The sequence below is a fragment of the Demequina globuliformis genome, from assembly GCF_000975155.1.
Taxonomy (GTDB): Bacteria; Actinomycetota; Actinomycetes; order Actinomycetales; family Demequinaceae; genus Demequina; species Demequina globuliformis.
Genome location: NZ_BBRG01000001.1, coordinates 1004313 through 1061983 on the forward strand (window position 1 = coordinate 1004313; position 57671 = coordinate 1061983).

General features: G+C 65.2%; 43 protein-coding genes (1 of these 43 only partly in view). 18 read left to right on the forward strand and 25 right to left on the reverse strand.

The features are described 5' to 3' along the window. Window positions 1-1727, reverse strand: a 1727-nt coding sequence (locus AOP75_RS04675; RefSeq protein ID WP_174435795.1) for a glycoside hydrolase family 3 C-terminal domain-containing protein, incomplete at its 3' end; no start/stop codon positions are given. A 40-nt stretch (window positions 1728-1767) separates the two neighbouring features. Then, window positions 1768-4212 (reverse strand): glycoside hydrolase family 3 C-terminal domain-containing protein, encoded by a 2445-nt coding sequence (locus AOP75_RS04680; protein ID WP_062077143.1) that lies wholly within the window; start codon window positions 4210-4212, stop codon window positions 1768-1770. 112 nt (window positions 4213-4324) lie between these two features. Between AOP75_RS04680 and AOP75_RS04685 the strand changes: the two genes are divergently transcribed. After that, window positions 4325-4966, forward strand: a complete 642-nt coding sequence (locus AOP75_RS04685; RefSeq protein ID WP_062077144.1) for a TetR/AcrR family transcriptional regulator — start codon at window positions 4325-4327, stop codon at window positions 4964-4966. A gap of 312 nt (window positions 4967-5278) precedes the next feature. Then, window positions 5279-6664, forward strand: a complete 1386-nt coding sequence (locus AOP75_RS04690) for a UTP--glucose-1-phosphate uridylyltransferase (protein WP_062077145.1) — start codon at window positions 5279-5281, stop codon at window positions 6662-6664. Between the two features lie 137 nt (window positions 6665-6801). Here the strand turns inward: AOP75_RS04690 and AOP75_RS04695 are convergent, their stop codons facing one another. Together AOP75_RS04695 and AOP75_RS04700 are read right to left on the reverse strand one after the other, a co-directional pair. Then, window positions 6802-7656, reverse strand: coding sequence for a DUF4190 domain-containing protein (locus AOP75_RS04695; protein WP_062077146.1), 855 nt, complete (start codon window positions 7654-7656; stop codon window positions 6802-6804). Between the two features lie 721 nt (window positions 7657-8377). Further along, window positions 8378-10228: a bifunctional copper resistance protein CopD/cytochrome c oxidase assembly protein gene (locus tag AOP75_RS04700; RefSeq protein ID WP_062077147.1), complete on the reverse strand. Its 1851-nt coding sequence runs from the start codon at window positions 10226-10228 to the stop codon at window positions 8378-8380. 107 nt (window positions 10229-10335) lie between these two features. On the opposite strand from AOP75_RS04700, the gene AOP75_RS04705 reads away from it, so the two are divergent. Then, window positions 10336-11472, forward strand: a complete 1137-nt coding sequence (locus tag AOP75_RS04705) for a winged helix DNA-binding domain-containing protein (protein ID WP_062077148.1) — start codon at window positions 10336-10338, stop codon at window positions 11470-11472. A 4-nt stretch (window positions 11473-11476) separates the two neighbouring features. Here the strand turns inward: AOP75_RS04705 and AOP75_RS04710 are convergent, their stop codons facing one another. From AOP75_RS04710 to hisC, 6 genes are all read right to left on the reverse strand, one after another. Continuing rightward, on the reverse strand, window positions 11477-12958 hold the full coding sequence (locus AOP75_RS04710) for a dihydrolipoamide acetyltransferase family protein (protein ID WP_062077149.1): 1482 nt from the start codon (window positions 12956-12958) through the stop codon (window positions 11477-11479). Window positions 12959-12968: 10 nt separating this feature from the next. After that, window positions 12969-13967 (reverse strand): alpha-ketoacid dehydrogenase subunit beta, encoded by a 999-nt coding sequence (locus AOP75_RS04715; RefSeq protein WP_083966837.1) that lies wholly within the window; start codon window positions 13965-13967, stop codon window positions 12969-12971. An 11-nt stretch (window positions 13968-13978) separates the two neighbouring features. Continuing rightward, entirely contained in the window at window positions 13979-15097 is a 1119-nt protein-coding gene (gene pdhA / locus AOP75_RS04720) for a pyruvate dehydrogenase (acetyl-transferring) E1 component subunit alpha (RefSeq protein WP_083966698.1), read from the reverse strand. A 161-nt stretch (window positions 15098-15258) separates the two neighbouring features. After that, window positions 15259-15999 (reverse strand): ABC transporter ATP-binding protein, encoded by a 741-nt coding sequence (locus AOP75_RS04725; protein ID WP_062077151.1) that lies wholly within the window; start codon window positions 15997-15999, stop codon window positions 15259-15261. Continuing rightward, the gene (locus AOP75_RS04730) at window positions 15992-16852 is read right to left on the reverse strand and encodes an ABC transporter permease (RefSeq protein ID WP_062077152.1); all 861 of its coding nucleotides are present in this window, start codon (window positions 16850-16852) and stop codon (window positions 15992-15994) included. Before AOP75_RS04730 ends, AOP75_RS04725 begins: the two co-directional genes overlap by 8 nt. A 102-nt stretch (window positions 16853-16954) precedes the next feature. Further along, window positions 16955-18031 (reverse strand): histidinol-phosphate transaminase, encoded by a 1077-nt coding sequence (hisC, locus tag AOP75_RS04735; RefSeq protein WP_062077153.1) that lies wholly within the window; start codon window positions 18029-18031, stop codon window positions 16955-16957. A 36-nt stretch (window positions 18032-18067) separates the two neighbouring features. On the opposite strand from hisC, the gene AOP75_RS04740 reads away from it, so the two are divergent. Beyond that, window positions 18068-18451, forward strand: coding sequence for a phage holin family protein (locus tag AOP75_RS04740; protein ID WP_083966699.1), 384 nt, complete (start codon window positions 18068-18070; stop codon window positions 18449-18451). Here AOP75_RS04740 and AOP75_RS04745 read toward each other — a convergent pair. Both AOP75_RS04745 and AOP75_RS04750 read right to left on the reverse strand, forming a co-directional pair. Then, window positions 18448-20112 carry a hypothetical protein gene (locus AOP75_RS04745; RefSeq protein ID WP_062077155.1) on the reverse strand — a complete coding sequence of 555 codons (1665 nt, stop codon included), beginning with the start codon at window positions 20110-20112 and terminating at the stop codon, window positions 18448-18450. The genes AOP75_RS04740 and AOP75_RS04745 overlap by 4 nt on opposite strands. Next, window positions 20109-20378, reverse strand: coding sequence for a hypothetical protein (locus AOP75_RS04750; protein ID WP_062077156.1), 270 nt, complete (start codon window positions 20376-20378; stop codon window positions 20109-20111). The genes AOP75_RS04745 and AOP75_RS04750 overlap by 4 nt, the downstream gene beginning before the upstream one ends. Before the next feature lie 102 nt (window positions 20379-20480). On the opposite strand from AOP75_RS04750, the gene purB reads away from it, so the two are divergent. Then, window positions 20481-21908, forward strand: a complete 1428-nt coding sequence (gene purB / locus AOP75_RS04755) for an adenylosuccinate lyase (protein WP_062077157.1) — start codon at window positions 20481-20483, stop codon at window positions 21906-21908. 162 nt (window positions 21909-22070) lie between these two features. Here purB and AOP75_RS04760 read toward each other — a convergent pair whose 3' ends face one another. From AOP75_RS04760 to AOP75_RS04770, 3 genes are all read right to left on the reverse strand, one after another. Continuing rightward, a complete protein-coding gene (locus AOP75_RS04760; RefSeq protein WP_083966700.1) occupies window positions 22071-22754 on the reverse strand; it encodes an MOSC domain-containing protein in 684 nt (227 codons plus the stop codon). 134 nt (window positions 22755-22888) lie between these two features. Further along, window positions 22889-23530: a hypothetical protein gene (locus AOP75_RS04765; RefSeq protein WP_062077159.1), complete on the reverse strand. Its 642-nt coding sequence runs from the start codon at window positions 23528-23530 to the stop codon at window positions 22889-22891. Next, the gene (locus AOP75_RS04770; RefSeq protein WP_062077160.1) at window positions 23527-24075 is read right to left on the reverse strand and encodes a sigma-70 family RNA polymerase sigma factor; all 549 of its coding nucleotides are present in this window, start codon (window positions 24073-24075) and stop codon (window positions 23527-23529) included. Before AOP75_RS04770 ends, AOP75_RS04765 begins: the two co-directional genes overlap by 4 nt. A 115-nt stretch (window positions 24076-24190) precedes the next feature. Between AOP75_RS04770 and AOP75_RS04775 the strand changes: the two genes are divergently transcribed. Both AOP75_RS04775 and AOP75_RS04780 read left to right on the forward strand, forming a co-directional pair. Then, window positions 24191-24970, forward strand: a complete 780-nt coding sequence (locus tag AOP75_RS04775; RefSeq protein WP_062077161.1) for a CPBP family intramembrane glutamic endopeptidase — start codon at window positions 24191-24193, stop codon at window positions 24968-24970. Between the two features lie 30 nt (window positions 24971-25000). Then, window positions 25001-27496, forward strand: a complete 2496-nt coding sequence (locus AOP75_RS04780) for a lysylphosphatidylglycerol synthase transmembrane domain-containing protein (RefSeq protein ID WP_062077162.1) — start codon at window positions 25001-25003, stop codon at window positions 27494-27496. Between the two features lie 772 nt (window positions 27497-28268). Here AOP75_RS04780 and AOP75_RS04785 read toward each other — a convergent pair. Beyond that, window positions 28269-28670, reverse strand: coding sequence for a hypothetical protein (locus tag AOP75_RS04785; protein WP_152649943.1), 402 nt, complete (start codon window positions 28668-28670; stop codon window positions 28269-28271). A gap of 329 nt (window positions 28671-28999) precedes the next feature. On the opposite strand from AOP75_RS04785, the gene AOP75_RS04790 reads away from it, so the two are divergent. The 7 genes from AOP75_RS04790 to AOP75_RS04815 all read left to right on the forward strand — a co-directional run bounded on the left by AOP75_RS04790 (window position 29000) and on the right by AOP75_RS04815 (window position 39922). Continuing rightward, window positions 29000-29737 (forward strand): hypothetical protein, encoded by a 738-nt coding sequence (locus AOP75_RS04790; protein WP_062077164.1) that lies wholly within the window; start codon window positions 29000-29002, stop codon window positions 29735-29737. Continuing rightward, entirely contained in the window at window positions 29727-31772 is a 2046-nt protein-coding gene (locus tag AOP75_RS04795; RefSeq protein ID WP_152649944.1) for a Mu transposase C-terminal domain-containing protein, read from the forward strand. Before AOP75_RS04790 ends, AOP75_RS04795 begins: the two co-directional genes overlap by 11 nt. Further along, window positions 31772-32794, forward strand: coding sequence for an ATP-binding protein (locus AOP75_RS04800; protein WP_062077166.1), 1023 nt, complete (start codon window positions 31772-31774; stop codon window positions 32792-32794). The genes AOP75_RS04795 and AOP75_RS04800 overlap by 1 nt, the downstream gene beginning before the upstream one ends. 790 nt (window positions 32795-33584) lie before the next feature. After that, window positions 33585-34979, forward strand: coding sequence for a zinc-ribbon domain-containing protein (locus tag AOP75_RS12990; protein WP_369345459.1), 1395 nt, complete (start codon window positions 33585-33587; stop codon window positions 34977-34979). A 961-nt stretch (window positions 34980-35940) separates the two neighbouring features. After that, complete coding sequence (locus AOP75_RS12995) at window positions 35941-37254, forward strand: zinc-ribbon domain-containing protein (protein WP_369345460.1); 1314 nt, start codon at window positions 35941-35943, stop codon at window positions 37252-37254. Window positions 37255-37682: 428 nt separating this feature from the next. Then, window positions 37683-38195 carry a TetR/AcrR family transcriptional regulator gene (locus AOP75_RS04810; RefSeq protein ID WP_161794534.1) on the forward strand — a complete coding sequence of 171 codons (513 nt, stop codon included), beginning with the start codon at window positions 37683-37685 and terminating at the stop codon, window positions 38193-38195. Between the two features lie 668 nt (window positions 38196-38863). Next, window positions 38864-39922 carry a phosphotriesterase family protein gene (locus tag AOP75_RS04815; RefSeq protein ID WP_062077169.1) on the forward strand — a complete coding sequence of 353 codons (1059 nt, stop codon included), beginning with the start codon at window positions 38864-38866 and terminating at the stop codon, window positions 39920-39922. Window positions 39923-40069: 147 nt separating this feature from the next. On the opposite strand, the gene AOP75_RS04820 is transcribed toward AOP75_RS04815, so the two are convergent. Next, window positions 40070-41098: a zinc-dependent alcohol dehydrogenase gene (locus AOP75_RS04820; RefSeq protein ID WP_201774141.1), complete on the reverse strand. Its 1029-nt coding sequence runs from the start codon at window positions 41096-41098 to the stop codon at window positions 40070-40072. 207 nt (window positions 41099-41305) lie between these two features. Further along, window positions 41306-43729: a glycoside hydrolase family 2 TIM barrel-domain containing protein gene (locus AOP75_RS04825; RefSeq protein ID WP_062077171.1), complete on the reverse strand. Its 2424-nt coding sequence runs from the start codon at window positions 43727-43729 to the stop codon at window positions 41306-41308. A 464-nt stretch (window positions 43730-44193) separates the two neighbouring features. Here AOP75_RS04825 and AOP75_RS04830 point away from each other — a divergent pair, with 464 nt between their 5' ends. Continuing rightward, complete coding sequence (locus AOP75_RS04830; protein WP_062077172.1) at window positions 44194-45612, forward strand: MFS transporter; 1419 nt, start codon at window positions 44194-44196, stop codon at window positions 45610-45612. A gap of 28 nt (window positions 45613-45640) precedes the next feature. On the opposite strand, the gene AOP75_RS04835 is transcribed toward AOP75_RS04830, so the two are convergent. Beyond that, window positions 45641-46633, reverse strand: a complete 993-nt coding sequence (locus AOP75_RS04835) for a LacI family DNA-binding transcriptional regulator (protein WP_062077173.1) — start codon at window positions 46631-46633, stop codon at window positions 45641-45643. A gap of 71 nt (window positions 46634-46704) precedes the next feature. Next, window positions 46705-48336 (reverse strand): alpha/beta hydrolase fold domain-containing protein, encoded by a 1632-nt coding sequence (locus AOP75_RS12960; RefSeq protein ID WP_062077174.1) that lies wholly within the window; start codon window positions 48334-48336, stop codon window positions 46705-46707. 252 nt (window positions 48337-48588) lie between these two features. Here AOP75_RS12960 and AOP75_RS04845 point away from each other — a divergent pair, with 252 nt between their 5' ends. Next, window positions 48589-49548: an alpha/beta hydrolase gene (locus AOP75_RS04845; RefSeq protein WP_062077175.1), complete on the forward strand. Its 960-nt coding sequence runs from the start codon at window positions 48589-48591 to the stop codon at window positions 49546-49548. Window positions 49549-49761: 213 nt separating this feature from the next. On the opposite strand, the gene AOP75_RS04850 is transcribed toward AOP75_RS04845, so the two are convergent. The 5 genes from AOP75_RS04850 to eda all read right to left on the reverse strand — a co-directional run bounded on the left by AOP75_RS04850 (window position 49762) and on the right by eda (window position 55816). Continuing rightward, window positions 49762-51567 (reverse strand): glycoside hydrolase family 3 protein, encoded by a 1806-nt coding sequence (locus AOP75_RS04850; RefSeq protein WP_062077176.1) that lies wholly within the window; start codon window positions 51565-51567, stop codon window positions 49762-49764. A 6-nt stretch (window positions 51568-51573) separates the two neighbouring features. Then, window positions 51574-52545, reverse strand: coding sequence for a nucleoside hydrolase (locus AOP75_RS04855; RefSeq protein WP_062077177.1), 972 nt, complete (start codon window positions 52543-52545; stop codon window positions 51574-51576). A gap of 260 nt (window positions 52546-52805) precedes the next feature. Then, the gene (gene uxuA / locus AOP75_RS04860) at window positions 52806-53990 is read right to left on the reverse strand and encodes a mannonate dehydratase (RefSeq protein WP_062077178.1); all 1185 of its coding nucleotides are present in this window, start codon (window positions 53988-53990) and stop codon (window positions 52806-52808) included. A gap of 78 nt (window positions 53991-54068) precedes the next feature. Then, the gene (locus tag AOP75_RS04865; RefSeq protein WP_062077179.1) at window positions 54069-55172 is read right to left on the reverse strand and encodes a sugar kinase; all 1104 of its coding nucleotides are present in this window, start codon (window positions 55170-55172) and stop codon (window positions 54069-54071) included. Further along, window positions 55169-55816, reverse strand: coding sequence for a bifunctional 4-hydroxy-2-oxoglutarate aldolase/2-dehydro-3-deoxy-phosphogluconate aldolase (gene eda, locus AOP75_RS04870; RefSeq protein ID WP_062077180.1), 648 nt, complete (start codon window positions 55814-55816; stop codon window positions 55169-55171). The genes AOP75_RS04865 and eda overlap by 4 nt, the downstream gene beginning before the upstream one ends. A 235-nt stretch (window positions 55817-56051) precedes the next feature. Here eda and AOP75_RS04875 point away from each other — a divergent pair, with 235 nt between their 5' ends. Beyond that, entirely contained in the window at window positions 56052-57086 is a 1035-nt protein-coding gene (locus AOP75_RS04875; RefSeq protein WP_062078419.1) for a LacI family DNA-binding transcriptional regulator, read from the forward strand. A 73-nt stretch (window positions 57087-57159) separates the two neighbouring features. Beyond that, window positions 57160-57671, forward strand: the 5' end (the start) of a protein-coding gene (uxaC, locus tag AOP75_RS04880) for a glucuronate isomerase (RefSeq protein ID WP_062077181.1). It continues 889 nt past the right edge of the window; 512 of the gene's 1401 nt are visible here — the first part of the coding sequence; its start codon is at window positions 57160-57162; the stop codon falls past the right edge of the window.

A 57671-nucleotide genomic window follows, 5' to 3' on the forward strand; every position in this document is an offset into this window, starting at 1 on the left:
GCTTCCTCGGTACCGTCCGGTGCGGTCGGGTATGTGCCGTCCCAGTCGCTGCGCGACAGGAAGGTCAGGTCGCCCTCGACGTAGTCGAAGCGGTTCTCGTAGGTAGTGCCGGTGTCGGCGTCCGCCGCGTAGACCACGTCCGCGGCAACTGTCGTCGTGGTCGACGCGACCGGGGTGTGCACATCTGTGCGCACCGAGATCTCGTAGTCCCCAGCCTCAACCGCGTAGTTGCCGGCGGCGGTGTCCCACGAGGCCATGTCCTCGACGGCGAACTCGACGGTCACCGTCTCCGACGCGCCCGGCGCAAGTTCACCGGTCTTGGCGTAGCCAGCGAGCTCGATAGCCGACTTCTCGATGCCGCCGTCCGTAAACGGAGCGGAGAAGTACACCTGCACCACGTCCTTACCGGCGACGTCACCGGTGTTGGTGACGGTCACGTCAACCTGCACGGAGTCCTCGGTGATGACGGGCTCAGCCGCCTCCCACGCGAAGTCCGTGTAGCTCAGGCCGTAACCGAAGGGGAACTGCACCGTCTCCTGGTAGCCAGCCTCGTCATCGGCCCACCGCGTCTCGTAGTAGCGGTAGCCCACGTAGATGCCCTCCTCGTAGTCGAGGAACGCGCGCGAGGTGTTGGTGTAGTCGTGGTCTCCCAGGTTCACGGAACCAGGAGCCGTCGTCACGTCATACGCGTAGGTGTCGGTGAGGTGTCCCGAGGGGTTGACCTCGCCCGAGAGGATCTTGGCCAGCGACGTGGCGCCCTCGGGTCCGGGGGTACCGATCCACACGGCGGCGGTGATCTCGGGGTACTCGTCGAGGAAGCCCAGCTCGAGCTGGTTGCCCGAGTTCACGATCACGATCACGTTGTCCTGCACGGAGGTGACCTTGTCCAGCAGCTCGCGCTGCTCAGCGGAGAGCTGGAGGTCTTCCTGCGTGAAGTCCGAGCCCTCGGTGCCCGCGACGCCCACGGTCACGATGGCGGTGTCGGAGAAATCCTGCGCCTGGGCTAGCACCTCATCGGTCAGGTAGTCGGGAGCGGGCTCACCGTCGTCGCCGCCCAAGAAGGCGCCTGCGATCTGGGTGATGAAGTTCCCCGATGCTTCCTTGTGCTCCGCGCCAGCGTCCGCCATCGCGGCGTCCAGTTCGGTGTTGTAGGCAATGCCCTGAGCGTCAAGTGCCTCGAACAGCGTGGGAACTTCTAGGCCGGTCGCACCGCCCGAGCCGCCACCTCCCAGCAACAGGTTGTAGGAGGCGAACGAGAACACGTTCACGCCGCCGTCCAGCGGGAGCGCGTCGCCCTCGTTCTTCAGGAGCACAAGCCCCTCGTCGGAGATGCTCTCCGCCACGGTGGCGGCGTGGTCGCGGGCCGCGACGGCCTGCTCAGTGTCGTCGGTGAACTCCAAAGAAGCGATACGGGCGAAATCGCTCACGTACGGAGCCGCGAGCGCGCCGATGCCGATCACGGCCACGCCGGCAACGCCCCAGCCGATGGCCCGGCGGCGGCGGTGCGCCACCTTGCGCTCAATGCGGGCGCGGCGCTTGTCCGCGCGGCGCTCCTTACGGTTCATCGACGCGCGGGCCTCTTTGGTCTCAGCCTTGTGCTGCTTCGCGTCTGCCTTGGCCTGAGCCTTATCGCTGGCCTTCGCGGCCTTGCGCTGCTCGGGCTCCATGGCGTCGAGCTCGGCCTTGCGCGCGCGAGCCGCCTCGCGGTCGGCACGTGCGTGCTCCACCGCTTGAGTCTTGATTTCTTTCCTGGTTGCCATCGTTGTCTCAGCCCTCCTTTGGTGCTGTGGTCGACGTGGATGAGACTGCGCGTTGGGCCCGTCGGTGAGCCCTCCACGCGGAGAACATGTGGCGCGTGCCGCGCCAGAAGTGGCGGTTGACCATGAGCAAGAAGCCGTCGAGCATCGCCTCATTGACCCGTCCGCCGCTCATACGCGAAACCGATCTGAACGGCAGTTCGAGCGCGAAGAGGACGTTGTTGCCGGCGATGGGCCTGCCCAGCCAGTGCATGACGCGGCTCGCGCCAGTGATCGCGCAATACAGCACGCTCGCGAACCCACCGCGGCCACGGGTTTGGATGATGAGGTCAGCCCGCGTGAGCGGTGCGCTCCGGTCCCAATGCGGGTCCGGCACGTCACGTCCGAGTACGGACTCAAAGTCCGCTGCGGTAGCGCGCTCGACGCGACCGTCCACGTAGACGGACGCAGGCATCGGCCCGTCCAGGTCAGAGCCCTGGACCGCCAGCGGCGCATGCAGCCGGATGTCACGCGAGGACGCGCCTACGCAGATCCGGTACTCGCCGCCTACGGTGCGCCAGTCATGGGCCGCGGGGACATAGACGTCGAAGGCGTGCTCGGAGAACTCGATCCGCACGGTCGCTGACTCGCCGGGGTCCAGTTCCACCTGCGCGAATCCCCGCAGTTCCCGCATCGCGCGGAACTGTCCGTGCGCCTGCTCGGGCGCCTCGACGTACGCCTGGACGGTTTCTGTGCCCCGGCATCGGCCCGTGTTGGTGACGCGCACCGCGGCACCCTCCGCGTCCACCTCGAGGTCGCTGTACGCAAAAGTGGTGTAGCTCAGGCCGTGGCCGAACGGGTACCGGACCTCGAGCCCTGCCTTGTCGTAGTGGCGATAGCCCACGTACAAGGACTCGCGGTGCTCCGCGGTCTCCTCGCCCAATCCAAAGTGCTCGCTCGACGCGACGTCCTCGTACCGCAAGGGGTACGACTCCGCGAGGCGACCGCTCGGGTTCACGCCCGTCAGTACCTCGACGATCGCAGGGCCGCCGCCCTGGCCACCCAGGTAGCCGTGCACAATCGCGTCGACGTCCTCGGCGAACGGCAACTCCACAGGGGCGCCGCCCGCGAGCACCACCACGACGCGCGCATCCAGGTTCGCAAGTTCGCGCATGAGGTCCAGCTGGTTCTGCGCGAGCCGGATGTGGCGCCGGTCAACGCCCTCCGCCTCCGCCGACTCATCAAGGCCGAGGAAGACCAGCACGGTCGCGGCTTGACGCGCGAGGGCGACGGCGCGGCGACGGCGAGAGGGGCTCGGGCGGTCCCGCCGGGTGAAGCCGGGCTCGTAACCCACGATGTTGAGGGCCGATGCCCGGAGGGCCCCGAGGGCATCATCCAGCCGGGCGGGGTTGACGAGGGAGCTGCCCGCTCCCTGGTAGCGAGGGCGAGCGGCAAAGTCGCCAATGACCGCGATGGGCCCGGACTCGTTCGTCAGGGGCAGTGCGTTGTCCTCGTTGCGCAGCAAAACCACGCTGCGACGGGCCGCCTCAATGGCGAGCGCGTGGTGCGCGTCGAGATCCACGGCCGGCCCCGGCTCGCGACGGGTGCGGTCGATGAGCGTAAGAAGCTCAGCGACGCGCTCATCGAGGACATCCTCGCGGAGTGTCCCCGCCTGGACCGCAGCGGCAATCTGGGCATCGGTCACGCCATCGGTCGAGGGCATCTCGAGGGCGTTGCCCGCCTCAAGGCCCGCGACGCGGTCGTTGTTGCCACCCCAGTCCGTCACGACCAGTCCATCAAAGCCCCATGTATCCCGAAGCACCGTCTGGAGCAGATAGGGGTTCTCGTTCGCGTAGGTGCCATTGACGCGGTTGTAGGAGCTCATGACGGTCCACGGCTGGCCGTCCCTGACCGCGATCCGGAATCCCTCGAGGTAGATCTCGTGCAGGGCGCGCTCGTCCACGACCTCATCGATGGTCATGCGGTGAGTCTCTTGACTGTTGACCGCGAAGTGCTTCGCGCTAGCGGCCACCCCGCGCGACTGGATGCCGCGGATCATGGACGCAGCCATCGTTCCGCTGACTAGCGGATCCTCGGAGTAGTACTCGAAGTTGCGGCCGGCTGCGGGGTTGCGCTTGATGTTGAGGCCCGGGCCGAGCACCACGTGGACGTCCTGGGATGCGGCCTCCGCCCCCAGCGCGGCGCCCACGCGTTCCACGAGCTCTGGGCTCCAGCTGCATGCCAAGGTAGCGGCGGTGGGGAAGCACGTGGCCGGAAGGCTGGCATTGAGTCCCAAGTGATCGGCGGCGCCGCCTTGCTTGCGCAGTCCGTGGGGGCCGTCGGTCAGCATGATGGACGGCACGCCCAGGCGGCTGATGGCCTTCGTGTTCCAGAAGTTTGCGCCGGACATGAGCGAGGCCTTGTCGGCCAGCGTCATGTCGCTGATCAAGCGTCGTCGATTGTCTGTCATGCTCATGCTCAGTACCCTGGATGAAGTTCCACCGGTTGGTGGAATTCAGGTGACTGTAACAGAGATCCACCACTTGGTGGAAATTGGGCGGCGGCGTGCCGTCCCGGAGGGAGCCCGAATGGCGGACGCGCCTGAGTCACAGTCGACCTCAACGTCGCGATCGGATGGGTACGCCAGTGGGCGCGCGACCAAGGAGTCGATCGTGCAAAGCGCTGCCGAGGCGTTTTCCCAGCGCGGCTTCCACGGCACTTCCGTGCGCTCGATCGCCCGCGAGGCCGGCGTCGACCACTCCACGCTGATCCACCACTTTGGCAATAAGACAGCGCTCCTGCTCGCCGTCATCGAGTGGCACGACGAGCAAAGCATGCCGCGCGAACTGCCGGGCGAAATCACCGTCGAGTTCATCACCGAATCGATCGTCGCGACCGCGCGCCACAACCTCTCCACGCCCGGATTGGTGCAGCTCCTGAGCATTCTCAACGCGGAGGCCGGCTCGCCCGACCATCCCGCCCGCGAGGCACTCCAGCGCCGTCACGACCTGCTCAGCACCCTCATTGCCTGGACCATCCGCCGCCAGCGGGATGAACTCGGAATGGACGAGGACCCCGCCTCGCCCGAGGAGCGCGCCGCGATCATCGTCGCGGCCTGGGACGGGCTGCACATGTACGACGCCCTCCACCCCGGCGTCCTTGACGTGCCTGCCATTCTCGATGGCCTCCTACGTGAGGCGTTTGGACTCCCCGGCCAAGGTGCTTCGTAACCCCCTACTCGCCGTTCGTGCACCTTCGTTCGTGCACCTCAGTGCCGGATCTGGTGGCGAACTCCGCACTCAGATGCACGAAGGGGCGGGTAAGCAGGGGCGTAGGAGCCTCGCCCCGCCTCGCCCCGCCTGGCCCCGCCTCGCCCCGCCTGGCCCCGCCTCGCCCCGCCCTGGCCCCGCCTCGCCCCGCCAAATGGAACCATTTCGCTGTTTTACGTTGCTATAACAGCGAGATGGTTCCATTTGGCGGGGGAATGAGCGGCCGCAGGGCGTTGTCATCCGTTCGTCACGTCGCCCCCGTAGTCTGAACCCATGAGCGCTGAAGGACTCCGCCTGGCCCAAGACAAGATGCGTGCCGCGGGCGTGAACGACGCCGCGATCGACGTATTCACGCACTACTACGGAGAATTGGAGGCAGGCGCGACCGGGCTCATCCCCGAGGAGACCATCACCCCGCTGCTGGAACCGGCCCACCTGGCAGACGTCGAGGTCACCGAGGAGGCCGCCAGCGAGGCTCTACGACGCACCGCGATCATCAAGCTCAATGGCGGACTCGGCACTTCCATGGGCATGGAAAGAGCCAAGTCATTGCTGCCGGTGCGCGACGGGAGTTCCTTCCTCGACATCATCGCCAGCCAGGTCTCGCACGCGCGCACGGAGCACAACGCCCCCTTGCCCTTGGTGCTGATGAACTCGTTCCGCACCCGCGAGGATTCGCTCGAGGCTCTTCGCGCACACCCCGGCATCGAGGTCGATGGCCTGCCGCTGGACTTCCTTCAAAACAAGGAACCCAAGCTCCGTGCCGACACCCTTGAGCCCGTCGAGTGGCCCGCTGACCCGTCGCTCGAATGGTGCCCGCCCGGCCACGGCGACATCTACACCGCACTGTTGGCGTCCGGGGTTCTCGAGGCGCTCCTGGACGCGGGATTCCGCTACGCAAGCGCGTCCAACTCAGACAACCTTGGCGCCGTGCCGAACCCGCGCATCGCCGGCTGGTTCGCCGCATCGGGAGCCCCGTACGCCGCGGAACTGTGTGTGCGCACCCTCGCCGATCGCAAGGGCGGACACCTGGCCGTCAGGACCGCGGACAACCAGCTCATCTTGCGCGACACGGCGCAGACCCCGCCGGACCAGATGCACTACTTCACCGACGAGCACCGCCACCCGTTCTTCCACACGAACAACCTGTGGTTCGACCTTGAGGCTCTTCACCGCGCACTCACGGAACGCGGCGCCGTGCTGGGGCTCCCGCTCATCCGCAACCTCAAGACGGTCGACCCGACGGACAAGGCGTCGCCCGAGGTCTTCCAGATCGAGTCGGCCATGGGAGCGGCTATCGAGGTCTTCGAGGGCGCGACCGCCATCGCCGTTGAGCGCGAGCGGTTCCTGCCGGTGAAGACCACGAACGACCTGCTGGTGCTGCGCTCGGACGCGTACCGCCTCGATCCTGATGGCGGGCTGCGCCTCGACGTGGCCAAAGCCCCCTTGGTCGACTTGGACCCGGACTACTTCAAGACGGTCACGGACTTCGACGCCCGCTTCCCCGCCGGCCCGCCCTCGTTGCGCGAGGCGTCCTCGCTCACGGTGCGCGGCGACTGGACCTTTGGGGTCGGCGTGGTGGTGCGCGGCACGGTCACGATGGAGGGGTCGGGGCACGTTCCCGACGGTGCGCTGCTGGATGGCGCTCAGCTGGACTGAGGTCGGGACGGGCCGATGCCGGGTTGAGTACACGCAGCGCGCCTCGTTTGGGCCCGATGCTGGATTGAGCAGACGCGGCCGGCCTGGTTTGCGGAGACGCGGCAGGCAGGCCCAGCGGGCGTCAGCGCACTTCCGCGCTAGCACGCACCTTCGACGACACCCTGCGTGGGCAGGTATGAGTATGCGGCGTTTTCGCCGCCCTCATAGGTGAGGTCCAGGCACCAGTCGGCCGGCGCCGTGCCCGTCAGCGTGACCTCATGCGAGGTCTCCAATTCGGAGGCGATGGTCACGTCGCCCACCGTGTACTCGGAGCCGCTGTCTGCCAGTACCGGCAGTGCATCGGTGGCCACCACTTGGGTCGCTACCTCGGCGCCGACGGCGTGGATGTCCTGCTGCGCCTGGACGTCAACCTGCGCGGGCACGGGGCCCTGCAGGTAGAACCACACCCCCACACCCGTGGCGACCAGTGCGATCCAGCCCAGGACCGCGCCCGCGAGCGCGAATGGCCGGTTGGTCGCCTCGCCCTTTTTCGCGGCGCTGAGGCCCAGGTGGCCAAGAATGATCGCCACCGGCGACAGCGCCAGCAACGCCGCCACGAACGCGCTCACGCCCATCCAGTTCTTGTCCGCGCCGGGCTCGCCTGGCGTTTCAGCGGAATCGTGAGCCTCATGCGCGCGATCGGCATCGTCGCCGACCGGGTCCATGACAGCGGTGGGCTGCGCATCGCCGTCGACGACCGGGTCGAATACCTCGGTCGGCTCGCCGTCAACGACGGCCCGCTCCGCGGGACCGGTCTCGATCTCATCAATATCCACCGCGGCGGTGTCGGTGTCGCCGTCAACGGCAGGCGGCTGCCCCTCAACTCCTGCAGCGTCCGGGCCGGACACGCCGAGGTCGTTGCGGGTGGCGGCATCGGCCTGTTCGCGCAGCTCGCGCCGGGTCGGCATCGATTCGCCGTCAAACTCGGGCGCGGGGCCCTGAGTGTTATCCATGCGTGGCACCTCCGTCGAAACACTTCGTTCGCGATCAACGTACCTCGCGTGAGCGCCGGGCGCCTGCAGCCCTGACCGCGCTCGCCCACATCGAGGCGAGGTGGGGCGGGTTTCGCCGAGCGGGCGTGTTGCTCCGCTCATGCGCGTGGTCGCGCTCGTAGCCTGGCGCCCTTGGCTGAGCCCACGGGCACGGCCCGAGCATGGCGAAGGCCCCCCGAGATTCGGGCCCGGGGGGCCTTGCCGTGGCTCGAGAGTTCTCACACCCTGGGGATAACCCCGGCGCGACGGCCGTCGTTGACGTTACGGCTTCGATGCCCATGTGGACAACGACCTCTCGGCCAGCGACCGGTGCCGCGAGAATCCTGCGCCGTCATCCGCAGTGGCTGGCCCAGCCCCATGAGGCCGCACGTCACCAACGTTCTCCCGTTGTCCAGATCGCCCGGATTTTTCACGAGACGCACCAATAAAACGCGATATACCAGGGCCTTTAGTTCACAAATCCAAGATGTGAGCCCCGGCAATCGCGCACATGACCCTCACGGGGCCCGGGTGCGACGTCGTCATCCATCCGTTGTGACTAGTCGTACTCTTGTCGCGCTGACCATGCAAGCGGCGGCGGGCACGGATTTGTCACCCCAAGTTATGCGCAGGCTTTTCCACAGCATTCGCACCGTGTTCAAGAACTGTTCACACCGCTGTGGACAAAATCTGTGGAGAACGGCTAGGCGTCCTCCTCCTTGTCGCGTTGCGCGACGCGGGTCAACATCGCGTTGTAGGCCTTCAGTTCGGCGTCCTCGTCGCGGTCAGCTTGGCGGTCCTTGCGTCGCGCTTCTTTCTCATCCGACAACCGCCACGCCACGATCACGCCGATCGCCAGCGCGAGGACAGGAAGCTCCCCAATGCCCCACGCGATATTGCCTCCGTACTGCTGATCCGTGATGGCATCCGGCCCCCACGTGCGGCCCATGAGGCCAAACCAGGTGGGTGCCAGGAGCACCTCGGAGGCGGCAAGGGACACGCCAAAGAACGCGTGGAACGCCATGGTCGAGAACAACAGCACAATGCGCATGGGGTATCCCGGGCGCTTGGGGCCGGGGTCGATGCCCACGAGCGCATTGGCGAACAAGTAACCCACCAGGGTGAAGTGCAGGACCATCAGCAAGTGCCCCACGTGATTGCGCAGGGCAAACTCGAACAGCGGAGAGTAGTAGAAGACCACGAGCGAACCTGCGAAGTTCACGGCCGCGACAACGGGGTTGGCGAAGAAGCGCACCCACCGCGACTCCACCACGACGCGCAGCCACTCACGCGGGCCGCGCGTGCTGTCCTTGCGCGGCGGCAGCGCGCGCAACGCGAGCGTGACCGGCGCTCCCAATGCCAGCGGAATTGGCGCCACCATCACCAGCAGCATGTGCTCCACCATGTGCCCGGAGAACGTGACCATGCCGTACACCGTGGGCGCTCCCTGGGTGATCCAGGCCATCACTGTGACACCCAGGAGGAAGCATGCGGTGCGGTACCAGGGCCACCGGTCGCCGCGACGGCGCAGCCGGTACGCCCACCGCACGTAGGTCACCGCGGCGGCCACCACGGCGAACGCGGTGAGGATCTCCAGGCGCCATTGCACGATCCAGTTCAGCGCGCTGGGCGCAGGCGGCAGGTCGTAGCCGGTGAGGAAGTAGGCGGGGGTGGGCTCTTCGATCGCCTCAATCGGAACGGGAGGCGCGGTGCCGGACAGCACGACCGCGATGACAATGACCGCAGCGATCGCGCCCACATCCACCATCATGATGCGCCAGAACCGGTCGCGTACGTGCGCGTCGCTGAGGCGCGGCAGCGACACCCGGCGGTGCCAGGCGGCCAAGGCGATCGCGACGGACATCAGCACGATCTTTGCCACCAGCAGCCACCCATAGGTGGTCGTGACGAAGTCGGACACGGAGTCGACGCGGATGTAGGCGTTGGCGGCCCCCGAGACCACCAGCGCGGTAGCCGCCCAGATCATCACCTTGGAACTGCGCTGCACCGCCGCCTTGGCTTCCAGGCCCAGCGGTCGGCGCATCGCGAACAGCGTTCCCACCATGCCCATCCAGAGCGCGGATCCGGCGAGGTGAAGGAACAGCGATGATGTGGCGAGGTGGTGGTCCGTGGCGCCGGCGGCGTGCCCCGTTTGGGCCTGCCAGCCCAGCGCCCACAGCATCGGCACCAGTGCCCACGCCGCGCCGGCTGGCGTGCGCACCAGGCCGGCCACCACGGACACCACCAGGGCCGCGATCGCCATCTGCAGGTAGGCCTGCCCCAAGGGGATGGTCGTCGCGAACGACCAGACTTCCTCGACAAAGCGCTCAGGGGCAATAGCGTCGTTGCGGATGTACGCGTACGACACAAAGATGTACGCGACGGCGGCGATGGCCCACACGCTGGCGCTCACGCGCGCCACGAGCGACGCGCGGGCAGCCGCGGGGTGGTGGGCGGGAACGATGGAAGCGATCATGATGAGGCCGCCGGCGGCCAGCCCCAAGAAGATGTCGCGCACGGCGCCCGTCATCGTCACCAGAGTGTCGATGGGCACGGCACCAGGGTACGCGGCGCGCGCCGTCCCGCCGCACGCGCGCGGCCCCTGGGCGAGGCCCGGACCGCGTGGAGGTGCGGGTCAGGGGCGGCGGCTAGCGTGGACGCATGTTGACGCGCCACGACATTCGCCGCCTCCGCTTGCATGCGCTGGGGCTCAGCATCGCCAGCATGACGTCGGTGGAGGAGGTCGTCACGTGGCACGGCGCGCTCCAAGCGCAAGACAACGCCAGTGGCCTGTGGTCACTCGGGCGCAGGCTCGCGCAGGGGGCCGATGCCGCCGCGGCCGGGCAGGTGGCGCGCGAGCGGGTGGCGGAGGGCTTCGCGGCGCGCCATGCGGTGCGTACGTGGCCAATGCGCGGGACGCTTCACCTGGTTCCCGCTCGCGATGCTCGCTGGATGCTTGAACTCATGGGCGCGAAGCCGTTGGCGGGCGCAGCACGGCGCCGCGAGTATCTGGGCCTCACGGAGGTAGACGCGGAGCGCGCCGTTGAGGTGCTGCGCGAGACGCTCACTGGTCGTGAGCTCAGTCGCGCCGCGTGCGTCGAGGCTCTTGTCGAGGCGGGGCTCCCGGCGCACGGCCAGTCGAGCTATCACCTCCTGTGGTTCGCCGCGCAGCGGGGCGTCACCTGCGTGCCGGCGCGTATGGACGGTGAACAGACCTTCGCCCTGCTTGACGAGTGGGCTCCTGACCAGGTGAGCATGGACCGCGACGAGGCGCTGGCGACCATCGCCCTTCGCTATGTCCGCAGCCACGGACCGGTGTCCATCAAGGACTGCGCGCGCTGGACCGGGCTCGGCGTACGCGACTGTCGCGCCGGCATCGCCGCCGCGGGAGCCGTACTGAGGGAAGTCACCACGGACGACGGGCCCATGTATGTGGCGTCGGATTCGCTCGAGGCTTCAGACACGGACGCCGTCAGGGCCGCCATCCCTCCGCCGCCAGAGTGGGACGTGTTGCCCGGCTTCGACGAATACATGCTCGGGTACGGGGATCGAAGCGCGATGGTGTCAGCGGCCGACTTCGCCCGCGTCGTACCCGGCAACAACGGTGTCTTCCGTGCCACCGTGGTGCGGCGAGGCGAGGTCGTTGGCACCTGGACAACATCCAAGCGTGCGCGCAACATGGTCGTGTCGGTCGAGCCCCTCAGGCGGCTCGGCGCGCGGGATCGCCGCGACGCCGAGCACGCCTTCACCGTCTACGGCACCTTTGTGGGGCGGCCGCTAGAGGTGCGGTGGGGCTGAGCGGTTACGCCCAGACCAACCCCTGGGAGGGGTCGTTCATCACTCGGCCCACGTCAGCGAGGACGCGTGCGCCCAGTTCGCCGTCGACAAGCCGGTGGTCGAAGCTCAATGCCAATTGGGTGACCCAGCGAATCTTGATCTCGCCCTCGTGCACCCACGGCTGCTCACGGATGGAGCCAAACGCCAAGATCGCGGCCTCGCCAGGGTTAAGGATGGGCGTGCCCGTGTCGATGCCCAGCGCCCCAACGTTGGTGATGGTGATGGTGCCATCGCGCATCGCGCCGGGCGAGGTGGAGCCCGAGCGCGCCTCCGCCGTGAGGTGCTGCAGCTCGATCGCGAGCGCGTGGAGCGGGAGCCTGTGGGCGTCCTTGATGTTTGGCACGACGAGCCCGCGCGGGGTTGACGCTGCGATTCCGAGGTTCACGTAGTGCTTGTAGATGATCTCCTGGCGCTCCTCATCCCACGAGGCGTTGACCTCGGGGTGACGACGCACCGCCAGGAGCAGCGCCTTGGCTACGAGCAGGAGAGGGGTGACGCGCACGTCGGCGAAGTCACGGTCGGCCTTGAGTCGCTTGACGAGATCCATGGTCGCGGTGACGTCGACGGTGAGGAACTCAGTCACGTGCGGCGCGGTGAAGGCACTGTGCACCATCGCCTCAGCGGTGCGCTTGCGCACGGACTTCACGGGCACGCGGGTGGCGCGGCCGTCAGTCTGCGTGGTGCCAGCCGCGAGCCACGGCTGGTCGTCGCCGGGGTACGTTGCGAGGGTCTGGGCGGCGGTGGCCTTGAGGTGAAGCTCGACGTCCTCGCGTGTCACCAGGCCGCCCGGGCCGGAGGGGGTCACGGTGGAAAGGTCAAGGCCAAGCTCCTTGGCCAACTTGCGCACTGGCGGCTTGGCGAGCACGGGATAGTCGTGCACGTCTTGCTCCCCGCCCACTGGGTCGAGCGCGCCAGCCTTGCGCGGGCGGCGCTTTGCGGTGCCAGGCTTCACGCCGTAGCCAACTAGCACCGCGCCTGAACCTGCCTCGTCGGCGTCGCCCTCAGTGCTGCGCGCCGCGCTTTCCTCGCTGTGCGCTGAACGACTCGCGGCCTGCGCAGCCACCTCCCGCGGTCGGTGGTCACTCGCCGCGTCCTTGTCAGCCTCGCCGGATGGTGGCGAGGCGGCGTCAGTGCCGCTTTCGACGGCGACGTCTGCCGCGGCACCGTTGCCGTCGCTGGTGTCGCCGGCGGGCTCACCGTCGGGGTCAACGTCTACTTCGAGGATGGGCGCGCCTACCTCGACCGTGTCGCCGACCTCGACCAGCAGCTTCGTCACCACGCCCGTGAACGGGCTGGGGAGTTCCACCAGGGACTTCGCCGTCTCGATCTCGACGATCGCCTGGTTGACCTCGATGGCATCGCCGACCGCGATGTGCCAGGTGACGATGTCTGCCTCTGTGAGGCCCTCGCCGGCATCGGGGAGATTGAACCGCTCATAGGTGGGCATGTCAGGCTCCTCAGTGCTTCATTACGCGGTCGACGGCGTCGAGCACTCGGTCAATGTTCGGGAGAAACTCGTGCTCAAACGTGGCACCAGGGTAGGGGGTCGCGAAACCGCCGACCCGGAGAACAGGCGCGTGCAGGTGGAAGAACGCTTGCTCCATCACCCGCGCGCTGATCTCCGCGCCCACGCCGAACGCGGTCGAGGCCTCGTGCACCACCACCACGCGTCCGGTTTTTTTCGCCGACCGCACGACAGCCTCCGAGTCCAGCGGGGAGATGGAGCGCAGGTCGACAACCTCGATGTCAGTGCCGTCGGCGCTTGCCAGCTCCGCGGCTTGGAGGGCGAGCTTGGCCGTCGGCCCGTACGCCACGAGCGTGACGTCACGGCCTTGGCGAGCGATGCGCGCCCTGCCCATCTCCGCCGTGCCCGCCGCGGCGCCGCCTGCGCCACTCAACTGAGTGACGACGCGATCCACGTCGACCTCGCCCTTGTCCCAGTAGCGGGCCTTGGGTTCGAAGAAGAGGACCGGATCGGGGCTTGCGATCGACTGCTGGATCATCTCGTACGCGTCTTGCGGGCTCGCGGGCGTGACGATGCGCAGCCCTGGCGTGTGCGCGAAGAGCGCTTCCGGGCTCTCGGAGTGGTGCTCGATGGCACCAATCCCACCCGCGTAAGGAACGCGGATCACGACCGGCAGGGTGATGGCGCCGCGCGAGCGGTAGTGCATCTTCGCCAACTGGGTCGTGATCTGGTTGTACGCGGGGAAAATGAAGCCGTCGAACTGGATCTCGAGGACGGGGCGGTAGCCACCCATCGCCATGCCGATCGCGGTTCCGACAATGCCAGACTCCGCGAGCGGAGTGTCCATCACCCGGTCATCGCCAAAGTCTGCGTGCAGGCCATCGGTGACGCGGAAGACGCCGCCGAGCTTGCCGATGTCCTCTCCCATCAGCGTCACGGTGGAGTCGCGCTCCATCGCGGCGCGGAGTCCGGCATTGATGGCGCCTGCCATGGTCAGCGTGGTCACTGTGCCGCCTCCTGCGTGTCGAAGGACCGCTGATAGCGGTCGAACCAGGCGCGTTCCGCGTCGAGCCCTGCGTGCGGCAGGGCGTACACGTCGTTGAACATCTCCAGCAGCTCCGGCCGCGTCCACGACTTCACTGTGGTGCGGGTGCGCTCGCCAAGCTCGGCCGCCTCGCGTGCGACCTGCGCACGGAACTCATCGCCGAGTTCGCCGCGGGACTCGAGGTAGGCCTCGAGCCGGGAGATCGGGTCGCGCTCAGCCCAGTACTGCTCCTCCTCGCGGGCGCGGTAACGCGTGGGGTCGTCCGACGTGGTGTGCGCGCCCACGCGGTAGGTAAGGGCTTCGATGAAGACGGGGCCCTTGCCCGAGCGTGCGTGCTCGAGCGCCCACTCGGTGACAGCCCGGCACGCGATGACGTCGTTGCCGTCCACCCTCACGGTCGGCATACCCACGCCCTTGCCGCGGTCGGCCAGCGGCACCTTGGTCTGACGCGTCACCGACTCGGAGATGGCGTACTGGTTGTTCTGACAAAAGAACACGATGGGGGCGTTGTAGACGGACGCGAACACCAAGGACTCGTTGACGTCGCCCTGGGACGTAGCGCCGTCGCCGAAGTAAGCGACGACCGCGCCCGGCTCCTGCTCCTGGGCGGCGTCTCGCTTCATCGCCATCGCGTAGCCCGTCGCGTGCAATGAGTGCGCGCCGATCACGAGCGTGTACATGTGGAAGCCGTGGTCCTGCGGAGTCCACGCGCCATGCTGGAGGCCACGGAAGATGCGCAGGATCTCGACCAGGTCCACGCCACGCACGTGCGCGACGCCGTGCTCGCGGTACGACGGGAACACGAAGTCGCTGGTGCGTAGCGCCCGGCCGGACCCAATCTGCGCGGCCTCTTGTCCAAGGGACTGAACCCACAGGCCCAACTCGCCCTGGCGCTGCAGGCTCGTGGCTTCGAGGTCCCACGCTCGCACCAGGGTCATGTCGCGCCACATGGCGCGCAACTCGTCTGCGTCGAGGTTCGCCACGTAGGGCGAATAGACGTCATCCGTGAGGGCGCGGCCCTCGTGGTCAAGCAACTGGACAAGGCCGTCAGTCGACAGCGGGCCGGTCGGATCCACGGGCACTCCTTCGCAAACCTGCGGCGGGCATGCGCCCGCCTTCCGTAACTTACGCAAGCGTAGGCTACGGAACCGTAGGTTTGCAATCCGACCACCCGCAACGTACGGATACGCTCCACGCCCGAGGCCACCGACGTCCCGGGCGCCGGTCGAAGATTGGCCTATCCGTGAGCTTTGTATGCCTCGATTACGTCCTCTGGAGGCCCATCCATCTTGAGTTCTCCATGATCAATCCAGAGCACACGGTTGCAAGTATCACGGATGGACCCCATCGAATGGCTCACGAGAAAAACAGTGCCCGCCTGCTCGCGTAGTTCGCGGATCCTCGCTTCACTCTTCGCTCGGAACTCTTTGTCTCCGACTGCCAACGCCTCGTCTACGAGAAGAATGCGGTGGTCACGCGACACAGCGATCGAGAACCGGAGTCGCGCGGACATGCCTGACGAGTACGTCTTCATTGGCATGTCAATGAACTCGCCTAGACCCGAGAAATCGACGATGTCTTTGTACGTCTCCTCGGCCTCAGCCATGGAGTGGCCAAGGGCAAGCGATCCGAGGATGACGTTCTTTTGGCCAGACAGCTCTCCGAGCAGAGCGGCATTCACACCAAGCAACGCGGGCCGGGAGGACGCGTAGATCGTACCTTTCGCGGGAGCCTGCAACCCGGCGATGGCCCGCATGAGCGTCGACTTTCCCGACCCATTGTGGCCGATGACACCTATGCTTTCCCCTTCGCGAGCGACGAAAGAGACGCCGCGCACAGCCTTGACCACCCGCACACCGCGCTGTCGGCGAAGCAGGTTTCGACTGTTTTGTGCCGCTTTTCCAGAGGCAAACGTCTTGTAGTGGATATGGACGTCGTTTGCGACGACTGTTGGCATACCCAAAGTCGATTCAGTCATGCCCGTAACGCTCCTCCGCGCGCCAGAAGAACCATGTTCCGAAAGCGAGCATCAGTACTGCAGAGACAATAGCAACGGTCCACATGAAGCTGTTCACCGGGTTTCCGGAGACCATGTAACCGCGAATGAGTGAAATGAAGTCGTGGACCGGGTTGAGTTGCGCCAGCCGCAGCATCCAACTTGGCTGGTCGGCGAGCACCAGTTCGAGGGAGTAGAAGATGCCCGAGGCATAGAAGAACAGGCGAGTAATCAACGGGATGAGTTGGCTAATGTCGCGAACGTGAACGGTCAAACGCGCGACCGTAAGTGCGACGCCGAGATTGAATGCCGTCATCACCACGAGCACCGGAATCGACATCAGCCACCAGAACGTGATCGGCTCGCCCGTCACCACCAAAATGATGCCGAGAACGACCATCATCGGAACCATCTCGATCGCGTGCCTTGTGATCAAGGCCACCGGGAGCAGCATTCGGGGAAAGTTCAGCGAGCGAACCAAGGATGCTTCGCCAACGATTGCCCGCGCACCCATACCCAGCGCCTTCGAAAAGTACTCGAACACAAAGACCCCGGCGACAAGGAAGGGTATGAAGTTGTCGGGCCGCGTGTCCGACGGCATGATCACCGCGAAAATGAAGCCGTATAGAAGAGCGTTCAGGATCGGCTTGAGGACAATCCACCCTAACCCCAGCCGGTTCTCCTCAACGGAAGCTTGTAGCCGATAGCGGGCCATGGTGTAGATGAAGGCGCGACGCCGCCATACCGAAACTAAGTATGATCCGAGCGGCGGGCGCGCGCCTACGCGTTCGAGGCCCGCTTCGCGAGCGATCGCCTCGTAATCGATGGTGGTCACGTAGCTCCTACATTCTGGGACACCAGCAGTGCACCAACGCTGACAGGCGCGTCTGGGCACATATACGTTAACAGCACGCGCCGCACCGACCGCTTTTTGCCGCTACGGGCGGCCAATATTCGCGAGCGCAGCCAGGAGCGCGTCGTTCTGTTCGGCGGTGCCGATCGTGACGCGGATTCCTTCGTCAGCGAAGGGCCTCACGAGCAGCGCGGGCTCCTCAGCCGCGAGCGCGCCGGCGATCTCAAGGGCGCGCGATCCGGCTGGTAGCCACACAAAGTTGCCCTCGGCGACGGGCACGTCCCAGCCTTGCTCGCGCAGGGCGTCCCGCACACGAGGACGCTCCGCGACGGTCGCGGCTACCCGTTCAAGGAGCTCGTCGATCGCATCGAGGGAGGCCGACGCCGCGACCTGGGCGAGGGTGGACACGGAGAACGGGGTCACGCACGCGCGTACTGGGCTGATGAGCGCGGCGCTGCCAACCGCGAAGCCGACTCGCGCGCCCGCGAGCCCGTAGGCCTTGGAGAACGTGCGGGTGAGGACGAGGTTGGGGTGGCGCTCAAGCGCCGCGAGCCCATCGATGGTGTGGGGATCGCGACCATATTCAACGTAGGCCTCATCGAGAACGACCAGCACGCGCTCGGGCACGCTCGCCATGAAGGACTCGAACTCGTCGTGACGCAGCGACGGACCGGTGGGGTTGTTGGGCGAGCACACGATGACGACCTTGGTGTTGTCGGTGACGGCCTGTGCCATCGCCGGCAGGTCGTGCCGCGCCTGCGCGGTGAGCGGAACGGGAACCGCCGTGGCGCCGGCAATGGGTGCCAGGATCGGGTACGCCTCGAAGCTGCGCCAGGCGAAGATCACCTCGTCGCCTGGGCCGGTGTAGGCCTGCAACAGGTGCTGCAGCACCGCGACCGATCCGCCAGCCACCGCGACCCGGTCCGCCGTGACTCCCAGGGACTGGGCGAGTTGGTGGTGAAGGTCGACCGCGAACATGTCTGGGTAGCGGTTGACCGTGGCTCCCGCGCGCGCAATGGCCTCCGCCACGCTGGGCAGGGGGTCGAACGGGCTCTCGTTCGACGACAGTTTGACTGGCGGGAGGCGATCCGCCTGGCCGCGAGCGCCCGGGATGTAGGCGGGCAGGGCAGCGACCGCGGGGCGCGGCTGGGGAAGAGTCATGGGGTCCAATATCTCAGGTGTGACAGACTTCCCGGCATGAGATTCCTGCTGAGAGTCGCAGCAATGGCCTTCGCCGTGTGGATCACGACCCTGCTTCCACTCGACATCGCGGTCACTGGCGGTGAGGACGAGTGGTGGACACGCCTCCTGGTATTCCTGGCAGTGGGCGCCATTTTGCAGCTGATGAACCAGATCGTGAAGCCCGTCCTCACGGTGCTCGCGCTGCCCATCACGATCTTGACGCTTGGGTTGTTCATGCTCGTCGTGAACTGGCTGATTCTGTGGATTGCCGCGTGGCTCACGGACTTCATCCCCGAGGTCACGCTCACCATTGGTGGCTTCTGGCTCACACTTCTGGGCGCTCTGGTGATCTCGATTGTGTCCGGCATCGTGAACGGCATCACTGGCTCACGCGACTAGTCACGGCCGCCGGGCAGGGGTGCGACCGTCCCCAACTGGCCGCCCAGGGTCGGTAGCCGCTCGAGGACGGGAGGCGCCGGAAAGCCGTTGGCGTTGAAGTACTCCAGCGCGCGCTCTCGAGTCTGCTCGGAGATCACGGGCATGGACAGCGGACCACGTGGACCTGTCACAGCCTCACCACGCCGCTGGGGCCGCGATGGCTCCTGTGGCGCGGACTCTCCGGCGGGCTGCGCCGTGTACACGGTCCGTTCAACGGCCGCTCCGCTCAAGAACATGCCAGCGGTGGCCTTGTAGTGCTCCACCGACGGGTGCCCCAGCGCGTCAATGTCTCTCGCCAGCCGCGTGTACTGCGGCATCTCGTGTGCGGACACAATGCCGCGTGCAGCGGCGGCGGTCTCCGGGTCGCTTGAGGCGCGCGCATCCGTGGTGATGAGGACCTCGTTGACGCCGCGAGTGCCCCTGTCCCCATCGACTCCGGGGACAAGATCGGACGCATCCTGGACCGTCAGGGACTTGACGTTCGGATTGCGTGGCTGGTCATCGGCGGGCGACCCAGCGGTGACGACATGCGTAATGCTGTACTTCGATTGCACCAGCGGGGACGCGGCCAGACCGTACGCGACCGTGGCCCCCTGCGAGTGGCCCACCAACATGACGGGAGCGTCCGGAGGGATCCCCGCGTCCTCCATTGCCATCAGCACTGCTTCCGAGTAATCCGTCATCACGGGTTCACCGTCGGCACTGCCCATCGCGCCTTCGGCATTGGCGGGCCAGTCGCGTGGGTCCGCGTCGGAGTAGCCATGGTCCGCTGTCCCGGGGATGTTGACGATGTACGACACCTCGCCGTCGGGGCCTATCACTTTGTCGATCGCTAGATGGCCCTCGGCCGCGCTGTCGACGTTGGCGTATATGCCTTCGAGGTCGCGGGGCGCTGCGACGGCCGCGCGGGACGGCTGCGCCTTGACGCCCGCGATGGCCGGCTCCCCCATGAGCCACTCAAGCCCTGCGCCAACCCCGGCCAGCATCCCGGCAATCGACTGGTACGGGGTTGGGCCTGTTGGCGGTCCAAGGGGGCTGCGCTCGTCCAAGAGACCGGTGACGAAAGTCACCGAACCCCGGTTGAAGACACCGGTCATGGGCGGAAGTGAGTTCGGCATCAGGGCGCCGCCAATCGGGTCAAACCCTCGGTTGTGCGCGACCTGGCCTGGCAGCGTCCAGCGCCACGTCGTGGCCCAGACCGCCCTGGTGGCGGACACCCCCATCGACAGAATGTCGTGCCCGTATCTGCCCGCAGTCTCAAACAACGAGATACCTTGGCGCGCCGCGCGCTCCGCATCCTCATAGCCCTGCGCCACCCTGAGCAGGTCACTCCCGCACGAGTCGAGCGCGCCCACAAGGGCGGAGCCGGGAGCGCTGATGCTCAGCGCGTCGTCGATGACATCGCGCACCCGCACCACCCATGCCCTGACCTCGGGCCCGGCCTGCGGTATCTGGTCGTCGATCTGGTGTTGCGCCTGCCGCAGTTGGCGCCAGCATTCCTCGATGCTGTGGGCGGCGTCGCTCACCACACCGGAAGCCGTCTCAAGGTCTGCGGTGACCGCGTGGGTCCCTGCGTAGCCGCCGTGAACGGAGATGGGGGTATCCCCCTCGTGGCCGGTCACTGCCCGTACCACCCAGCCACGTCATCGGCCCCTTGGCATGTCTGCTGAGCCAGCCCCACCGCACGGATGAGGCGTTCCACGTCCGCGCGCAGGGCCGCAAGCTGGGTCCGGTAGGCATCTGCCGCGACGGAGACCCAGGTGACGTCGCCTGCGCCGCCGAGCAGGCTCAGGGCGGACTCGGCCGCCTGGAGCGCCTCGGCGAGGTGATAGTGCGGGAAGTACAGGGGTGGGAGTGTCACTGCAGCGACATCGGTTTCAATCGGCATGCCAGTCACGCTAAACGGCAGCAAAAGTGATCAAAAGGCATCCAGCCCAGGTTGTGGATAGTCCGGCCCCACCGGCGTGCCTGTGCGTGGAACAATGGCGCCGTGACTTCCTGGAACCCAGCCGCCCTCACCGACTTCACCACCATCGAGCCCGCCGTGGCCCTCACGCCGCTCGACGGACGCTACCGCGGCGCTGTCGCCGGCCTGGTCAACCACCTGTCTGAGCCCGCGCTCAACCGCGCGCGCCTGCACGTCGAGGTCGAGTGGTTCATCCACTTGTGCGAGTCCTCCGCGGTCCCCGGCGCGCGCGCCCTCACCGCCGATGAGTCCGCGTTGCTGCGCGCCATCCCGCGCGACTTCGACGCCGCCGGAATCGCCGAGCACGCCGAAATCGAAAAGGTCACCGTCCACGACGTCAAGGCCGTCGAGTACTACATCAAGCGCCGCATCGAGGGCACGTCTCTTGAGCCCCTCAGCGAACTCGTGCACTTCGCCTGCACCTCGGAAGACATCAACAACCTCTCCTACGCCCTGATGGTCAAGGGCGCCGTCGAACAGGTGTGGCTGCCCGCCGCCACCGCATTGGTGAGCGACATCGCGGAGCTGGCCGGGGCATCGGCCGCTGTCCCCATGCTGTCGCGCACCCACGGCCAAACCGCAACGCCCACCACGCTCGGCAAGGAACTCGGCGTGCTCGCGCACCGCCTGAACCGCCAGCTCGCACGCGTGGGCAAGCAGGAATACCTGGGCAAGATCAACGGCGCGACCGGCACCTTTGGCGCGCACACCGCGGCCGTCCCGGACACCGACTGGATTGAGGTCTCGCGGACCTTCGTCGAGGGCTTGGGCCTCACCTGGAACCCGCTCACCACTCAGATCGAAAGCCACGACTGGCAGGCCGAGCTCTACGCGGACGCCGCCCGTTTTGGCCGCATCCTGCACAACCTGGCCACCGACGTGTGGACATACATCTCCCTGGGCTACTTCGCTCAGGCCGCGGTCAAGGGCGCGATCGGTTCCAGCGCCATGCCGCACAAAATCAACCCCATCCGCTTCGAGAACGCGGAGGCTAACCTCGAGATCTCGGCGGCGCTGTTCGACACCCTCGGCTCGACCCTGGTGACGAGCCGCCTGCAGCGTGACCTCACCGACTCGACGTCGCAGCGCAACATCGGCGTCGCGTTCGGCCACTCCCTGCTCGCGATCGACAACGTGCGGCGTGGGCTCAAGGCGCTGTCGGTCAACGAGGCTGCGCTCGCTGCGGATCTAGACTCGTCGTGGGAGGTGCTCGCGGAGCCCATCCAGTCGGCCATGCGTGCGGCGGCCGTCGCGGGCGTTCCTGGCATGGAGAACCCGTACGAGCGCCTCAAGGACCTCACCCGCGGCCACACCATCGACGCCCAGGCGATTCGCACCTTTGTCGACGGACTCGAGCTACCCGCTGAGACCAAGGACCGCCTCGCGGCCCTCACGCCCGGCACGTACGTGGGCCTGGCCGAGCAGCTCGTGGAGCGCTACCTCACCGTCTAAACCCCGCCCGTCACCGTCCCGCCCCGCTCGTTCGTGCATCTGAGTGCGGTTTTTGGCACCAGATCCGGCACTGAGGTGCACGAACAGATGGGCGTGAACAGACGGGAGTGAACAGGCGGGCGTGAACAGCCGGGCGCGGACACCGCCGGGGACGCGGGCCGCTTAGCCCAGCCGGACCTCATCGCCCACGGCCACCACGCCCGGCGTCTGAACGCCCAGGTAGATCGCAGCCTTGAGGTCGCGCGTGCCGCCCAGGGCCTTCAGCCAGGATGTGCGGCCAGCAACCCCGTCTTGCTCAAGATCAATGGTCCGGCAGCGGGTCACGCGCTTGATGGTCGTGAGCACCGCGCCGCCAATCTGCACGGTCCCGTCCCAGCCTTCTTCCTCGAATGGCTCGGCAGTGGCCACCACCAGGTTCACGCGCAGGCGCCGGGGGTCGGCATCCACGCCGAGCTCGCGCGCGCACCAGTCGAGGGTCGCCGTGCCGATCAACGACACCGGGCTGTCGTCGAAGTGCTTCACGTCGCCCTCCGAAGCCAAGCGCACGGTGGCGCCAAAGTCCTCTGTCAATGCGGCATCGGCCCTGGCGTCTCCCGCAATCCACGTACCGGCGGGCCCGCTTACCTCGACCCCAGCCGCCGTCGTGGTGGCGGAGTACTCAAACACGCGGTCATGGCGCGCGAAGCGACTGCCGTTCTTGCCGCACGCGAGCTTGGAGTGCTCGTCGCGCACGGCCCACGCACGGTCCCCAGCAAGGCCCCGGTTGTCGATGACCACGGACCCGAGGGACTCGCCACCCATCGCCTTCACGGGGTAGCGGCGGATGCTCACGACGGAAACGCTCATGGAGCGAGCCTAGGGCCGATGCCCGGGTGCGGTGGGAGCGGCCGGCACCGGAACCGGTGGGCGCGTCAATACAAAGAGGGCCGGCGTGCGGGGAGAGCCGCACGCCGGCCCATCCGTTGGACCGATGATGGCGGTCAGTCCAGCGGGGTCCGTACAGAGAATTCGCCCTCCGGCTGTGGTCCTCCGTGCACCACCTCGATCGAGTCGGAGCTACCGTCGGGCTTGGGAGTCACGGTCACCCACACCGTCTGCCCGCCGACCTCATCGGAGAACACGAAGGTGCCGGCGGACGTGACCTCGAGAAGTGCGGGCGGCCCGTCCGCACTGGTAAGCACGGCGGTTCCTGGCTCGTCGCCAGCGACGAGCGCGCTGAGCAGTTCGCCCGTGGCGTCGTCCTGTACGGAGTAGAGCATTCCCGCCGGGGCGTCGAGTTGGTGGACGTTTCCGGGGTCAACAGACGGCGAGGGCGAGGCCACGGGCACGTCCAGCACCGTGGAGGGCGCGACCGACGGCGCTGATGATGCCTCGGGTTCAGTCGACGCGGACGCTTCGACGGCGCTCGCGGGCCCCGCCTCTTGAGGCTTTCCCGGCAGCACGTGTGCGACGCCGAGGGCCATGGCGCCAGCGGAGACGGCGGCCGCGGAACCGATGCCGGTGGCCCGCACCGCGCGGCGGCGCTTGATGCGGTGACGCACTGCGGCGTACTGCGCGGTCATGGTCGCCGATCCGGCCGGGGCCGTTCCCGCATCGCGCATCAGGTCTCTCAAGTCACTCATGGCATTGCTCCTTTCATGGCCGGCGCATGCACCGGGAGGCTGTCGGGGGTGTCCGTCCAGTTGGCGTCGGTGCCGAGGTCGGCAGCCAAACGGGCCGATGCATCGGACAGGTACCGCTTGACCGTGCCCGGAGCGAGCCCCAGGCGCTCCGCGATGGCGGGGACGGTCAGGTCGTCGTAGAAACGCAGCACAATGCAGGCACGCTCTCGAGGGGTCAGGCGCTGGAGGGCGTCACGCACGTCGAGGACGGCGGCGCGGTCCGGCTCATGCCCCGCGACCTCGACACCTACGCGGTCGTGCGCGCGTTCGGCGGCCTTGCGACGCCGTAAGCGATCGATGAACACCGACGGAATGGTGCGACGCACATAGGCCTCGGCGACGTTCACGTTGGTAAACGCCCGGCCTCGGGAGAATGACTTCACCAGGGCGTCTTGAAGGACATCCTGAGCCTCGGCATCATCCTTGGTCAGCAGCCGTGCATACGCGAGGAGACCTGCGGCGCGCTCTCGCATTACTTCTTCGAGCACGGGCTCCCATGTCGCCACCACTCATCACCCCCGGCTGTCGTGCCTTGCGTCGTTGTCGCTCACAGTACGCACGGGCATGGCCAAAGCGTTGGGGTCGAGTTTTGATCGTCCACCTCCCGTCTACAGTGACGGGGTGAGTGAGAGCGCATTGCCTAGCCGTCGGCGTCTTCGCGCAGAGGTCGTCATTGTGCTCGGACTGTCGCTGGGCTACTACGCGATCTCGGCGGCGCTGACGCTGATCGAGAGGTATCTCGCAGAGCCCACGATCGGGCAACAGGTCACCCAGCTCAACCGCTCGCGCTCCGAGCTCGACGTGCTCGACCTCATGCAGCAGGTCACGTACCAGGCATACCTCCTCATGCCAGTGGCCCTTGCCGTCTATCTCCTCTCCGCGGGTGGGCGGCGCGTGCGTCCACTGCTTGGGCTGACCGGCCCCGCGCGGGCGTGGTGGAAGGACCTCGGTGTTGGGGTGGGGTTGGCCGCGTGCATCGGCCTGCCCGGCCTTGCGTTGTATGCGATTGGCCGCGCGCTGGGCCAGACCGTGCGCGTCGACACGTCGGGGTTGCCCGACGCCTGGTGGTCAGCGGCGGTGCTGCTGCTGTCCGCAGCTGTCGCGGGCGTACTCGAGGAGACCATCGCCGTCGGCTACCTCCTCACCCGGCTCCGTGACCTGGGCTGGGGCGCGCCCGCCGCGATCGTGGCGTCGGCCCTCCTGCGCGGCGCCTACCACCTCTACCAGGGGTGGCCCATGGCCCTCGGCAACGTCGTGATGGGGCTCGTCTTCGCGTGGTGGTTCCACCGCACAGGACGGCTCGCGCCGCTGATCTTTGCGCACTGGACGTTGGATGCCGTGGCATTCATTGGGCCGGAGGTCGTGCCGCAAGAGTGGCTCGTCGACCTCGGAATCACGTAGAACCTGACCGCTTGCTCGTAGACTCGGCTCATGGCCGGTGCTGAGAACTCGCAGGAGACCCCTGCGTCGACCGAGCCTGAGGAGCGCGACCCCCTCGCCGGCGTAGCCGTGTTCGACGCTCCGCAACAGCGGGTCCACCGAATGACGGACCTGCTCGCGGGAATCGGCACCATCGTGGGCATCGTCCTGACCCTGCTGCTGGGGGCGTACGGAAGTTCCACCACGGCGGGCTTCGCCGAGGACGTGCAGGGCATCGCGAGCCTGCTCCAACGGCTGCTCGTGGCACCCGTGAACATCTTCTCCGGAATCGTGACACTCGTGGTGCCGACCGCGGTGATCATTGACCTGGCCGTCCGTCGTGAGCCCCGCCGCATTCTTGAAGTCCTGGGAGCGGGCATTCTGGCGTTTATCGCCACCGTCGTCGCCGCGTACACCACCATCACGTGGGGCAGTGAAGAGCTCGTCGCTAGCCTGTCCATCAAGGGCGCCGAGGGCGAGATGGTGGTGCAGCTTCCCGCGTACTTGGCAGCCGTCGCGGCCATGCTCACCGCCGCAGGACTGCGTACCACCAAGCGCGTCCTTGCCTGGTCGTGGCCGCTGGTGTGGATCTCCGCAGCGGTCGGCATTATCTCTGGAATCGTGACGCTGCCTGCGGCTCTCACTGTGGTGCTGATTGGTCGCGCCTCCGGGCTCGTGCTGCGCTACCTCATCGGGTCCTCCGCCGACCGCGCCTACGGCGGTGCGCTTGCGGACGGCATCCGCCGCGCGGGCTTTGAGCCGCGCCGTATTGTGCGGGCGGACTCGCGCGATGAGTACGAGCCGGAGGGGGCCGATGCCGTGGCTGCGGCGCTCGGTCGCACCCGGTCGGGGCGCGTCTACGCGGTCACCACGCGCGAGGGCCACCAGTTGGTGGTGCTCGCCCTGGACGGGGACCAGCATGCCGCGGGCTTCCTCACCAAACTGTGGCAGACCATCCGGTTCCGCGGCCTCGATGCGCGCGCCGAGGTCAGCCTGCGCCAAACTGCGGAATCCACCGCACTGGTCTCTCACGCCGCCCGTACCGCCGGAGTGCGCACCGCCCGTGTGCTCGGCATGAGCCAAGCGCGCGACACCATGTTGATCGTCTATCAACGCCCCGCCGCCGTGAGGCCGCTGTCCGAGGTCCCACCCGAGGACGTCGACGACGCGATGCTCGATGCGACCTGGGAGCAGCTCGCGCAGGCGCACGCCGCCGGCATCTCCCACCGCAAACTCAGTTCAGACACCATCTTGCTCAGCAAAAGCGACGGGTACGGCGCTCCCATCATGTGGATTACCTCGTGGGATATGGGCGAGGTCGCGTCGTCCTCGCTCGCGCGCCGCATCGACACGGTCCAGTTGCTCGCCTCACTGGCCACCATTGTGGGCGCGGAGCGTGCCGCTCAGTCCGCGTACCGCGCGCTGGGGGCGGACGAGATCGAACAGGTCGCGCCGCTGCTGCAGTCGATCGTGCTTCCGCGAGACACTCGCTCCGCGCTCAAGGCAAACAAGGACCTCATGCCACAGCTGCGCGAGCAACTCGTTGCGCTCGTGCCTGCAGCAGAGGTCAACCCTCAGGACATCGCGCGGTTTGGGTGGCGCACGATCTTCACGTTCGTCGCCGCCATCATTGCCGTCACCTTCCTCATCACCCGCTTCAACACCCAGCAACTCATCGACGCCTTGCAGCAGGCGAACTGGTGGTGGGTGGGCGCCGCAGCCATCTGGGGCATGCTCACGTTTGCCGGCGCCGGCATCGCGCTCATGGCGTTTTCCCCTGTGCGCCTGCCCGCCTGGCGCGCGATCGTTGCGCAAGTGGCGGCTGCTTACATTGCGCTCGCCGTGCCCGCGGGCATTGGTCCTGCGGCGCTGAACCTTCGCCTGCTCACCAAGCGCCGCGTTCCCACCCCCCTTGCGGTCGCAACCGTGGCGTTGGTGCAGGTCAGTGCGGTCATTGTCACGGTCGTGGGCCTTTTTGCGCTCACCCTCTTTACGGGCTCCGAGGGGACGCTCGCCTCGCTGCCATCGACGTCCGTACTCGTCGGAGTAGGCGTGGTCATGGCGGTGGTGGTGGCCTTCATGCTGGTGCCGAAGGTGCGGCGTTGGGTGGTCGGCAAGGTCATGCCGCCGGTGCGCCAGACGTGGCCGCGCTTGGTGCAGATCCTGGGCCAGCCCATGCGCCTCTTGGCGGGCCTGGGCGGCAACCTGCTGCAGACGGGCGCGTACGTGGGCGCCTTCTACTGCACGCTTGAGGCCTTTGGTCAGGACCTGGCCGTGATGGACGTCGCGGTTGTGTACTTCCTGTCGAACGCGGTCGGTGCTGTGGTCCCCACCCCCGGCGGTCTTGGTGCCGTGGAGGCCGCGTTGATCGCTGGTCTAGGCTCCGCAGGCGTTCCGCTCGGTGTCGCGACTCCCGTGGTGCTGATCTACCGCTTCATCACCTACTGGGCCCGCATCCCGTTGGGCTACGCGGCCATGACGTGGCTGCAACGCAAGGGCGAGCTCTAGCTGTGCGGTGCTCGGATATCTCAGCAAACTGCGACGTTCTCAGCATTGGACGACCGCTATCTCAGCACTTCGACACTATCTCAGCAGTCGGGTTCGATGGCGTGCGCCGGCCCCAGAGATGCCTTCCGCTGCTTGAGAAGCCGTCTCAAAGCAGGCTCAAGTTCGACACGCCAGGCATCTAGTGCGCCGCAGCTCGCCAGTCAGGCAATGTGGACGCGGTGACGAGGGCCGGAGCGGCATAGCCAGCCTCGAATCCCGCGCGCAAAGCACCTGCAAATCCGGCGTGCTACGTTGCGGGAGTCGTGGTGGCCAACTGTGTTCGATCGCGGGAGAGGCAAGAGCGATCGTGGAAGCAGGCCCGACGGGAGGGCCCTTCCTCGCGGCCGATCGTTCTAGTTCCGCGGCGCACGACCCTTCACCATCGAGCGCCGCTCCGGTCGGGCTCGCGCCATTGCGAGGGGACGCGCGCGAGTCCACGCGCCAACACGGTTCGGGCATGGGCCCGCACGCAGCGATCGTCGACTCGGGGTCGACGACGTCGAGCGATTCACCACGGCTCTCCGCGGTGGAGCAAAACTGCGCATGTGAGGACACGTCAGACCGTGCAAACACCAAGGTTGCGTGAGCATGCTCCTGGAAGGGGATCGACGCGATGAGCCGGGCATGGACGCGCTGGGGTAACAATCCGAGAGGTCCAACCGCACCAAGGCTTCGAGCCGCCAGCGACACGGATCCCCGAATGAATGAACTAGCTGCTCTCGGGCGCTGTACGTCAGTTGTCGCCTACCCGTTTGCCACGCCTATCGAGTCGCCTCACGGTAGAACTACTGAGACCGGCTGCCTTGCCGATGGTGTAAGTCGAGAGTGTCGTATTCTCGGTGCTCCACGCCACAAGCGCCCGGATGTCGTCCGTTGAGGCGTCTCGCAGGTCGCGCAACGTGCTGAGGACCTGTTGAACATACCGCTCGATGTCGTCACAATCAGACGACGCCGCACCTCGCGCCCCCGCTGCAACTTTCGCCTCGGCGTACCGATCGAGCGCCTCAAGGGCGCCTCCGGCAACTGCTGCGGCCGAACGGGCGCCCGAGCCTGGCGCACCTAGCGCGTCGCGTAGCTGTGGCCAGCCGTGCGTTGTCGCATCGAGCGCCGCGCCATCGCTCTTCTCGCCAGTCACGATCACCGTCCTCCCCACTCGACCGCCCCGCAAGCCTACCACACATTTGACGCGACTGCGCATCCGAAATGGCTCAGATCGGTGAATCGACGCATTCCAGTGACACTTGACGCACTTGATGGTCAGGCGTATAACGAGAAACATGTCGACGTTGCACGGCATCCAAGGCGAACCCGCGGGAGACTCCTCGCGCGTCGCACCGTGTGCAACATCTCCCGGAGGACGCAAGCGGAGCCGTGCACTCAATACACGACTCTTCCTCTACGGGTCGGTCGCCCATGCCTAGCGTTGGCCGTGCGTCGGGGTACGAAACCGATCCTTATCGTCACGTGAGGTCAAACGACCGCTACATCCTCGTCGGAGGCGGCACCCGTGGCACGCAGCGATGGGAGCAGCCTGCCGACGAGCGATCGCAAGACTTGCCGGTCGAGCGTGCGGACACGTGTCGCCGGAGTGTCCGTTACAAGAACAAGCGCTCATTCCAGGGCTTCTATCCGGTGTTCTCGACAGGGCAGTACGTCTGGCACGAGTCGCTCCTAGAGCTCACGTCACTGATGTGGCTCGATCGCGCCGGCGCGCTACGAGGCGTTGCGACGCAGCCGTTCGCGGTCATTGGCCCTCACGCGTTCCGGCACTACATCGACTTCGCGTTTCTACAGCCCGATGGCGTGCGTGCGATGGTTGCCGTCAAACCGCGGCGGGCCATCGACGCCGATCTGCGCGCGACTTTCCGAACGCTGAACGCCGTCTGTCGGGCCATCGGCTGGCGTTTCATTGTCATGTCCGACATGTCTCGTACGGAGATGTACGCGCTTCAGTGGCAATGGGTGTACCGCGAACCGTGGAACGCGTTGCCGACCGAAGCACATGCACGACTCTTCGATGCCGCGCAAAGTCCAATCTCACTGGGCGAGGCTTCGACGATCGCTTGCCCAAGCGACCCCTCGCGTGGACTTGTCGGGATCTACCACGAGCTTTGGCGCCGCTCGCTGGTCCTGGTCTCTCCCGGAACGCTGCGGCTCGGATCGCTAGTGGTTCAACGTGACGGGGGCGGCCGTGCGCATTGACTTCGGAGTCGGTGACGAGGTGACCTACCGAGACTTGCCATGGCGAATCGAGTCGATCTCGCTCATAGCGATCGGGCTCGTGGATCGTGCATCCGGCGATCGAGTCACGGTCGACCGCCTCGCGCTGGAGGACGAGAATCCGACGGAGTCGCGCGTCCCGCGTGAGTTCACATGGCTCGATACCAACGACGTCGGACTTGACCTGACTGCCGACGAGCTCCGCATCGGGCTCAAGGTGATCGAGGTGATCGAAGCGGCCTCTGACGCGCACCAGGAACTTTCGGCACCAGGCGAACCTAAGTACAGCAAGGCGGAGCGCGCTGCGCGCGCGCGTGCGGAGCTATCGACCAAGCACGGCATAGAGATTGCGGCCAGCACGTGGCGCAGTTACGAGAAGCGGTGCCGTGAGGGCGCCGGTGTCGCGTGCGCTCGCGATGGCCGTCGTGCGGATACCGCCAAGGTCATTGACCGGGCAAGTCCGGCACTTATCGAAGTGTGTAGGGCCTTCCTGGAAAAGCAACGGACGCGTTCCACCATGAACGTCAATGCGCAGGTCGCGGAGGTCGAGCACGCGTTCTTCATCGCTCACCCCGATCGTGCCGACGAACTCCTGCCAACACGCGTGCTCGGGCGATTGCTCGTCGAGTTGGGCGGGGCGTTTCAACCTGCGATCGAGGCCAAGACCCGCCTCAACACGACGACCAAGGGCTGGATGCTCGGCAGCACCGTGCCGGTCGGGCCGGGCTGGGAGGTGCAGGCGGACTCAACGCGAATGGACTGTCTGGTCCGTCTCGACGACGACCGTGTGGTGAGGCCGAACCTGACAATACTTCAGGACAAGTTCTCGCGGTCCATCGTCGGGTTTGGGATCAAGGAGACCAATCGAGCAATCGACGTGGTGCTCATGGCTGCGGGCCACATGCTCCCTATCGTCAGGCGTCGAGAGATGTACTCGCATCTCGACTACGACCGACTTCGTGATCTCAACCTCGACTGGTTGTGCGAGATCGACGGCCCGACGGACTGGATGCACGACGTCCGTCGGAACGCGATTCGCATCAGTCGTGTAGTGACCGACAACGCGCTGGATTTCGTCGGCGGGCCCGTCACCGCCGGCTTCCACTACCTCGGGATCATGCATGCGCCGGTCAGCATGGGAACCGGCTCGGACAAGGGAATGGTCGAGGCAAATCTTGGCAGCATCTCCACGCTCTTCCTCCAGCACCTCAACGGGTATACGGGACGAAATACCGCGCACCGTGGACGTCACCCCGAGCGGGACTCCGTGCTTGACCTTGACGAGCTCGTCTACCTATTCGACGCATGGGTCACGATTGTGTGGCAGAACCGCCGGCACGAGGGATTGACGGATCCCTACTATCCGCGGGCCGCTCCCATGAGTCCGAACCTCGCTTTGGCTTCAGCGTTGCCGTTCACCGGTTCGTTGCCCAAGTCGATCACCTTCGACGACTACGTCCGACTGCTGGTCGCTGAGGGGCGTGTGGTGACGGCAATGGGAATCGAGTTCGACAGCCGGCGGTACGACTGCGAGGCTCTGAATCCACTGCGTCCGGTGGCTCGCGAGCGCAAGGGTGCAAACGTGCGCATTCGTTTCCACCCAGACTTCAAGGGCTGCATTTGGGTCATTCATCCAGACAGCGGCGAGCTCATTAGATGCGACCTGGTTGACCCGCGCAGGCAAGCCCCGTTCACACGCAACTTCCGCGACACGTACCGCGCGCTCGCCTCCGACTACAGCACGCTCGGTGACGCAGAAGCACGCCGCTGGACCGTGGTCATGAAGGAAGCTGCGAACGCTGAGCACGCGAAGCGCAACAAGGAGGAGCGCCGAAAGGCCCGGGCGCTTGAGCTCGAGGCGGCCCACGGCCGCGTCCGGGTAGACGACGCCCACGTTCAGGCGATCGGTGCGCCGGATCGTCCGAACGAGGAGCCCGGCGTGGACCGAGAAGTGAGCACCGACGACTTCGTCCCATTCGACATGCCCTACGGCATCGACTGGGAGGAGGACGAATAGTGTCGCTCTACGTACCGCGCGTTAACACCTCCGACGACGTGTTCCACTACCGTGCGGTGAACAAGGACTTGCTGCGCATGGCTAAGCCCCTGCGCGTTGCCCCAATCGCCGAGGTACAGGCGTACAGCTCCGAAGAGCGAGCCGCCTACAACGCCGAGCGTCTCAAGTATCTGTCGCGCGGCATCGTGGTCAACACGCCCACGATCGCCGCTTTGCGCGCCCAGACCGAGTTGCGCCTGCTTCAGAACCATGGGCGCATCGCGGGCGGGGCTGGCATCTACATGTCGAGTTCATCGAATCATGGCAAGACCACCGCCATCAGGTGTGTATTGAGGGACACGCTTCTCGCGCACAAACAGGCGGGCGCAGGACCGTCCAAGACGCGGCTACCTGTCGGCCTGTTCACCATGCCTGAAGTGAGCAACGTCCGCGCGTTCTGCGGACGTGCGCTGAGCTTCTTCGGACGCGACACAACTACCGCAACGCCCGAGAACAACCTGATCGAACAGCTCGCGATCGCGATCAATCGCAGCAGGATGCAAGTTGTGGCGATCGACGAGGTTCACAGGATCGACGCCGAACGCGACGGCGAGTCCGTCGCAGAGACCATCCGCGGACTCGCAGACAACATCAGCGCGACCATGATCCTCGCCGGCATCAACCTTGAGAATCACTCCTTGTTGCGTGGCGAAGCCGCCCGACAGGTGCGCACACGGTTCTTTTCATCACCTGTCTACGACTACGCCGACCCGCGCTCGCCCGGCCGAAACGAGGCCTGGCGAAGTCTCGTGAATGGCATGCTCCGTGCGCTCCCGCTCTACCGCCTGGATCGAGCCGCTCTTGCCAAGGAGTGGCGCACACTCGGCACCATGTCCGAGTGGACCGTTGGATTTCTATCGTTGCACCTCACTGTCGCGGCGATGGAGAAGATCCAAGCTGACGACATCGAAGGAGAGTTCCTAACGATCGACAACTTGCAGGACGTGCAACTCCCGGGACCCCGTCCGACGACCAGGACATGACATGGGCAACCGATCGGGAGAGCCGACTCGCGAGTATGTCGCCCAGCTGGTGCGCGACCTCCGGTTTCCTCCACTGCACCCCGCTTTGCGCGTGACCCCCGTTCCCGGGGAGGTTGTCGTGAGTCTTGCGGAACGCCTTGACGCACACTGCGGCGCGCCTCCCGGAAACTACGTAAATGTTGCTCGCGGGCTGGCGCGGCGCCTCCTCGGCAAAGTGCCGGGCCCGCGCACCGACCAAGTGGTGCTCGCCGAACTCCTGGTGGCACGTTGCCGGCTCCGCCGCGATCAGTTGCACCCGCACGAGCCGCTTCGCACCACCGCATGGCACACGTGTCCCGATTGCGGACCAGTCGTCGAAGTCGTCGCATCATGCGCGCGATATGCATGCAGGCGCCACGCGCGCTGGACTGGACCAACGGCCGCCAAGCGGTCCACACCACTTGCTGCCACCGAGCCCGCACCTGATCACGGGGTTCACCTCCGCGCTAGCACCCTCGACGCGATCATCGCGCTCGAATCTCTAACCGAGAACAGCCGCCCGCGCAGTGACGAACTCTTGCGACGAGCCCTGTCGCAATCCAATAAAGACAGGCGCGCCGTACCATCGACCGCTGATGTGATCTTCGCGTCCGCTCTGGCTGGCCTGATGTCCGACCAGTCGATGTGGACGGGCCTCGACTCGTCGCCATCCGTCGAGGACGCGTACGCGCTCGTCGAGCGCGCGGCGCGTGCGCATGCACGCTTGCCGCAGTGGCCGCCTGATGTCACTGCACTCACCGTTCATGCGTGGATGCTCCTGCGATTCGCTGTCGGCGAGCGGCTTACCGAGCAGGGTCTTGTGATCGAAGTGGACCCGATCTGTTCCGCTTTTTCCGCACCCCGGAGTGCGAAGTTCAGCGCCTTGGCTGCCGACTTCGCGCGCTGGCTTGCCGCCGTCGACGCAGCGACGTTGCGGCAGTCGTCGATACGAGACCTGTACTGCGCGTCTCCGGGAGCTGCGAGCGCCCCTGGAGCATCAGTCTGGGTGTGCGATGCCGGGCACGGTCTTGAGCGAACTGCGCCGCCCGCATGGTCCCGTCGCAGGACGTTCCCATGCCAGGTCTGCAGCGGGGATCGTGCGGTGGAAGGCATTAACAGTCTCGCTGACAGTGACCCTGACACGGCTGCACAGTGGTGCTACGAGCACAACGGACAACTGCTTCCGTCGGATGTGACGCGCGGCGAGAAGAGGCTGGTGTGTCGGATCTGCGACGCTGGCCATCACTCGCCTGCGACTGTCATCAATCTCGTGTCAGCGTCCGGATGCCGGCTCTGCCATCGTGAACGTCCCTACTGCGGGGCGCAGTCGGTGGCACGTGCCGCACCCAACCTCCTGCGATGGTGGCACCCGACGCGGAATCTGCCGGTGACGCCTCAAAGCGCGAGCGCGGCGACGTCGACCCTCCGATGGTGGACATGCGCGGAGGGCCATGCATTCGAGCAGAGCGTCGCCAGCAGGCGACGGTGTGCTCGCGGCGGTGAAGGTCAATGCCTCGTCTGCACCCGACGGCGTCTTCAAGTCGGCATCAACGACCTTACAACGGCCGAGCCAGCGATTGCGTTGGATTGGGACGACGACGAGAACCCGACATTAGCGTGTCGAACGCTAGCGAATCCGATGCGCAAGGGCGTGTGGCGATGCCGGTTCGGTCACGTCGTGTCGACAACCATTCACGACCGTGTCGTCACCGGCGGGTGCAAACTCTGCGCCCCGTCGTTTCGAGTCGGGCGACCAAACACCCGGGCCGGTGACGCCAGCAAAGCTGCGCGACACCCGGAAAGGGTCTTCCTCGCCTTCGACGACCCGGCAGACGTAGCACCCGAGCGGGACCTCACGAATATCGAGTGGACTGCAGTCGAAACGTACATGGTGTCAGTGTTTCCTGGATCCCGACGAGAGCGGCGATTGGTCCTCGACGCCATCTTGTGGGTGCACCGGCGCGGAGGCCGGTGGATGGACCTCCCACAACGCTACGGCCCGCCCAGCACCCCACACCTGTGGTGGCGTCGCTTGTGTGAACACGACGAGTGGCGCACCATCGTCGACACGCTCGAGGGGCTCGCCGACGACGCGTCTTCATGCGATGCGATCGCAAAGGAACTCGCTGAGCAGCAGGGCCATTACGTCGAGGTGAGCATTGCGTAGCCTGCTCGCACCAACCCTCGTGCCAACGCTGGTGCGAGGAGAAACACCCGCGAGTTTCTCGACACGGGTCGAGCAGCTCGGCGGCGCTCGTCCCGGAACCTACCTCGCTGTCGCCGAAGGCGAGCTGCGGCGAATGACGGGACGACGCGCTTCCCTGCAGCGACAGTTCCGTCACTTGCGCGACCTGCTGACCGAACGATGCGGGCTCGACGAAGACACTCTGGCGCCACAGCAGTGGGACCTCAAGACGGCATGGCATTCATGCCCCGCGTGCGGTCCCGTCGTCGAAGTGCACCGCGACCGCGCTCACCGCGTGTGCCCTGTGCACCATCGGTGGACTGGAGCGAGCAGAGTCGGGCCGCGCACCCGTGCCGAACCTGCGGTTCCCGGACCATGCCACGGCGCCCATGTCGGAGCGGACATCGCCTCCGCGTCACGCGCCATGGAGGCCGAAGAACGACGCAACCCTCAATTGGTAGCCGAGGTACTTCGACATGCAGTGTCCGCAAGGTCCATCGGGACGAGGGATCAGGTCGAGCCCGAAGATCTGCCGTTTGCCGCCGCGCTCGCTCTGACCGTTTTGTCAGATCAGTACATCGAACATGCAGCGCACTGCGCCGATGGACCTGCCCTCAAGCATGCGGTCACCGCCATCGTCCGCTCCATCGTCTATGAGAACGGCTGGTTGCGCGACCCTGTCGACTCCATCGTCAATGCAGCGCTACTCATGTTGAGAGCGACGATCGTGTGGGCCCGCCAGCAACTAGGGCTTGAGCGAACTATCGACGCCTTTACGCCCACAGTTGTCGTGTGCGACGTCGCCGAGCACGGTCCGTGGAAGGTCGATTCGCACGGCATCCTGAGTGTTGTCTCATCAACTCGCCGTGACCGTTCGTGGTGGCGGGATCGGTTCGTCGTCGGCGAACGCCCGGGCGCATCGGGTCCGACGCACTGGGTACTGATGTGTCCGGTGGGTCACGTCCTTTACTCCGGCCTCAAACGCCCGCAAGGTCGGTCCAACACCGACTTCTACTGCAACGTGTGCGCTGGTACGCGCCTGGTGCCCGGGATAACCTCACTCGATGCACGGTCCCCAACAATTACGCGAACGTGGCACCCCTCGCTAAACGGCCCGGTCACGCCTTCCGACATCCTTCCGGGCTCCCGCCGCTATTTCTGGTGGCTATGCCCAGTAGGCCATTCTTGGCCAGCCACGGCCGCATCGAGAACCGAGAAAGGCGCCGGCTGTCCATACTGTGCGGGCACCGCGATCGTCCAAGGCGAACAGGACTTCGCCACTACCCACCCTCACCTCGTCGGCTTCTGGGATGGAACTGTCGAACAGCCAGGGCCGCATCAAGTATCGGCACGTAATAGTCGCCGAGAAATACGACTTCGCTGCCCAAGCGGTCATCCGTTCACGCGCAGCCCGCTACGGTTCGCCCTCACCCCGACATGTCCGTACTGCGAAGGGCGCGTGCTCATACCCGGCCGCAATGATTTCGCTACCACTCATCCTCACCATGTCGACTGGTGGCACCCCACGGAGAACAACGGGCTCCTCCCGTCAGACGTACGCGCTGGCTCGAACCTCTCGGTCACGTGGCTTTGCCCCTATGGCCATGATTTCCTACAAGCGATCGGATACATGGCTAAGCGGAGAGCACCCAGTTGCCCAATCTGCTCCGGGCGAAAGCTTCGCCAAGGCGTCAACGACGCGGCAACGAGATATCCAGTGATCACGCGTGAATGGGCCGACGACCTCAACCCGGTCGCGGCCAACGAGACAGTTCCCGGCAGTGGAAAGTGGTGGTGGCGCTGCCTAAAGCACGGACACGAGCTCGCGATGACAGTCCACGAGCGAGCTCACGCAGGTGGCTGCACTGATTGCCGAGCAGACGACCGAGTAGCACAGAGGTTTAGCGTCAACGCTTCCGATCTCGACGCACCGCCGGCAGCCGCGATACGTTCGAGGGTCCAACATCTCCAAGTAGTCTCCCCATCGTTGACGGCAGGAGCACCCGCGCTCGCCGATCACGTCTGGGAATCTATTGCGGCTATCGTCTTGGAGGCATCGCCCCAAGCGGTCGTTGACCGCCGCAAAGTGGTGACTGCGATCTTGTATGTACTGGCGCATGATTTGAAGTGGGCCGACACTCCGCGCGCGCTGAGCGCTCCCAGCACGGCTTGGAAGTGGTTCCATACAATCCGTCTGGCGGGCGCGTGGGATCCGATCCTTGATTCCCTCGCGCCGTTGCCAAGAAGTCGCGCCTAGGCGTCGATCGGCACCGCTTGGTCACCTCATGAATGCGGATCCCGCCCAGGTTCGTGCGAATGCGGAACCCCGTGATACTGCGAATGCCAATGTTTGTGTAAGTTACCGCTCTAGTCTGGCAATGGACGCTATTCCGGCAAAGTGACCGTTCTACTCTGGCAATTGCCGGGATGTAGATACCACACCTGTTGGTTTTCTCACGGTTCCACCCTTCAGCACTTCAACATGTGACCATGAAGCGCTCATCCACCGCCTCGGGAGTCTCCGCATGGGTCAGCAACTTCGCACGCCATCGGCCAGTGCAGCGAAAGGTCTTCGACGTGTCGCAACTGGACACGTGCTGTCAATGAGCACCGTTGGCACCCTGTCGCGATGATCCGAGTCCGATGCGTGGCGCATCGCACGGTGGCGCGCGTTGGGGCCGCAGGGTGAGCAAGGACCCTCATGCGGCCACGCGCCGATCCTCATCGCGACGCGACGAACTCTTCGACGCTGCACTCGACAGCGTGGCCCAGCATGGGTTCGAGCGAGCATCCCTGCGCGACATCGCTTCGCGCGCGGGTATGTCACATGTTGGCCTCCTACGACACTTCAATTCCAAAGAGGAATTGCTGGCTGCTGCACTCAACCATGAGGATGATCGCACCGCGGCTGAGATACGTCCGCTCCTTACCGCCGGGCTTTCCGACAGCGAAGTGATGCAGGCCGTCATGCAGATTGCACTGAGGGACCGCGACCGGACTCGTCGGTGGCTCTCGCTCACGCTGGGTGCGGTAGATCCCACGCACCCAGCACATGCATGGTTCAGTGGGCGCTACGACCGACTGGTTGCGATGGTGGAGGACTACGCATCGCGCGCACACAGGCGTTCAGACGGACGCTTCGATCCCCGCACGCGAGCGCTACTGATGCTGTCCATGCTCGACGGGCTGCGCCTGTAGTCGCTCATCAACCCGGGCGCAGACGTCGTAGGGAGAGTCTCCTCTCGCCACTACCATCAGCGTGAGCGCACAGCAAGGGATTCACCACGTCTCCCAGACACCCGCGATGCCGGATCACGCTCAGCAAGACGAGGCTGGCCGGCAAGCGGTGGGCAGCAGTACGGATACCAACGAGCCCGGGACCGTTAAGGCCCTCGCGTTAGCAACGACGGGTGCTGTCATTGACGAGAGTGAAGTCAAGGCGGCGGATGCGTCGCACGGCGATGCGAAGTACTCCATGCGGTGCCGCACGATCTGCCGGAGTCGGACACCCGCATCCTCCTGTTCATCCTGGCAGCGGGCAACTGGCACCAGTGGTTTTCTTCTGTCCGATACCGTCCGTGTGTATCGCAAGCTGCTTCAGTCCGGCGCCCTCGCGGAACTTCACCTGTGGGAAGGCGCGCCGCACGGACCATTCACGGGGCGGACGAAGGGGGATCGCGAGCAGGTCTCACAGGTCTGCGCGTTGCTTAAGAGCGCATGGATGCCTTCTGCGGCACGCACGAAAGCAGGCTGATCTTCCATCAGCATGTAAGAGATCGGAGCCGCGATATCGCGTCGCGCTGAGACTGTGCGTTTCAGGTTCGAACTGCGTGAGCGCCCCACGGACCACACAAAGGAGTTCTGCAATGGCGACCATCACCACTGTGCGAGGGGAGATCCCTGCCGAGACGCTGGGCTTCACCTCGATGCACGAGCACCTCAATGGCGATATGGACCTGCTGACGCGCATCGCGCGCCTCTACAGCGACCACACGCCTCCTCCCGAGATGCTTGCGCTGCGTAACGAGAACCTTGCGTTCTTGCGAAGTGGCGCCTCTATCTTCTCGGCCGAATGCATGACTGTCGGCGACGTGGAGTACACCGCCGCAGAGCTCGGGCACTTCCGGGACATTGGCGGCAGGTCGGTCGTCGACGCGTCGCCGATCGGCATTCGTGGCGACGTACGTGATCTGCGCGCGGCGTCCGAGCGCGCAGATGTACACGTGGTTACTGCGACTGGGCTGTACACCGCGGCGAACCGGTATGACGAGCACGTCGGACTGACAGAGCACCAGCACGCGGAACTCTTCCGTCGGGAAGTGACAGTGGGGATCGGTGATACCGGCATCCGAGCGGGCCTCCTCAAATGCGCACTCAGCGCCGCGTCACCGCGCGCACCGCTCAGCGAAGTTGAAGTCGCGACGCTGCGTGCGTGCGCGACCGTCGCGCATGAGACCGGACTATCGGTTCATGTCCACACAGCGTTTCCCATGGGGCACGAGCAAGTGATCTCGGGCCTCGGTGTATTGCTCGACGACATGGCGCTGCCGCCGGACCGGGTCGTGATGATTCACATGGACTCATTCCTTCGTCCGTGGAACTCGCGGCGCGATTACCTCGGTTCCCTAGAGAGCGTGAAGTTCGTCGATACCACCCTCGTCGAGCGTGTTCTCGACCGTGGCGTCACCGTCGGCTTCGACAGTTGGGGATCCGAAGTAGAAATGCTGCCCCAAGACGACGACCGTCTCAAGGGGCTCATTCACCTGATCCGCTCGGGCTACGGCGAGCAGATTGTCCTCGGCCATGACATCACACAGAAGCCCAAGGGGTCACTTACGGTGCGCACGGATTCACCTTATTCAACCGCCTCATCACCGCGGCTTTCGCTCAGTTCGACGTCGCTGAGAACGCATACGAACAACTGACAGTGACCAACCCCGCGCGCGTGCTAGCACACCCATAAGTGGTGAAGGCGCAGTGCACACGTAAGTAGAGCTCCGTTGACCCCGGAGGTCCGACACCGAAGCGGAGCGGCGCGACGCGCGCCGCTCCACGCGGCTACAGGCACAACGTCAGTCCAGGGCGACGACCACCTTATCCGTCGCCCCCGGGGTTCCGGCGAGGTCGATCGCGCGCGCTACCTCACTCACAGGGACCACATCGCTCACGATCATGGCGTACTTGTCGACATTGGCCGCAATGTCGGCGATAACATCGGCCATCTCGGTCGGATGACCCATGGAGTGAACGATGGTGAGTTCGGCAGGGATCATCATCTGCGAGTCGAACGTGATGGGCTTGCGATGGATACCGACGATGCCGTAGACCGCACCGAGCTTCGGCCCGGCGAAAACCGTCTCAGGCACGGCCGGAACGCCCGCGGCATCGAGATAGATGTCGGTCCCAGGGAGCCCTGCGCGACCAAACGCATCCGTGGCTTCGCCGTGTAGCTCGACCAAGCGGCTGCGCACGTCTTCTCGGCTCGAATTGATGACAGCATCCGCGCCAAGCGCGAGCGCCTTGTTCAATCGATTCTCTTGCACATCGGCCACTACCACGTGCTTCACGCCGTGGGCCTTGAACGCAAGGAGGGCCCCGAGCCCGACCGGCCCCGCTCCGAACACGATGGCCGAGTGATCGGGCGTCGGGCGAGTTCGGTCCACGGCGCGGCGTGCGACCGCGAGCGGCTCAGCGAGCGCTGCTACGTGCCACGGGACGTGGGCAGGGAAGGGAATGACGTTGCGCCCAGGGTTGGCATTGCGCACCGCGACGTATTCGCTGAGCGCACCCTGGGGTCCGCCGCCGCCGATGATCGCGTCGGCAACGCCTGTGGGATCAATGACTACCCGGTCACCGACTGCGAGGCCACTCACGGCGGCGCCTACCTCGACGACCTCGCCTGCCGGCTCGTGCCCGATTGGCGTCTCCGTCCTGCCAACGGGGATGCCGCCTTCGGTGAGCGCGTGGGGATCCGCGCCGCAGATTCCGCACGCTCGGATGCGTACGAGAACGTCGTCGGCTCCGATCGTGGGGATGGGGACCGTCGCACTCTTCAGCGCGCCGGGGCCGGTGATGATGACGGACTGCATCGTGGGGCTCATGGGGGACTTGCCTCATCTCAGTAGTAGTCGGCGGCCCGTGCGCCGCAATGGTGCGTCGGCCGCTAGTCGTGTTGTGGATGGTCCGCGATTCACGCCGTGCCAGCGGCGTCAGTCACGAGGTGCTGCGCGAGCGGCCAGGGCCAGCGCCTCCCTCAGCGTGGGTTACCTTGAAGGAGGAAGGCGCCGGCCTGCCTTCGGACGTGGGGCCTAAGGTTTCCGCGCCGTCAGCATGACCTGGAGATCGTCAAACCCGTCCGCACTGATGGTGATCGTGATCTCACCGGTCGCCACCGGCCGGACGACGGCCAACAGGCGCCCGTCGAAGGTCGTCGCACTCGTCTGCAAGAAGCTCTCCTCCGTGGATTCGCGCGCGCTTCCCAGGCCTTGGAGGCGGCCCGCCCCTGCAACGTTCACACTCACCAACACGTCGCGGTCCACGAGCACCACTCCCTCGGAATCGACAATGTCGACCTCGATGAAGGCCAAGTCTTCGTCATTAGCGGCGACTTCATGACGATCGACACTGGCATGCAACTGCGCCACTCCGTCACCGGAGTGGAGGCTCGAGCGCCCCGTCTCTTCCCCATGCGTGTAGGCAATGGCTTCAAGGTGTCCGGGGCGGAACTGCGCCTCGAACTCGGCGATGTTGCGTCGCGTTTCTCCGACGGTCGCGCGAGCGATCTGGCGGCCATCGAGACGAAGCTCGACCTCGTCGGCAGATGAATAAACGTCGATTCTGACGGGCGATCCCGTTGGCACATCCCACGTCCAGGTGGAGATAGCGTCATCCCAACTCCACGCGCCCGCGATGGGCTCCTGCCCATGGCGCTGGGGACGGTGAACCGCGATATATGGCACATCGCGGAGACCAAAAATCGTTTCACGGTAGAACGACAGCGGTCGGCGGTGCCCAAGAATGTCGATGTCTCCACACCCGGCGACCAGAGTCGGGTAACTACCCATGAGACCGTCGTTCGCGTCTGACTCTCCGGCGTAGGTGACCCGTCCGATGCCCGCTTCACCCAGGTAGTCCCAGCCAGTCCAGGTGAAGTCACCAATGACGTGGGAGTTGGCCTCGACAAGTTCCCAGAGCTTGGCGATCTTGGGACCGTAGGTTTCTGTGCCGAGGATGATGCGGTTGGGGAACATCTCGCGGTCCACCTCGTAACGCGCCTCTCCGTAGTTCATTCCAGCGACGTCGACGATGGCATGCGGTTCGCGCGTGCGTTCGGTCACAGGGGGAGCGACGTTCATTTGCGAGAGGATGTCACCCATTTCGCTCATGGTGGTGTTGAGCCCCCCACCCGCACCCGGCGTCTCGGTAGGCGGGTCGATCATCAGAGTGAGTAGACCATTGATCGCGTTCGTGATGGGGCGTGTCGGATCGAGCGCGCGGGTTGCCTCCGCGAGGTCTCGCGCCCATGTCGCTCCCAGCGTTGTCCCCAGGTCCACGATTTCGTTCCCGATCGAGTACATGATGACGCTTGGGTGATTGAAGTCGCGTTCGACCATGGACTCGAGGTCTCGGTGCCACCATTCGGGAAACGAGACCGAATAGTCGAATGCCATCTTGGACTGCGTCCAGGTGTCGAAAGCTTCGTCAATAACCAGCATGCCGAGTCGGTCGCACGCGTCGATCATCGCGCTGCTCAGGGGATTGTGGGAGGCTCGAATCGCATTGAAGCCCGCGGATTTCAGGATCTCCACACGTCGTTCATCTGCCCGTGCGATGGCTGCCGCGCCCAGTACGCCATTGTCGTGGTGGACGCAGGCGCCTCGTAGCTTCGTCGTGACGCCGTTGATTCGAAGACCATGGCGAGGGTCAATGGTGACTTTGCGGATGCCGAAGGGAATCGTGAGGCCGGCACCTGAACCGTCCTCGTCGCTTCGCAGTACTAGTTCAACGTCGTAGAGGTTGGGGTCGTCGGGGCTCCACAACTCGGGGTTGTGTAGGTGAATGCGGGTCCGAGCCGTGGCCGACGCCTGAGGCCGGAGAGTGACGGGCGCTGTTTCCCGCCCGACCTCGAACTCGCCACGGCGCACAACGACGTCGAGCTCGACCTGCTGGGTGTGTGGTGTCGTATTCGCGATCTCACCCGCGACCGCGATGGTTGCGAAGCCGGGCTCGAGGTGTTCGGTCTCGACACGGACGCTGTGGTCGACAAGGTGCACCGCGTCTTCGACGAGCAGGTGAACCGGGCGGTGAATTCCCATGCCGCTGTACCAACGCGTGTCGGACGGTAGCGCACGTGCCTCCACGCGAATAGTGTTCTCCGCGCCGTACCGAAGCGCCGCATCAATGCCAACTCGGAATCGTGAATAGCCAAACGCGCGGCCCCCGACGAAAGCGCCGTTGACGAAGACCTGAGCATCGCGATAGACCCCGTCGAACTCGATACTCACTCGCCGATCGCGGTACGCATCAGGTACGTCAAAGGTCTTCGTGTACTCGACGGCACCACCCACGAAATACCCCGCCTCCGCACCCGAATCGCGAGAGCGACCGGCGGCAAGCATCGCGTCGTGTGGCAAAGTCACGAGGTCTCCGGGGTCGGCCGCTGCGCTGACCTCATCGAACAGGCTCGTCCTCTTGCGTACACGCCAATCTCGGTTGAATGGCAGCTTCGCCATCATGTCTCCTTAGGTTGTATTCAAAGTGCATTTGGGGCCTAAAGTGCGCTACCAGGTGCCACATGGCGGGCTACCACTGGTCGCGCACCGCCTTGCTAGATATCCGAGCCCGCGACGGATGGTTGCAAGTCGTCGTCGGCAATCGCTTTTCCGAAGGGTACGAACGCTGCGAGGGGTGGTGATCCGCAGCGCCTGTTTGAAGGTCCGTTCCAATAGCCGTCCCATGGTCCGACCGCCTCCCGAGGGGAGAGACCACGGCCTAGGGCGGGACCGATCGCGCCGGTACCGCGAGAGTCGGTTCGCACCATTGCCTCCATCGACACGGCTCCAACCCGAACGCTGGCCCCGCTAGTGTCACGTGACATGATACGTTAACACTCGTGCCGAGTCGCCGATGACCGTCACGTGGCGGATCGATGGCCCCTCCGCTCACTCCACGCCTTAAGCACGAAAGCGCCTCAACGATGAGCACACAAACGGATTCCTCGGCAGCTGTTCCTGAAACGCCCGCGCGAGCGCTCGCGAAAGTACGACTGCGCGAGAAGTTTTCCTACGGCGTGGGAGACGTAGGACAGTCACTGCTTGCGTCGACGGTCACCGCGTTTGCGCTGTTCTACTTCACCAATGTCGCCGGAATCGGCGCTGCGATCGCGGGCACCATTCTGCTCATCGGTCAGCTTCTCAACGGTGTGACGGACTTCGTGATCGGCATCCTGATCGACAAGACGTCGACCCGTTGGGGCAAGCTGCGCCCGTGGATCCTTTTTACTGCGGTGCCGATGGGCGCAGCCTATGTAGGGATTTTCACCGTGCCGGCAGCACTGAATGACACGGGCAAGGTCGTTTGGTCAATCGTCATGTACTCGATGTTGATGGCTGTCTTCTATACGGCCGCTAACGTGGCCTACGGCGCTTTGGTGTCGGTCATCACTGCGGACACGAAGGCCCGCGTCTCCCTCAGCACCTTCCGGTTCTTCGCGTCGATTCTGACCAGCCTGGTCGCGTCGACTGCAACTCTTCCGCTTGTGAATGTTCTCGGAGATGACCAGAGGGCTTGGACGTCGACCGCGGCACTGTACGCGGTGATCGCAGTCACAAGCGCTGTCATCGTGTTCGCTGGGACTCGGGAGCGCGTCGTTGTCAACGAGGGCCACGGCGAAGAGCCGAAGGTGCCCGCATCCACTATGTTGCGCACGCTCTTCCGCAACCGCTACTTCCTCTGGGCAACCGCACTCTTCGTCATGGTGAACGGACTCAGCGGCTTTATCGCGGCGGGAGCGGTGTACTTCGCCAACGACGTCCTTGGGGACGCCTCGCTCTATGGGCTGCTCGCGATCGCTAGCCTCCTGCCCACCGTGGCAGGCATCCCGCTCATGCCTACCTTGATGGGCCGGTTTGGTCGCAGGCCGGTAATGTTTGTGGGGTTCAGCCTGATCGTGATCGGCACCGCAGTCGTAGCGATCGCACCGGCGAGCCTTCCCGTGCTGCTCGTCGGCCTCGTTATCCGCGGTCTCGGCCTCGTACCCTTCGCGGTGGGTAGCATGCCGTTGCTCGCCGAGATCGCCGACTATGGCGAATGGAAGTTTGGTATCCGGCTCGAGGGGCTCACGTTCGCGGTCTCGTCGCTGGGCTTCAAGATCGGAACAGGACTCTCTGCGGCAATTGTCGGTTGGTTGCTCGCTTGGGGCGGCTACGACGCGGCAGCGTCCGCACAGAGCGAGTCAGCGCAGCTCGCCATCACCACCTCATACGTGTACTTGCCGCTGATCACGGGAGTGCTCGCGATAGTCGTATTCCTGTTCCTCAACGTCGACCGCCACCGTCCTGAGGTAGAAGCGCATCTCGAGGCGAAGGCGGCAGCGGCTCTCGACGATCGGGGCTAAGCCAGAGTGTCCGCCCGGGCATCCCTCATCACGCCGTGTCGCCTTCGACGACTCGAAGTTGAGGGAACCCGGCGGCGTGCGCACCGGCCTCGTCGCCGTCGATCGCGCTAATCAGGTTCGCGCCAAGCCCCCGTCCGACCTCACCCTGATCGATCCGGAATGTCGTGAGGCGCGGCGACCAGAGTTGGCTCTCGGGAGTCGCATCTACTCCCATGATCGCCACTTCACTGGGCACTTCAAGGCCGAGTTCCCTGCATGCCGCGAGAACTGCCAAGGCGACGACGTCCACTTGGCACGCGATAGAGGTCGGCTTGTCGTGCGACAGTACGGGTTCCAGAATGCGCGCCGCAGTCGCCACATCCAGTGGCACCTCGACCAGTGTGGGCGGGTCGAGGCGCAATTCGGCCGCGGCTTGCAGAGCACCTCTAAAGCGACCCATACCGCTTGGGTAGTCCACAGCGTCGGCCGGACGCGCAAAGAGCAAGCGCCGCCTGCCGACCCGTTCGACTAACGTCTGAACCAGCATCGAGCCGACGTGAACATCGAACTCATCGAGTTCCGACTCGCCACTGTCCGGAACTACGACTACACCCGTTCGCCTCAGTTGCTCCGCCGCCCCTGGCGCGAGGACGTTGAAGTTCACAATCGCCACTGGCGCAAGCATGCGCAGGTCGGTCACGATTGCGTCCGAGTCCGAAATACCGAACTGTACGAGCACGTGAAATCCTCGCGACGACAGCACCGCCTGCAACTCGACGATGGAGTCCTGGAACAGCGGGGGCAGCGTGCCAGCCGGCACCAGGACGACGACGGTCGACCCTCGTCCCGTGACCAGGCCACGGCCGGCTGGTGACGGGGCGTACGCCAACTCATCGACCGCCTGATGGACACGCGCGCGTGTCGCTTCAGGGAATCGTTCTCCTCGACCGTTGAGGATCTCGTTAACCGTGCTCCGCGAGAAGCCCGAAAGCCGCGCCACGTCCCAACTTGTCGCACGCTTGGGTCCGGAGGTTTTGGTCATTGGAGAAGTTTGGCACAGCGTCTGTGCCATCTGGCGGCGGGGGCGCCGACCCGGCCCGGTGCCGGAGCCACCTAGACTTTGACGCTTTCCGCCGCAAGCTCTGGGCGCAGCAAGTCGACCCAAACCGCGTATCCGGCGCCAGTCAGATGCAAGTCGTCGAGCGAGAACTCCTGCTTGATGGCACCGTCGTCGGTCGCGAACGCTGGCCACAAATCCAAGTACACGGCCCCGTGCTTGACTGCGAGGGTCTTGTAGCGAACGTTGAGCGATTCGATCCGTTCCCTGAAATCTGCCGTGCGGGGCATGACGGAATTCAACACGATCGGGACATCGACGTTTTCTTCCCTCACCAACGTCAGGATCGCGTCGACGTTCGCGACAATCTCGTCTTCCTCAACCTCAGCGGTCAGATCATTTGTGCCGATGAGCAGTGACACCCCGGCGGGCTCTTGGAGTTCCCTTTGGGTGCGCTTAAGAACCTCGTCGGAGCGCTCGCCTCCGACGCCGCGGTTCACGACGGGCCCGTCCACGAACCATTCACTCCAGAGCCCCTGCTCAGTGATGCTGTCACCGAGGAACAGGAGGGCTCCACGAGGAACGTCGATTGCCTCAAGCTGGCTGTTGCGCATGCTCTTCTGCCGCTCGAGCATGGGCGCGAAAAGGCTGAGGTAGTACGACATCTCGCGCTGTTCGAATCCCTTCAACGGGATGTGCTCTTCCACGAATGCGCTCAGTTCACGGGCTGCCTCGCGGTCCTCGGGAGCCTGTCCCGCGAAAAGGCCATGGGGTGCGCCTTCGAACACGTGAAGGTCAGCTCGCACGCCGGCCGCGCGCAGCGCACGATGCAGCCGGACGGTGTCGGACTGGAGCACATCCCGGGTCCCAGTGATCAACGCGGTCGGAGGGAACACAGAAACGTCCCCGAAGAGCGGAGACAGCTCTGGATCGGTGAGGTCATGGCCACCGGAGTACAGGCGCGCACGCTCCGAGAGTCGTCCTGACGGCACCGTATTTCCCAGCCAATGAACCTCCACCGTGTCACCCTGGCCAGTCAGGTCGACGGCGGGCGAATTGAGGAGCAACACCGCCGGACGGGGAAGCTCCTCGGCTGCCAAGCGGAGCATCAGGGCAGCGGCTAGGTTTCCGCCGGCACTCATCCCGAACACGGCGACGCGGCTCGCGTCATGCGACTCAAGTAGCACCTTGTATGCGATGACGCAGTCATCGAGGGCGGCGGGGTAGGGGTGCTCAGGCGGCATGCGGTAGTCGACGACCCACGACGGCAGACCATAGGTCGTCGCCACGAGACTGGCGGCCGCACGGCTCACTTCCCCGCCTCCGTCAGTCCAACCACCGCCATGCAGCGCGAACAGGACTCGATCATCGTCGACGCCTTCGGGACTGGGCGCAGTGAACACGGGCACCGAGCCGACCATGACCTCGCTGACGGGGAGTGTCCGCTCTGTGCGCACACCGCCGACGGTGCCCATTGCGGTGCCGATCACCTGTTCCGGCGACGTCGGCGCTGATTCCGCTAGCAGTTCGGCCCATGCCGCACGGTCTGTCCCGGGCGGCTCAGGAGAACGCGGAAGCCCGTAGAGGAACTGCGACATCTGGAGCGCCTCGTCGCTCATGGTCGAGGGCCACGGGAGCTCGCGCTCGGGAATCACTAAGGGGGCGGGCGCCACATCGTTGTCGGCCACTGCGGTGTCTCCTCGCAGGTAGTAGTTAGCTTCACGCTCACCGTCCGACGAAACCCTGGGGGCCACGGTCAAGCGGCAACAGTCGCATGGCGTTTTCGTCTCAACAGTGGGACGGGAGCATGCTTTCGATTCGCTAGGTGTATCGTGACACTACGCGGCAGCGAGGTCACGGGTCAAGGCGATGCAGCCGCCCTGTTCATTCCCCGCTCCATACGTTCCACGTCGAGCGGGCAGAAAGGAATTCACTCGAGGATGAGGCACCTGCACCCCGAGATCGACGCCCGGCTCGGCTGGGCACACGGTGTCGATCCCGCCCAGCTCATGACGGACCCAGAGCTTCGATCGCGCCTTTCGCACTCCTACTTCACAATGGACGACGAAGAGTCACCCGTTGTGAAGTACGAACAGTTCGACATCAGTAACGACGAGTGCCCCTACCCCGTCTCTATCCGGCTCTACCGGACCCAAAGTAAATCAGCCACCTCTGCGGTGGTATTGGTCCACGGCGGAGGCTTTCTGGGCGGGACGGTCGACGACCAAGAGTCCGACGGCGTGGCACGAGAAATTGTCACGCGTACCGGCGCAGCGGTCGTATCGGTCGACTACCGCCTCGCCTCGCAGGAGCATCACTTCCCGCACTTGCACCACGAGGTGCTTGCCGCGTTCAAGTGGACTTGCTCTCCCGGCGGGCTCGAACTCAACCCAGCCTCCGTCGTACTCCTAGGAGCGTCGGCAGGTGCATCGCTATGCGCTACCGCGACGCTCGAGCTGCGCGAACGCTCCGACGAACTTCCGGCGGGCTTGGTGTTGCTGTACCCGCTGCTGTTTAAACTGAGCCCGCCTGCGGACTCCCCTTATGACATTGATCGCGTCCCTGCGATCTTTAGGATCCTCCAACCCTCAGTCGAGTTCATGTTCGACTCGTACCTAGGGCCCGAAGCTCTCAGGTCGAACGGCGTCCACGGAAGCCTTGATGACGAGACCCTCGATGGCCTGCCCCCCAGCTTGGTGGTCGCCGCAGCATACGACGACCTGGCAGGCCATGCGCACGAATTTGCCAGTCGGGCGACGCGGGACGGCTCTGTCGTGCGACTGATCGACGTTCCCGGCATGCCGCACGGCTTCTTGCAATTGCCGCGGTCAATCGACCAGGTAGGCCGCTCACTCGAAGCCATTGCGACGTTTGTGGACGAGCAAACGGGCCCTCGCTAGCACCCCGTGCCAACGCGCGTAGCGAAAAGCTCTCGCCCGCGCGTGCACGCCAGAGGGCGCCCGGATCAGCGGGCTACGCACTCCTCAAGTGGTTCGCACCGGAAACTGCTCCCCTCGGCCTGAAGGCGAAAGGCACCAGGCAGCAGTTTCCGGTGCGATGAGTTCGCCGGGTTGGAGAGCCCCAACGAAGATTGGCACGCCAGAGAGGCGGTTTCAGTTCGCCCCATCGCCGTCGGATGTGACGGTGACGGGCATCGCATAGGAGAGCCCGTGACCGTAACGGAACAGCGGGTCATGGGTATCGAAAGGGACGTCTTCTCGACTTTCAAGCACGGCAGCCATCGACCTAGGGACGTCGAGCGGTAGCGCGCCCCCAGGCTGGCCATCACCAAACAAAACCTCGACAAAAGGCCGATCCGAGGTGCCGAATGACGCGACGAGAGCCGCGGCTCCCATCAACGGCTCGAGGATTGGCGGGCGGTCAAAGAACACGTCAATCACGGTCGGCACGGTGTTGATGAGTTCGAGTAGGTGTTCCTGGTCTCCGTCGGAGTACTCAAGGCTTCCCTTGTGCATCGAGCCGAGGAAGCTCTTCGCTGGGTCTGCGTGATTAGGTGCGCTGACGCGCACGACGGCGAGGTCGGCCTCCGAAGGAGTGGCGACGACGTTCGCATAACCCGCGAAAGCCTCGGGCTCCACTCCTTCAACGTAAACCTTGATGCCGGGCCGCGCCGGCAACGTGGGCGCATCGCTGGGCCCGTTCGTAAGAAGGGTGAGGGATGCCTTCTGCGCTGCTACTCCAGCCTCACGGAAATCGAGGCGACCAACGATGCTGTTCGCCTGATCGGCGTCGACGAAACGCGCGTCGTCGAAGAGTCCGAGTCGGAACTTTTCGCGCAACAGCCTTCGCACGGACTGGTCGATCCGCGCTTCCGTCACCCGTCCGCCCTTTACCGCGGACATGAGATGCTCCGTGCGGTTCTCGCCGCCGAACTGGTCGACACCTGCCTCAAGGAGCCGGACCACGCGGTCCTCCTCGCTCAGGTGCTCGACTCCCCAAGCCTTTGCTGGGAAGTGCTCGCCATATCCGGTGATCACACCGAAGTCAGTGCAGACAATCCCGTCGAATTCCAGGCGTTCTCGAAGGATCCCGGTGATCACTGACTTGTTGAACGCGAAGCCAACTTCCTCGTGCTCGGTGCCTACAGGCATGCCGTAGTAGGGCATCATCTGTGTCGCACCGGCCTTGATCACATCGATGAACGGCTGCAGGTGGTACTCGAAGAATCCTCCCGGATACACCTGCTCCTTGCCGTCAGAGAAGTGAGGATCGAGTCCGTCCTTCTGCGGTCCTCCACCAGGGAAGTGCTTGGGCATGGTCGCAACCGAGAGCGGCGTGAGGGTGTCCCCGGCATCCCGTCCTCGGAAGCCCCGCACGTAGGCTGCACCAAGGCGACCGGTGAGTTCTGCATCCTCTCCGAAGGTTCCGACCATGCGCGCCCACCGTGGTTCGGTGGTGACGTCGATCTGGGGATGTGCGCCGACGCGAATCCCCACCGCCAAGTACTCCTGTCGCGCCGTCTCGGCAAAGGATTCGACCAACTCCGTAGACCGTGTCGCCGCCAGGCCGAGCGCCTCGGGCCATGCCGAGAATGCCGCGCCCGCTGCGTTGGCGGTGAGCGGATTGTCAGTCACGGAGTGTCGTGGGTCGGTGGCGAGGGTCACCGGTACACCCAACGGATGCTCCAGCGCCACACGCTGAAGCGCATTGTGGATCTCGGCGAGGTCCCGTGCGGTCGGGGGCGAACCTTGGACGAAGAAGGCGGACATACGTCGCTCGCGGATATGCTCGGCCGCTCCTGGGCGCCCGTATTGATCAGGCTGCTCGGGGTCGGTGATACCCACATATTGGTGGTAAAGGAGGCCGACTTTGTCTTCGAGCTCCATGCGAGCAAGGAGGTCATCGATGCGACTCTCGAGGCCGACCGCGGGGTCCTCGTAGGGGTACCGGCCCGCCATGGCGACTCAAGCCTCCTGGGCAGCCGCGAACTCGTCCAGCTTCCCGTAGAAGTCCTCGAACAGCAGACGCACATCGATGCGCGAGTACACGCGAATCGTGCCGGCATCCGCCTGCTCGCCGTACAGCCCGTTCTCGAGCAGCGACGGGCGCGGCACATCGGTGTAGTCGCTCGTGTAAGGCTCGGGACTGTATGGTCCGCCGAGCACGGTGAGCGAAACAAGGGTGTGATCTCCGAGGCCGTAAGCCTCACCCATCTTGAGCCCGCGCGACCAGGCGTCGACGCGGTGGCCAATCTGGTCGAAGACGTGGCGGCCCAACGCTCCTCGCGAGCGCACGCGTGACCATGCTTCACTTCGCGACATGAGCGCCTGACTGAAGACTCCCTGCGGCATCTGCCACAACGGAACCTGAAAGTCGTTGAAGACCACCCGCGAAGCAACCATGTCAGTGTTGACGTTCGTTTCGCGCCATCGCACGTCAGGAGGGAGCTCGTCCTCCGTCATGTCGTACTTCTCGCCACCGAGCCAGATCACCGTCATGCGATCCGCGATGCGCGGTTCGAGTAGAAGCGCACTCGCAACCGTCGTAAGGCCGCCACCGCAGGCGACGTACAGCGGCAGATCCGTGTCGTCGCGCATCGCCTCGCGCACGAGGGCCTCCGCGGCCGCGCTTACGGCGGGCGTCGAGGCGTCGGTCATGGGCATGTTGCTGCCCTCGAGGATCACCACATCGTCCCGATCGGCGAGCTCAGCAACCTCCCGCACGACACCGACGCCGCGCGTCACACAGTCATCGGTCCACTCAGGGTGGTGCACGCCGACCGCTGACGACACGACGAACGGAATCTCAATACTGCGGCACAACAGGTGGTGGGCGATCTCAACGACGCAGTCGGGATCACCGCAGAAGTCGTTGTCGATCACCACGCGCGATCGCGCTTCGATACGGTCTGCGCTCCAAGGTTCAGTCATTGCCATGCCTTACTCCTTCTGCGGCGCATTCGCCCCGCGTCGATCAGTGACGGCTGGCTGAACCCACCGTCGCGTTCTCGTGTCCCAGGCTTGACGTTCGCTCCCGTTCACGCTCGAGTTTTGGGGCCCGCCACGTGTTGGTTCCGTCATCAAAAAACCCATGACAATCGATTGCCAAAGGCTACGGCGAGTCGGCGCCTGAGTCAATACTCACTCGTAGCTCAGGCTGGACACCGCGAGAAGCCACGAGCGCCCAGCGCACGCGTCTACGAAATGCCGCCGTTGATGGCATAGTTCACGGCCAGTTCGACGCCACGAACCTCCGCAAGGCCCTTCATGCGCCCGATGAGCGGGTATCCCGGTGCACTTGCGCGGTGGAGGTCGTCGAGAATCCGATGCCCATGGTCGGAACGTATAGAAATCCGTGGGCCGGCGTCACCACGCCGGCGCTCCTCGCTCACTAGCTCGCGCACCACACCCACGATGTCGATGTCGCCGTCGATATGCACCGCCTCGTGGAAGCTCTCTTGGTCAGCTTCGCGACGCGTAGATCTGAGGTGGGAAAAGTAGATGCGATCCGCGAAGCGGTGAGCCATCTCAACCACGTCATTATCTGCGCGCACGCCATAGGAGCCGACACACAGGGTGAGACCGTTCGCAGGAGACGGAACCGCGTCGAGGATCCACTGTGCATCGGCCATGGTCGAGACCACCCGAGGGATGCCGAAGAGGTCGAAAGGCGGATCGTCGGGATGGATCGCCATGCGAATGCCGACCTCTTCCGCTACAGGAATGACCCGCTCAAGGAAGTACCGAAGGTTGCCTCGCATCGACTCGTGTGTCTGGCCATCGTATGCGGCGAGAGCTTCACGGAACTCGCCAATGCTGTACGACTCCTCGGATCCAGGCAGCCCCGCAAGCAGCGTGCGTGTGACCGCCTCCACCTCATCGGCGCCGGCAGCATCGAACCAGGCGCGCGCCGTAGCTACGCGCTCGGGCGCATAGGACTCTTCGGCATGCGACCGCTCGAGCACCCAGATGTCGAACGCCGCGACCGCATTGGCATCGAACCTCAGCGCTGTGCCGCCGTTCGGGAGCGGCCAATCGAGGTCCGTTCGGGTCCAGTCGAGCGCTGGCATGAAGTTGTAGCAGACCATATCGATGCCACACGCGGCCAAGTTACGCAGCGTCGTGCAGTACTTCTCGATCCATTGGTCGCGCGATGCGAGACCACGACGGATGTCCTCGTGGACGGGCACCGACTCGACGATCGACCAGTAAAGGCCCGCGTGCTCACATTCGCGTTGGCGCTCGCGAATATCCTCAACCGCCCAGACCTCGCCATTCGCGACATGGTGCAGAGCCGTCACTACACCGGTCGCGTCGGTTTGCCGCACATCACGAAGCGTGACTGGGTCTGCGGGACCATACCAGCGCCACGTCTTCTCCATCAGGACTCTCTTTCGTTGTTTCTCTCCGCCGGTCCTACAACGCGCAGCCGATAGCGTGGCTGCCCGGGGTTCCGATGTTTAGCGGTCGACGCGGGCGCCTCCGCCGGCGGCGAGTTTGTGGACCTCGGCCTTGGTGGCCATGGTGGTGTCGCCGGGGGTGGTCATGGCCAGCGCGCCGTGAGCGGCACCGAGGTTGACGGCACGCTCGAGGGTTTCACCCTCGAGCAGGCCGTGAATCAGACCGCTGGCGAAGGAGTCTCCGCCGCCCACCCGGTCGAGGATCTCGAGACCATCCCTCTGGGTGGCACGCACCACGCCAGAGTCCTTGGACCAGGCCAGGGCGCCCCAGTCGTTCACGGTCGCGGACTTCACGCCACGCATGGTGGTCGCAATCACCTGGAAGTTCGGGAACGCCTCGGCGGCGGTCGCGATCATCTGCTCAAACCCGGCGACGTCCAGCTCTTCTAGAGTTTCGTCGACGCCGGGGACCTCGAAGCCCAGCGACGCGGTGAAGTCCTCCTCGTTACCGATCATCACGTCTACGTGCGGGGCGATGGCCCGGTTGACCTCTTGGGCACGCTCCTTGCCACCGATCGCCTTCCACAAACTTGGCCGGTAGTTCAGGTCATACGAGACGACGGTGCCGTGGCGGTGAGCGGCCTCCACCGCGGCGATCACCGTCTGCGCGGCCGTATCGGACAGCGCCGCGAAGATGCCGCCGGTGTGAAGCCACCGCACCCCGAGCTCACCGAAGAGGTGATCGAAGTCGACGTCATCTGCGGATAGCTGGGAGGCAGCCGTGTGGCCGCGATCGGACACACCCACGGCGCCCCTGACTCCGAAGCCACGCTCGGTGAAGTTCAACCCGTTGCGCACCGACCTGCCGATGCCGTCATAGGACTTCCAGATGACGTTGCTGATGTCGACCCCTCCGGCAAGGATCAGGTTCTCCACCAGGTGACCGACCTCGTTATCCGCCAGCGCGGTCACAATCCCGGTGCGATACCCGAACGCGCGGGCCAGACCACGCGACACGTTGTACTCACCCCCACCCTCCCAAGCCGTGAACTGCCTCGCGGTGCGGATACGGCCCTCACCGGGGTCGAGCCTGAGCATCACCTCGCCGAGCGAGACGGCATCGAAACGGCACTCTGCCGCGGACTTCACGTTCACCACGCTCATACGAGGGCCTCCTTGCCCGCCAGCGCGACGGCCTCGGCCGTCAACCGCTGCACCTCATCAAAATCACCGGCGGCGATCAGGTCCCTGGGCACCATCCACGACCCACCCACCGCATGCACCGCCGGAATCGACAGATACTCGTGGAGGTTCTTCGGCCCGATCCCACCCGTGGGCACAAACCGCACGTCCTTAAACGGCGCCGCCAGAGCCTTGACCGCGGCCGCACCGCCGCTGGTCTCGGCCGGGAAGAACTTCACCGTCGTCACACCCAACTCCAGCGCGGCCATCACCTCCGACGCTGTCACCGCCCCCGGCAACGCCACCACACCACGCTCGGCACACCGCTCCACCACCGCGCGCGACAAGCCAGGCGAGACCACATACGACGCCCCAGCATCGGCCGCCTCATCCACCTGAGCCGCCGTCAACACCGTGCCGGCACCCACGACCATGTCGCCACGAGCAGCCATCACCCGGATGCACTCCCCAGCAGCCGAGGTACGAAACGTCACCTCCGCCACCGGCAAACCACCAGCCACCAACGCATCAGCCAACGGTCCAGCGTCAGAAGCCGCATCTAACACCACCACCGGCACCAACCGATGCCGACTCAAATCGGTCAGCATCTGCGACTTGCGGTCCATATGACTCTCTCCTTCGCGGGACGCACCCATCGCGCCCAAACTTGGCAACCGAATGCCTAATGTAGCGCAGGTTACCTCTCACGCGCCCAGCGATCGGCATCAGAAAGCGCCGGCCTGCACAATCGGCGCCTCGTCTCAGATGCAGAGGCCGTGTCCCCGGTAGTGTTACCTGACACTCGCAATCTCGGCTGGCAACGCTTTTGGCAACCGGTATTGTGCAGACATGGAGGCTCACATGTCCGATGTATCAGAAGCGCCCAAGAGCGCCAAGAGTGGGCGCAAGTCCGGCGCTGCAACGATCTATGACATTGCTCGCCTCGCTGGCGTTAACCCTTCGACCGTCTCCCGAGCACTCAACAAGCCTGGACGCGTGAGTGCGGCCACGGAAGCACGCATCCGTAAGGCCGCGGCTGAGTTGAACTTCCACGAAAACCCGCTGGCGCGTGCGCTTCCTACCGGACGGACAAACACCATTGCCGCCGTCGTCGCTGACATGACGAACCCAGTGGTGTTCAACACCGTGCGCGGTGCCGAGAACGCGGCCGCTCGCTATGGCTTCACCCTGATTGTCGCTGAGTCGCAGGAGTCGGGGAGTATTGAGGCGGCGACGGCGGACCGAGTGGCGCCGTTCGTCGATGGCATCATTCTCGCCACCACCCGACTCCCTGACGAGCACATCCTCCGGCTCGCCGAGCGGAAGCCGGTCGTGATGATCAATCGCGCGGCGGGAAATCTCGTCAACATTGCGCCCGACGTCGCTCCAGGTATTGACCAGTTGGTCGAGCACCTTGCGTCTCTAGGGCATCGTTCGATTGCTTACCTCGGCGGCCCAGATCGCTCATGGATCAGTGCGCGTAGGTGGGAAGCGCTGTTTAAAGCTGCGCGACTGCGCGGGATCTCCGTGTTCGAGATCGGTCCCAACTCCCCCACGATTGCCGCGGGAAAGTTGTCCTTTGAACGAGCCCAGGCTTCCGGGGCGAGCGCAATCGTCGCATACAACGACCTTCTCGCGCTCGGCCTCATTCGTGCCGCCAGGGAGCAAGGCGTGAGTGTGCCGGATGACATCTCGGTCGCGGGTTTCGACGACATCTTTGGCGCCGATTTCGTCAGTCCATCTCTCACGACGGTGCGCGCCGACCTCCTCGAGGCGGGCACTCGCGCTGTGGAGTCTCTGATGGGCGACATTGGCGTGGACGTCATCGCGCGACCCGAAGCTTCCCTGTCGACCACGCTGATGGTGCGCGAATCGACCGCCCACATGCGGCGTTGACGGTCCGAAGACTTTCGTTGCCATCGTTGGCAACCGATTGACAAACGGGGTTCCCTTCGGTTTGACTTGGCTCATGCCAACGCCGTCGCGCGACCACAATCGCCTGCTGCCCGTCGACCCAGGTGTACAAGCGATTGCACATGCGCTTTACTCCTCGGTTGCCGAGGCGCCCATCATTTCTCCGCACGGGCACGTGCCCGCCCAGTGGCTACATGAGGATCAGTCATTCACGGATCCGGCGAACCTATTCATCACGCACGACCATTACGTGACACGCCTCCTGCACGCGAATGGGGTTCCACTCGAGGCGCTGGGCTTGGGTGCGCAACAAGCAGACCCCCGTGAGGTTTGGGACACGCTGGCCGCGCACTGGCACAAGTTTGCCGGTACGGCCTCCGCGTACTGGATCAGTGAGTCACTAGCACGAGTCTTCGGGGTTGAAGAGGAGTTGACGCCGGAAACGGCACACAGCATCTACGACACCGTCGCGGCGGCGTTGCCCACGGCCGCCCTGCGTCCACGGGCACTGTTCGAGAACTTCCGGATCGAGGTACTCGCGACCACTGATGACCCGTTGGATGCTCT

Bases quoted from the DNA above. Each gene is read 5' to 3' on its own strand.
- AOP75_RS04680 (WP_062077143.1), bottom strand. From the start codon at position 4,212: ATGAGCATGACAGACAATCGACGACGCTTGATCAGCGACATGACGCTG.
- AOP75_RS04685 (WP_062077144.1), top strand. From the start codon at position 4,325: ATGGCGGACGCGCCTGAGTCACAGTCGACCTCAACGTCGCGATCGGAT.
- AOP75_RS04690 (WP_062077145.1), top strand. From the start codon at position 5,279: ATGAGCGCTGAAGGACTCCGCCTGGCCCAAGACAAGATGCGTGCCGCG.
- AOP75_RS04695 (WP_062077146.1), bottom strand. From the start codon at position 7,656: ATGGATAACACTCAGGGCCCCGCGCCCGAGTTTGACGGCGAATCGATG.
- AOP75_RS04705 (WP_062077148.1), top strand. From the start codon at position 10,336: ATGTTGACGCGCCACGACATTCGCCGCCTCCGCTTGCATGCGCTGGGG.
- AOP75_RS04710 (WP_062077149.1), bottom strand. From the start codon at position 12,958: ATGCCCACCTATGAGCGGTTCAATCTCCCCGATGCCGGCGAGGGCCTC.
- AOP75_RS04715 (WP_083966837.1), bottom strand. From the start codon at position 13,967: ATGGCAGGCGCCATCAATGCCGGACTCCGCGCCGCGATGGAGCGCGAC.
- AOP75_RS04725 (WP_062077151.1), bottom strand. From the start codon at position 15,999: ATGACTGAATCGACTTTGGGTATGCCAACAGTCGTCGCAAACGACGTC.
- hisC (WP_062077153.1), bottom strand. From the start codon at position 18,031: ATGACTCTTCCCCAGCCGCGCCCCGCGGTCGCTGCCCTGCCCGCCTAC.
- AOP75_RS04740 (WP_083966699.1), top strand. From the start codon at position 18,068: ATGAGATTCCTGCTGAGAGTCGCAGCAATGGCCTTCGCCGTGTGGATC.
- AOP75_RS04750 (WP_062077156.1), bottom strand. From the start codon at position 20,378: ATGCCGATTGAAACCGATGTCGCTGCAGTGACACTCCCACCCCTGTAC.
- AOP75_RS04760 (WP_083966700.1), bottom strand. From the start codon at position 22,754: ATGAGCGTTTCCGTCGTGAGCATCCGCCGCTACCCCGTGAAGGCGATG.
- AOP75_RS04765 (WP_062077159.1), bottom strand. From the start codon at position 23,530: ATGAGTGACTTGAGAGACCTGATGCGCGATGCGGGAACGGCCCCGGCC.
- AOP75_RS04780 (WP_062077162.1), top strand. From the start codon at position 25,001: ATGGCCGGTGCTGAGAACTCGCAGGAGACCCCTGCGTCGACCGAGCCT.
- AOP75_RS12990 (WP_369345459.1), top strand. From the start codon at position 33,585: ATGCTCCTGCGATTCGCTGTCGGCGAGCGGCTTACCGAGCAGGGTCTT.
- AOP75_RS12995 (WP_369345460.1), top strand. From the start codon at position 35,941: ATGTGTCCGGTGGGTCACGTCCTTTACTCCGGCCTCAAACGCCCGCAA.
- AOP75_RS04815 (WP_062077169.1), top strand. From the start codon at position 38,864: ATGGCGACCATCACCACTGTGCGAGGGGAGATCCCTGCCGAGACGCTG.
- AOP75_RS04820 (WP_201774141.1), bottom strand. From the start codon at position 41,098: ATGAGCCCCACGATGCAGTCCGTCATCATCACCGGCCCCGGCGCGCTG.
- AOP75_RS04825 (WP_062077171.1), bottom strand. From the start codon at position 43,729: ATGGCGAAGCTGCCATTCAACCGAGATTGGCGTGTACGCAAGAGGACG.
- AOP75_RS04830 (WP_062077172.1), top strand. From the start codon at position 44,194: ATGAGCACACAAACGGATTCCTCGGCAGCTGTTCCTGAAACGCCCGCG.
- AOP75_RS04835 (WP_062077173.1), bottom strand. From the start codon at position 46,633: ATGACCAAAACCTCCGGACCCAAGCGTGCGACAAGTTGGGACGTGGCG.
- AOP75_RS04845 (WP_062077175.1), top strand. From the start codon at position 48,589: ATGAGGCACCTGCACCCCGAGATCGACGCCCGGCTCGGCTGGGCACAC.
- AOP75_RS04850 (WP_062077176.1), bottom strand. From the start codon at position 51,567: ATGGCGGGCCGGTACCCCTACGAGGACCCCGCGGTCGGCCTCGAGAGT.
- AOP75_RS04855 (WP_062077177.1), bottom strand. From the start codon at position 52,545: ATGGCAATGACTGAACCTTGGAGCGCAGACCGTATCGAAGCGCGATCG.
- uxuA (WP_062077178.1), bottom strand. From the start codon at position 53,990: ATGGAGAAGACGTGGCGCTGGTATGGTCCCGCAGACCCAGTCACGCTT.
- AOP75_RS04865 (WP_062077179.1), bottom strand. From the start codon at position 55,172: ATGAGCGTGGTGAACGTGAAGTCCGCGGCAGAGTGCCGTTTCGATGCC.
- eda (WP_062077180.1), bottom strand. From the start codon at position 55,816: ATGGACCGCAAGTCGCAGATGCTGACCGATTTGAGTCGGCATCGGTTG.
- AOP75_RS04875 (WP_062078419.1), top strand. From the start codon at position 56,052: ATGTCCGATGTATCAGAAGCGCCCAAGAGCGCCAAGAGTGGGCGCAAG.